This window comes from Curvibacter sp. CHRR-16, from assembly GCF_018474005.1.
Lineage (GTDB): Bacteria > Pseudomonadota > Gammaproteobacteria > Burkholderiales > Burkholderiaceae_C > Allorhodoferax.
Genome location: NZ_JAHCSH010000002.1, coordinates 517072 through 571994 on the forward strand (window position 1 = coordinate 517072; position 54923 = coordinate 571994).

Here is a 54923-nt window from a genome sequence, read left to right on the forward strand (position 1 = left end):
TTGCAACTGAGCCAAGTCCTCCGCCAACCCATCGTCATCTGCTCCACTTGGAGCATTCTCATCTTGCCTGCGCCCCATGGTCGGACGAAGGACGCCTTGCTCTTCATCAAATACGAACATGGTTTTGGCCAAAGCACGCTGATAGCTCAGCATGTCTATCAAAAAGCCCATAGCCCCCAAGCTACTGCCGACCTTCTCAAACTCTTGGCTTTGGTGGGGCTTGGGTTTGCCAGCAGCCAAAATCCAATCCTCAACCGTGGAACGCATGCGCAGCGCTGCCGTGGCTGGCTGATCCATACCCAACACAGAGAAAACCCCACGCATTTGGGCAATCTGGTTGGGGGCTTGGGCCAGTACACTGGTATCTGCAGGATTGCGGAAATACGCATCCAGTGACTTTTCCACCTCGGTCAAGGTGTGACGCAACTCATCGACAACACTGCCCATGGTCTGCCTGTCACTGACACGGCGGTACAAATCCTCCATCCACGCCTCTAAGGGCTGAGGAGCGCCCCCTGCACGAACGTGATCCAAGCGCTGCGCCAGACGTTGACCACGCACGGCCAATTGCTCATCACTTGGATCCATCTCATCGTAGGCGGCTTCCAAATACAGCACCGCCGTAGCCACTTCCATGGCCACGGAAGGCTTGGGAGCTGCGCCTGATTGGACAGTGGCTTGCACCACATCCACCAAGGCCTGGGCCAGAGGCTGGTTTTCCGCATGCAGTTTGGCAATCGACTCTGCAACGCTGGCAAACTGATCTGCAGCCTGCTTCAAGCGCTGGACATCGCCTCCCGCCAAGGCAGACCATGTTTCTGCCGCTGTAGTGATGCGTTTGCGCGCTGTCGCTAAAACGGTGGGGTCAAAGCGTCCAAATTGCTCTTTAGCGTATTCCACTGGACGCGTTGTAGCCAGCCCATAGGCGTCCCTCACTTTTGTCAGAACAGGCGTTGCCCCATCCAAAGAAGGAAGGGCTTGGGAACAAAAAAACAGCAACTCGTGCCCCACTCGCTCGGAGGGTGGAGTGTTTTTTGTCGCCAAACTGACGTATTGCTGCAATACCCGTGATGCGATGCGTTTGACATATACATCAACTGGCAGCAGTTGCTGCGCCAAAGCCTCAAAGAATGCTGCAGCCAAAGCCCAGAAAGCACGCACATCGGTCGATGCCCCTGCTTGTCGCGACAGACCTTGTGCAAGGTCTGACAACTTGTGCGCCGCTTTCAAATCGCTGTATCTGACATAGCGCAGCAGCGCTTGCTCCATGGATTGCCGCGTACTCGGCGCATATTCCGTAGCGGTAACCGAATCATCCAGTCCAACATCACGCCAAGTCCATTGAGACAACCAGAGGTCTGCGGGATGAATACGTTGAGACTCCCCGGCGTATTCGAGCAAAGCCTGCCACTGGGGAAACAAAGCGACGGCCGATGATGTCTTGCCCTTGAGCAAGGTTTCCAAATATTCCACGACCGCAAAACTGGCCCGCTCCATTGCAGAAGCGGCATCATCACTGCACAACTCGGGACGCTGTACATAGCGTTGAACCAAAGATTCCATGGCGCGAACTAGCTTAGCCACCGAGGACTGGCCAACCATCTCCAACGCACCGACCGCTTGGTGCAATTGCTGGCGCGCAATCCGAAGATGGCTGGTATCCAGATCGGTCAGACCTTCGGTGCGGGCAATCTCAGCATCGCGAACAAAACGCCGCAACGCTTTGGACGCGCCATCCAGAGATTTGCGAAGCTCATCGAGCACCCACACCAATGGTCCCAGGTCATCCTGAGAGGCCACTTGTGCGCTGGCAACTGTTTGGGACATCATGCGCTCAGGCTCTCCTGGTTAGCGGCTGTCGAAAATTAAGCAATCTTGAAACGGGCTACCGATTGGCGCAGGTCTTCCGCCATGCGCGAGAGTTCTCGCACTTGGTTGGCAGTCAGCTTGGTACCTTCACCAGTTTGTTCCGTCACGGCAAAAATGTGCTGAATGCTGTTGGCCACGCCGTTGGCCAACTCCGCTTCACGCGAAGCAGAATTCGAAATTTGTTCAATCAACTCAGCAACTTGGCGTGACACCCTGTCAATTTCTGCCAAGGCTGTACCCGCATTGTCAGACAGCTTGGCCCCTTCAACCACCCCCATGGTCGAACGTTCCATAGCGCCAATCGCATCTTGCGTATCGGTTTGAATGGCCTTCACCAGTACAGCAATCTGTTTGGCCGCTTCGGCAGAACGCTCGGCCAAACGCTGCACTTCTTCGGCCACCACCGAGAAGCCACGCCCTGCCTCACCAGCAGAAGCAGCCTGAATGGCAGCATTGAGCGCCAAAACGTTGGTCTGCTCAGTAATGTCAGAAATCAGCTCGGTGATTTCACCAATCTCTTGAGACGACTCACCCAGTCGCTTGATGCGTTTGGCAGTGTCTTGAATTTGATCGCGAATGGTGTTCATACCACCGATCGCGTTTTGCACCGCCTGCAAGCCTGACTCGGCGGCTTGCAAAGAGCGGCGCGCGACTTGCGCAGATTCTTGCGCTTGGCTGGACATATTGTTAATACGGCTGGCCATTTCCACCACCGAGTTGCCCGTGGCGCGGATTTCATGCAACTGTTCATTGGAAGCTGCCAACAGTTCGGTCGACGTGGCATCCACTTCCGATGTTGTCCGGGCCACACGAGAAGCCGTGTTTTGCACGTTAGATACCAACAAGCGCAACTCTTCCACGGTGTAGTTCACCGAATCGGCAATCGCCCCCGTAATGTCTTCCGTCACCGTCGCTTCTTGGGTCAAATCACCCTCAGCCACTGTTTGCAACTCGTTCATCAAGCGCAGAATGGCTGCTTGGTTGGCATCATTGACGCGCTTGGCTTCTTGCTCTTGACTTTCCGCTTCCAAGCGCTGTTGCTCCGCCAAAATTTGGCGGCGACGGCTTTCTTGAATCTGCACATACGACAAGCCACCTGCACAGGTCAACGCAAACAGCGCAACGACAACCATGGCCACTAACGCGCGAGGGTCAATACCGGCGCGATCAGACAACTGGACTTGCAAATCCTCCAAATTGCGGCGCAGTGGCTCACTGTCCGCAATGATGATGGACTCCGCCTCACGTGCAGCAACCAAACCCTGCAAGTTACCCAAAATGGCTCCCGCTTGCACTCGGGTGTCTTCGTAGGTTTTGAGCAAGCTCTGTAGCTGCTCACGCAGTACGGAATCTTTGGGCGCGGCGATTTTCAACTCGGCGCTGCCATTGAGCAAAGCCTCCGCCACTTCTTTGAAAGTATTCAAGTCTTTACCCAACAAAAAGACCGCTTCCGGGCTCACGCCCTCAGCAGTCAAGAACTCGTTGGATGACTTACCGATACGCTGCGTCAGCATGACCAACTGCCCCACGGCTGAAATTTCTGTCGCAGGCGCGTTTTGTTGCAGTTTGAGAGAAGAGACGCCTTCCGCAATTTCCAGCAAATCAGCAGACTGACGGTTAATCAAGCGCAATGCGGAGCCAATTTGGGTCAGCATCTTTTGTTGGCCCAAAATGACCGATGCGTTCTTGGATGCCCGTTGCACCAAAGGATTGATCTTGACCAACTCGGGTTGCATGTCCTCATCCAATGCGTCCAAGGACATGCTCGGATCACCTTTACCCAAACCAGCCACAGACTTGGAAAGGATCTCAACACTTTCAGACACGTCTGGGAAGGCCTGCGCACTCCCCACCACTGCCTGTGTTACCGATTTGGCCAACCGTTGCGACTGCAGCAAGGCCTGACCCAGCGCACCTTGCTGCAAAGCAATTTTGTTGGATTGGCTAAGCACCAGCACAACAAAAGCCGACAACACCAACAAAGACACAGCCAACAAGACCAACAGCACGCGGTTGTGCTGGGCTGCTGTGCGCTTACCCAACAAAGGCACAGACACCACATCAGCCACCAGATCCTCTGCGGGAACATCATCCACAGCCGCACTCAGCGGTACTTGACGTGTTCTCACATCCGATGCTCCAGAAAACCCATCTAGCGAATCAGACGGAACACCCAAACTAACACGCGAGTCGGTATCCAACTCTTCAGGCGCTTTGGCGAAACGGGATTTCAGCTTATCGAGCAATGACATGTGAACCTACCTTTAATACGAAGCGCTGATATTCAAAAACTCTGGGGTTTGGGCCAAGGCGCGCAAATTCACCTCTTGCCATGACACCCCACTTTTATCGACGAAGATTGAACCCATGTACGGCATGTGCTCTTGCTGCGTTGGCGTTGAAGACACAAAATCATCTGCTCCACGCAACCCCTCCAAGCTATCGACACGCAACGCACTGTTCAAATCCAGAGCACCGTTGAGTGTGACCACGCTAGCCTCGGATCCAATCGCCGCTTGGGTAGATGACTCCCCTATAAATGCCGCGAAGTCCACCACCCCATAGAGACGGCCTCGGATATTGGTGACGCCACAAAACCATGCTTGGGCATAAGGCACCCCCTGCGGCTGGGTGTAGGGAACGATCTCCCCCGACTGCGCCAGTGGTAACAGGAAATGTCGATTTGCAGCCTTCACTGCTAGCCACGCAACAGAAACCCCTGTTCGCGCATCTTGCAAACGGGTTGCCAGCCTTGCCTGCAGATCACGAAGTGCTTGCCGATCAGACATTCAACACCCCTGTTAGCCAAGGGCTTGGATTTTGGACAGCAATTCAGCCGGATCCACGGGCTTGGTGATGTAGTCCTTGGCACCTTGGCGCATACCCCAAACGCGGTCTGTCTCCAAATTCTTGCTCGTACAAATGATGATGGGAATGTGGGCGTACTCTGGACTGCGATTGATCGAGCGGGTCAACTGGAATCCATTCTGTCCAGGCATAACCACATCCATCAGGATCAAATCAGGGACCTCTTCTGTCAAACGCTTGAGCGCATCGTCAGCATTTTCTGCCGTACGAACGGTGAATCCGTTCTTTTGCAACGTTTCCGTCAAGAACAACAATTCAGTTTTGGAATCATCCACGACTAATACTTTTTTAATGGCCATTTTTATTCTCCTTGTATTGCTGTACCAAACTGCTGAACAGCTTGCAGCAACTGGTCTTTGGTAAATGGTTTAGTCAAGTAGTCTTGGGCTCCCACCATGCGACCTCGCGCCTTATCAAAGACGCCATCCTTGGATGAGAGCATGACTACTGGAACACCAGAAAACTGGGGGTTGCGGCGGATGATGGCGCAGGTTTGATATCCATCCAAACGGGGCATCAAGATATCGCAAAAGATCAAATTGGGATGGTAATCATTGACCTTGGACAATGCATCAAAACCATCATCGGCCAGCATCACTTCATGGCCACCCTGCTTCAAAAATATCTCCGCACTACGGCGAATGGTGTTGCTGTCATCGATAACCAACACCTTGTATGTACGGGGGGCACCATTCACGTTGATCTACTCCTCGTGGAACCGCAACCAAAATCCAAGCTTAGATTTGCACCATCTCAAAATCTTCCTTGCGCGCAGCGCATTCAGGACACACCCAGTTCATGGGCACATCTTCCCAGCGGGTGCCGGGCGCAATTCCGTGCTCAGGATCGCCTGTGGCTTCGTCATAAATCCACCCGCAAATCAAGCACATCCAAGTTTTGAAATCAGTCACAGCTTATAGGGCCTTCGAATAGAATGCAACGATTGTATAGATGTGACTGTAGCTACTAAACATCTATAAGGCTTGAGAAATTTCGCACATGAACGACTCCCCTGCACCCTCTCCCGACACAGAAGCTGCAGGTCAATCTGCATGCGTTATGTGCTTTAACAGCAACGACCCTGTCGGTGCCACTGGCCTTGCAGCCGATCTACTCACAGTTGCCTCCATGGGTGGACATACCTTGCCTGTATGTGCAGGCACTTACGTGCGCGACACCGCTGAGATCATGGCGCACTACCCTCTGGAAGACGAGGCGATTGGTGAACAAGCTCGCTTAGCACTGGAAGATATTGCAGTGCAGATGTTCAAGGTGGGTTTTGTAGGCAGCATGGACAATATCAGCGCCATTGCAGAGCTGGCTTCGGACTACGCCGACACCCCGCTGTTGCTCTACATGCCCGACTTATCTTGGTGGCAAGATGACCGCATCGACCAGTACCAAGATGCTTGCCAAGAATTGTTGCTGCCCTTGGCTTCTGTGTTGGTTGGAAGCTACAACACCTTGGTACGCTGGCTGCTTCCCGACTGGGATGCAAGCAAACCAGCCTCCCCACGCGACATCGCCCGAGCGGCTGATGCACTGGGTGTGCCCTACACCGTACTGACAGGCTGGAGCAGCGACAACCAACACTTGGACATCTTGCTCTGCACCCCCAATGCCACACTGACTTCGCAATCCGTAGAGCGTTTGGACTCCAGCTTTATTGGTGCTGGCGACACATTCAGCGCCGCCTTGGCTGCGTTACTGGCCACAGGCTCGGAAATCGTCGAAGCCGTCAACGAAGCCAGTGCCTACTTGCAGCAAACCTTGGATGGCGGCTTTCGCCTTGGCATGGGGCATTTGCTACCCGACCACCTGTTTTGGGCCCAGGCTGAAACCGACGAGGAGGATGACGACAACGGCAGCCTTCCCCTCGACATTGATATGCCCCCCAACGCCACCCGACACTAAACCACAGACCCTTTATGAGCGACCGTAACCAAGACTTGTTCGAGCGCGCCAAGCGCGTCATTCCCGGCGGCGTGAACTCCCCCGTGCGTGCCTTCAAAGCCGTTGGCGGCACTCCCCGCTTTGTGCAGCGCGCCCAAGGTGCCTACTTTTGGGATGCCAACGGCAAGCAGTACATCGACTACATCGGCTCGTGGGGGCCGATGATTCTGGGCCACGGCCACCCTGCCGTGCTCGAAGCGGTGCAGACTGCTGCACGCGAAGGCTTCTCGTTTGGCGCACCGACTGAGCGCGAAGTGGAACTGGCTGAAGCCATCCTAGAGCACCTGCCCAGCATGGATATGGTGCGCTTGGTCAGTAGTGGCACCGAGGCCGGCATGAGCGCCATCCGTGTGGCACGAGGTGCCACCGGACGCAACAAAATCGTCAAATTTGAAGGCTGTTACCACGGCCATGCCGATGCCTTGCTGGTAAAAGCTGGCTCTGGTTTGGCCACTTTTGGCACCGCCACCAGCGCTGGGGTGCCGCCCGAAGTGGTGCAGCACACCCTGGTGCTGGAGTACAACAACGTCCAGCAGTTGGAAGAGGCTTTTGCCCTGCATGGCGCGGACATTGCCTGCCTGATCATCGAACCCATTGCGGGCAACATGAACTTTGTGCGCGCCAGCGTGCCCTTTATGCAGCGCTGCCGCGAACTGTGCACCCGCCACGGCAGCGTGCTGGTACTCGACGAAGTGATGACTGGCTTTCGCGTGGCCCTCGGCAGCGCCCAAAGCCTGTACGCCCAAGCCATTCCTGGCTTTGAGCCGGACATGACCGTGCTGGGCAAAGTCATTGGTGGTGGCATGCCCCTCGCAGCCTTTGGCGGCAAACGCGCCTTGATGGAAAACCTCGCCCCCTTGGGTGGCGTCTACCAAGCAGGCACCCTGTCTGGCAACCCGGTGGCCACGGCGTGCGGATTGGCCACGCTGCGTGAAATCAGCCGCCCCGGCTTTTACGAAGAGCTGGGCCGAAAAACAAAAGCCCTCGTCAACGGACTGCAAGCAGCAGCGACGCAAGCCGGCGTTGCTTTTAGCACCGACAGCCAAGGCGGCATGTTTGGCTTCTTCCTGATGCCCGATCTGCCACAAAACTACAGCACCGTGATGCGCACCGATTCGGCCCGTTTCAACACCCTGTTCCACGGCCTGCTCGAGCGTGGTGTGTACATTGCTCCGGCGCTGTATGAAGCAGGCTTTGTCAGCGCAGCCCACACCGATGCCGATATCGCAGCCAGCGTGCAAGCCGCTGCGGAATGCTTTCGATTGCTATCAAATTAATAGCTGCGCCAGCAATACAGACGGGCTCTAGAGCCCGTTTTCATCAATCACCCAACAAATCCACCGAGGGTGCGCTGGGTGCGGTGACGCCCAAGTGGCGGTAGGCGGCCAGCGTCGCCGTGCGACCGCGCGGGGTGCGCTGCAAATAACCTTGCTGAATCAAATACGGCTCGATCACATCCTCGATGGTCTCGCGCTCCTCGCCAATACTGGCAGCGATGTTGTCCAGCCCCACCGGGCCGCCATCAAAGCGGTGGATCACTGCCTCTAGCAGCTTGCGGTCCATCAGGTCAAAGCCTTGTGGATCCACATCGAGCATGGCCAGCGCGTGGTTGGCCATGTCCAGCGTGATGCGCCCAGAACCTTTCACATCGGCGTAATCGCGCACGCGGCGCAGCAAGCGGTTGGCAATGCGCGGCGTGCCACGGGAGCGGCGGGCTATCTCAAAGCTGCCGTCTTCTTCTATCGGTACGCCCAGCAGACCGGCGCTGCGGGTGACGATGCGCTGCAGCTCCTCGGCGGTGTAAAACTCCAGCCGCGAGACGATGCCAAAGCGATCGCGCAGCGGGTTGGTGAGCATGCCCGCGCGCGTGGTGGCACCCACCAAGGTGAAAGGCTGCAAGTCCAGCTTGATGCTGCGCGCCGCAGGCCCCTCCCCGATCATGATGTCGATCTTGTAGTCCTCCAGCGCTGGGTAGAGGATTTCCTCCACCACCGGGCTCAAGCGGTGAATCTCGTCGATGAACAGCACATCGTTGCGCTCCAAATTGGTCAGCAGTGCCGCCAAGTCTTTGGGCTTTTCCAGCACCGGGCCGCTGGTTTGGCGCAGGTTCACGCCCAACTCACTGGCAATGATGTGCGAGAGCGTGGTCTTGCCCAAGCCAGGCGGGCCAAACAGCAGCACGTGGTCGAGCGCCTCACCGCGCTTTTTGGCTGCGCCGATGAATATCTCCAGCTGCTCGCGCACTTTGCTTTGGCCCACGTATTCCTGCAGCCATTTGGGGCGCAAGGCACGCTCTTGCGCCTCCTCGCTGTTGGATACGGGGGCGGCGGACACCATGCGCTGGGGCGGCACGGGGGCAAAATCATCGGTCTGGATACTCACGCTTACAACACCTGTAGTCTGTGGGATGGCACTATATATTGCCCACGCCTAGCTGGCTCAAGCTGGGCGTGAAGTTGCCGATAGCTAAGCTGATTGACGAAAGGCTACGCCCATGCGCACCACCCGCACTTCTTTGTGTATTCCCCTGCTGGCCCGCCACAAACTGCTGCGCACCGCAACCCTGTTGGTGCTGTGTGGCATCGTGGTGTATGCCAGAGCCGCCGAACCCAGCAGCAAAAAAGCCCCGGTAGAAGGCGTGCTGGAAAGCACTTCGGCCAACACCCCGGAAGACGTGGGCAACCAGTTGCGCCAAGCCTTGGGTCTGCCCATCAAAGGCAAAAAAGCCCTCACCATCGAAGTCAACAGCGGTGCAGGCAAAGCCAGCGGCAGTGGAGCCACGGAAAACCTCAAAAGTACCCCCGGCACGGTAAGCAAAGCTGCTGCACGCGCCAAAGCCCTGGCACTGGCCAGCAACGAACAAGAAGTGAGCAGCCACGGGGAAGTGCATTGGAGCTACGAAGGCGACACAGGCCCGGCCAAATGGGCGCAGCTCAAGCCTGAATTCAACCTGTGCGCGATTGGCAAACGCCAGTCGCCCATCAATATCGATGAGGAAGTGACTCTCAAAGGCCCTGCCGAGCCATTGCGTTTTAACTACGTGCCCAGCAGCGCCACCGTGCTCAACAACGGCCACACCATCCAAGTGGATGTGCAGGGGGAAAACTTCATCACGGTGCGCGGCATGCGCTACCGGCTGGTGCAATTTCACTTCCACACCCCATCCGAAGAGCAAATCAATGGCCAGCGCTACGCCATGGTGGCGCACTTGGTGCACAAGAGCGAAGAAGGAGCCTTGGCCGTCGTAGCGGTGCTGCTGCAGCCCGGTGAGCCCAACCCCATGATCGACAAGGTCTGGACTTATATACCGCTGGATGTTGGCGACCAAGTGCGCATGCCACGCGACTTGCTCAACCTCAACGAACTGCTACCAACTGATCAGCGCTATTACCAATTCGTCGGCTCCCTGACCACGCCCCCCTGCACCGAAGGCGTGCTGTGGATGGTGCTCAAGCAGCCAGTGACCATCAGCCGTGCTCAGTACCGTCTGTTCACCCAGCTCTACAGCGGCAACGCGCGCCCCATTCAGCCACTCAATGGCCGTGTGGTGCGCGACGCCCAGTGAGCGCCAGTGGCTTATTTGGCCAAGGACTTGAGCGCCTGCTTGATGCCTTGGCTCACATCCACATCGCTAGGCAAAGCTTTGAGGGCAGCGGCAGCCTCCTTGTCGCTGTAACCCAGTGCTAGCAGGGCTTGCAGGATATCGCTCTGCGCTCCAGCAGGTGCCGCGCTGGCCCCTGCCCCGCCCAAGTCTGGCCCCAACTTGCCCTTGAGCTCCAGCAGCAATCGCTCTGCCGTTTTCTTGCCAATGCCGGGTACTTTGATCAAACGTCCCGCCTCTTGCTGGCTGACTGCCTGCGCCAAATCCCCCACCCCTAGGCCCGACAACACGGACAAGGCTGTACGCGGCCCTATGCCAGAGATTTTGATCAACTCCCGAAAGGCCGCACGCTCGGCATCACTGCCAAAGCCATAGAGCAACTGCGCGTCTTCGCGCACCACCATGTGGGTCAGCAGCGTGACGGTGTGCCCCAACTCAGGCAGGTTGTAAAAAGTGCTCATGGGCACATCCACTTCGTAGCCCACGCCGTGGCAGTCAATCAGCACCTGGGGAGGATTTTTGGCGATCAATGCGCCATGCAAACGTCCAATCATGGGTGCAAGCTTACCTGCATTGCCCCCAGAGCGCTGGAGTATTGCTACTCACTGGCACAGCGCTGTGCCACCGGCTGCGTAGTGTTGCTGCACTTTGGTGTAGAGCAAGCCCCCATCGGTTTCCAGGGTGGTTTGGTGGTCTTCACCCGCACCAAACAGCATGGCGACGATTTTGGCGTCAGCAACATCTCGCAGGTGGCTAAACAGATACTCCACCTTGTTGTCCTTGTAATGCTTGCTGGTGTTGTTCTGGCTGCTATTGCCCAAAGGCAATTGCCACAGCACCGTGGGCTTGTTCAGGCGCGTGGCCAACTCTTTGTTCCACGCCAAGTAAGCCGCCGCCGTGGTGTCGCTCCACCAGTGGCTAGCATCGTTGTACACCACTTCGTAGTAGCCCGCATCGCGATCCGAGGGGTCTGTGGCGATGAAGTCCCCATCGGTAGCCCCCAGTGCAGTCATGAAGGTTGCCAAAGACTGCGCATCCCCACTCACCCCCGATGTCCAAGGCGAGGCATGCAAGCCCACTGTGGCATTGGGGGCGTATTGCCGCACCATATGGATCATGCATTGCGCAAAACCCGTGGCGTTGTTGGCATAGCCCGCGCAGTCGGTGCTATTGCTGTCCGTGACCTTGGCCGGTATAGCGCTGGGGTTGCTGTTTTTGCTGCGCATATACCCCCACAAATCTGGCTCCACATGCAGCATGGCTTGGTTGTTGCCAATCTTTTGCAGCAAAAAGCGCCAGTCGTTGAAATACGCCGTCAGGAAAGTACTGTCATTGATCGCATCCACTTCAGTGAGCCCCTCGGACAACCCCGATCCTTTGAGCAACACGTAGTACGTGAACACGGGGATTTGCGCCCGCGTCACACCATTCCAACTGGCCGTTTGCGAACCACTGATATGGCGCTGGGCATACAAACCACCGGATACATTGTCTTCTTGCCAACTCCCCCACCAACCGTTGCAGCTACTGGCTATGGCATTGGTTTGGCAAGACAGTTGGTCAAAGCCACTGAATGCACCGGTCACCAAATAGCGGTAGCGCATGTCAAAAGGTGCTTTGTTGGCAGGGTTGGTTTGGCTGCTGTCACTGGGATCGTTCTCAGCAAAGCCCACCATGAGTTTGCTATTGCCCATAAAGCTGCAGTCATTGGCGGTCGTTCCAGACGTGCTAGCCACCCCACCTGCACCACCACCTCCAGCACCGTCAGCCCCACCGCAGCCAGCCAAAGCCAGCGCCAAGACACCTGCACTGGCGTACACCCGTTGTTTGCTTGCGAAGAATGCGGCACCCGACGCCATGGCTTTACCTTTTAAGAGGACAATCTGAAAAGACAGATGAATTTGTATTGATACCTAACTTTAGCGATACCCATGCTGCTGCGCTATACCTTTTCCCCACTAAACAACACCCGTCTGTCCCATTTGTGCGGGCCTACCGACAGCCATTTGCGTGCCATCGAAACAGCACTGGATGTACGCATTGCGCACCGGCATGAACAATTCAAGATTGAAGGGGCCAAAGCAGCCGCTCAGCGTGCATTGGAGATGCTGCAAGCGCTGTATGAAATGGCCGCGCACCCCATTGGGGCCGATACCGTGCAGCTCATGCTCAGCGGCGATGGCGCCCCCGACGACAGCGGCCCCACCTTGGCCACCCGCCGTGCCGATCTGAAACCGCGCAGTACCAACCAAGCCCGCTACTTGGACAACATTGCCGACTTTGACGTCACCTTTGGTATTGGACCTGCAGGCACGGGCAAAACCTACCTGGCCGTGGCCGCCGCAGTCGATGCCCTGCAGCGCAGCAGTGTGCAACGCATCATCCTGACGCGCCCAGCCGTGGAGGCTGGTGAGCGGCTGGGATTTTTACCGGGCGATTTAAACCAAAAGGTAGATCCGTACTTACGCCCCCTGTACGACGCGCTCTACGACTTGATGGGCTTTGAAGCCGTGCACAAAGCCTTTGAACGCCATGCGCTAGAGATTGCGCCCTTGGCATTCATGCGCGGGCGTACGCTCAACAATGCGTTTGTGATTTTGGACGAAGCCCAAAACACCACGCCCGAGCAAATGAAGATGTTCCTGACCCGCGTAGGTTTTGGGAGCAAAACTGTGATCACAGGCGACTTGACCCAAATTGACTTGCCCAAGGCGCAACTGAGTGGCTTGGTCGAGGCCGAACGCATCTTACGCCGGGTGCCCGGTGTGGCCTTCACCCACTTGACCAGTGCCGACATCGTGCGCCATCCCTTGGTGGCACGCATCGTGGATGCCTACGAGGCCGATCGACAAGCCAGTGCAGACTCCACAGCCCTGCCCCCCACCGACGCTTCCAGCGAAGACAAAGCCCGCAGTGGCTTGCCCAAAAAGAGAACACCGAGCAAACATCCAGTCCCGATTGGGTAAACAAGAATCCACACTATGTTTTTAAGCACCACAATCCGCGCATATTGCCTGTCATTGGCAGTGTTCCCATCTTTGTTTTTCGCAGGATGTGGAGGCGGCTCCTCTGACGGCTCCTCCAATACAACCAGCACAACTAGCGCGACCACCTCAGTAGAGACTCGTGGAGGTTTTGAATCGGGCACCGTATCGCCATTTAGCGTGTGCACCACGAAATCCCCCAACTCCGTCACCGTGATTTCGCCGTCCAGTGACTCGCTCAACACCAGCAGCAGCGGGGGAAGCAAGGTCGCGAAAGTTCAGTGGTATCAATCAGGGTATGACGGAACACGCATGACCAAAGGTGCCGAGTTGTGCAGCGATGCCGACACTGGGGTTGATACCGCCAAAGAGGCATGGATCGGTTTTATGTTTTATTTGCCATCCAGCTACCCCAGCGACAAAGAAGCAGGCCTCTTTCAATTATTTGAATCTGGCGGTTGCTCCTCGTGGGCCGGCATGTTGATCATCGTGAACGACAGCCTTCGCATTTCCCACAGAGGCAATTGCGCTAGCACGACGCAAACCACCATTGTCACTAGCCTACAGCGAGATGCTTGGATACCCGTTGTCGTTCACATGGTTGCCTCACAAGCATCCGCAGGAACGGTACAGGTATGGGTTGGCGATAGTGCAACGCAGTCTTCCCCGACTTACTCTGCAACGGGGATTAATTTTGGCTTTGGCACGTGGAACACCACCACAGACACTCTGGCGTCGGACAGCCACATTTATTTCAAATTTGGTCAATACAACTACGACACAGCGAACTACACGAGTGGCGAGTCTCGCGTCACGTATTACGACAATATCCACATCATCGCCAGTGAGCGTAGTGATGGATGGACGGCGGTTCATCCCACGCAAAGTGGCGTTACTTTTTAATTGCGATGTATTTGCACGTACCTGCGCAGTGGCAGGTACGTGGGCATGAGCTGTCTCAGTCCAGCTTTTTGTGGTATTCCTTCTTGATAGGATCAGTTTTGGCCAACTCATCTTTGGCACCCGCCAAATTGTTGGCGCTGACTTGGACGGCTACCGCGTCAAGTTGCTTTTGCAGTTTTTGTTGTCCTTCGTTGAACAAGGGTTGGTTTTCTTTCCATTGCATCCCTGCAATACGCTTGGCGCTGTCCTGTACTTTCTTGAAGCTATCCGCAAACTCAGGCATGGTTTGACTAGCCATAGCTGCTTTGTAGGCTCTGGCCATTTCTTTCATACTGTCCTTTACTTCGCTGGCATAAACAGCCGTGCTGGCCGCAGCAGCCAACAGGGCAAATGCTGCATGACGGCGCAAAATGTGAATCGACAAAGGCATAGTGCAATCCTTTCGGTGTTATCGCAGTTGGGGAAAATGCATTCTAGAAATGCTTTATTAAGCCAGCCTTAATGCCTGCGCTGAAAGGCAGACAAAGGTGATACAGAGAAGTACAGTGCGCGCATTCCTCAACGAATGCGTCGATTGTTATGCAACACACCACTTCTACCCCCCGTACCACCTATGACGGACTGAGCCGTTTATTGCACTGGATCACGGCACTGGCCGTTCTCGTGGCCTTCGTTTTGGGGCCAGAGGGATTTGGCCGCCTCGTCTCTGACGGGGAAGACCCCGCACAACACATCGGCATCGTTTTGCACGAAACCTTGGGCATGCTGGTGCTGGCACTTACCGTAGTGCGCTTGCTGTGGGCCACTGTGCGCCCCAGTGCGCCCCATTTGGCACTGGCACCTGCTATGCACTACGGGGCTTTGGTGGTGCGCTTGGCTCTGTGGGTTTTGCTCTTGGCACTGCCTATTACAGCCTTGTTCACCCTGGCAAGCGAAGGCTACCCGCTCACATTGCTGGGTGGGCTGCGTATAGACGAAATGCCATGGCTAGCCCAACTGGGCGTTACCGACATGCTGGACTGGGGCGATGTGCACAGCTTTTTAGGCGACACAATCATGGTTCTGGCTGGCCTGCATGCAGTAGCTGCGATTTTTCACCATGCCGTTCTCAAGGACGGCGTGCTGGTATCGATGCTGCCTTGGCTGGATAAAAAATAACCTCCTTTGCTTCGCACCACACCATGCTGCCCTCGCTGACTTTGTCACTCCAGTTCGCCCGTTTCGATGCTGCCAGCCTACACCGCGCAACCCTGCCTCGCGCCCAAGTAACGCGCTGGATACGGCATGCCCTCGAATGCGACGGTGAAATCACGGTGCGCATCGTGGATGCCGACGAAGGACAATCCCTCAACCGCGAGTACCGCCAAAAAGACTACGCCACCAACGTGCTAACGTTTGACTACGCGCAAGAGCCCATGGTGTGTGCTGACTTGGTTCTGTGCGCACCGGTAGTAGAACGCGAAGCCCGCGAGCAAGACAAAGACTTGCGGGCCCACTATGCCCATCTCATCGTGCACGGCACTTTGCACGCACAAGGCTGGGATCACGAGACCAGTGAAGAAGAAGCCGAGGCCATGGAAGCACAGGAAATTGCCATCCTTGCTGGCTTGGGCTTTGACAACCCCTACCGCTGATTTTTTGCTCGTTACGCCTCACGAAATGCCCACCCCCTGTGGCAGTTGGAGCACCCCGAAGACCCGGGCTTGCGTATGCGGCACTGACGAAATAAAGGGGGAAAACGCCTCTTAAGTCTCGATTGCGATGGTCGATATAGAGGTGAAATAGCAGCTATCCGTATTGAAGGCATCGTTAACCATGGACATCACCAGCAGCACCAGCGCACCGTTGGATCGTAGCTCGTCCATAGCTACCAGCCAACGCAGTATTTCCAGTTCTGCCCCTTCGAATCCCGCTTCTTTCAGCGACTCGGCGCCTATGGCCGATCGCGCATCTATCAGTGATGAAGCCCGCAGCAAATTGGCAGAAGAAGACAACCTTGCCGCAGAAGGGCAAGACCCCAACGCCACACCCGGCGCAAAGCCGTCGGAAACCAAAAAGTTTGTCTACGGAACCTTGGGACTTGATCGCCCCTCCGAAAAAGTTGAAGAAGCCCCCAAAGACGGCTATACATATGGTCGCTTTGCTGCTGCAGGCATCACCTTGGCAGCGCTGATCGCGCTGGTTTAAACCCCAAGCACTTTAAGCGGGAGGCGCTACCCGCATCGGGATGGTGATGGGGCCATCATTGACCAACTCCACCTGCATATCGGCAGCAAACTGCCCACTCGCCACCACGCTGTGGCGGCCAGCGGCTTGCTGCACCACATAGTCATACAAACGCCGCCCCTCATCAGGCGCTGCGGCTTGCCCAAAGCTGGGGCGATTGCCCCCACTGGTGTCGGCCGCCAGGGTGAACTGGCTCACCAGCAGCAAACCGCCGTGCGAGCCCCTGCCATCCACGTCCTGCACGCAACGGTTCATCTTGCCAGCCTCGTCGCTGAAGATGCGCAGCTTGAGCAATTTGTCCAATAGCTTGTCTGCCTGTGCCAATGTGTCGCCACGCTCGGCGCACAGCAGCACCAACAGGCCCTGGCCGATGGCGCCTAGCTCTTGGCCAGCCACGGTCACACGGGCACGCCGAACACGTTGCACCAAAGCCAACACAGTGCGATGCCCTATTTAAGCCAACGTGACGCGGGCAAACTTGCGCTTACCCACTTGCAGCACATAGGTGCCAGCCGCTAGCTTGAGACCTTTGTCACTGACTACAGAGCCATCCACACGCACCCCCCCGCCATCGATGAGGCGGTTGCCCTCGCTGGTCGATGCGGCCAAATTGGCCATCTTGAGCAATACGGCGATGCCTTGCGCTCCCCCCCCCTCGGCCAGTGGCAGATTGACTTCGGCAATCTCATCCGGAATACCGCCCTTGCTGCGATTGATGAAATCCTGCTCCGCCGCATCGGCTGCTGCCGCGTTGTGGAAACGGGTGGTGATCTCCTTGGCCAGCATGACCTTGGCGTCCTTGGGGTTGCGTCCAGCTTGCACCTCGGCCTTGAGTGCAGTAATCGCAGCCTCACTCTGAAAGCTGAGCAAGGTGAACCACTTCCACATCAACTCGTCGGAGATGGAAAGCACCTTGGCGAACATGGTATTGGCATCTTCGCTGATGCCCACGTAGTTGTTCTTGCTCTTGGACATCTTGTCCACGCCGTCCAGTCCTTCAAGCAGCGGCATGGTCAAAATGCATTGGGGTTCTTGACCGTACTCCTGCTGCAAATGGCGCCCCATGAGCAGGTTGAATTTTTGGTCGGTTCCGCCCAACTCCAAGTCCGACTGCAAGGCCACCGAATCGTAGCCCTGCATCAGCGGGTAGAGAAATTCGTGCACGGCAATCGAGGTGCCTGCCGTGAAGCGTTGGTGAAAATCGTTGCGCTCCATCATGCGGGCCACGGTGTACTTGGCCGCAAGTTGGATCATGCCGCGCGCGCCCAGCGGATCGCTCCACTCACTGTTGTAGCGGATTTCAGTCTTGGCCGGGTCGAGCACCAAACTGGCCTGTTTGTAGTAAGTCTCCGCATTCTGTTTGATCTGCTCAGCAGTCAATGGTGGGCGGGTGGTGTTGCGCCCCGAGGGGTCTCCAATCATGCTGGTGAAGTCGCCGATCAGAAAAATGACGGTATGCCCCAAATCCTGCAGCTGGCGCATTTTGTTGAGCACAACGGTATGGCCCAAGTGGATGTCTGGCGCTGTCGGATCCAAGCCCAGCTTGATGCGCAAAGGCTTTCCTGTGGCTTGAGACTTTTGCAGTTTTTTCACCCAATCGTCTTGGGGAATGAGTTCATCGCACCCACGCAGGGTAACGGCCAGTGCTTCGCGCACGCGGTCACTGAGCGGCGCTGCTAAGGATTGCTCGGGAGAGGCTTGCATACGTATTCTTTTCGCAGGGGAAGGCCGTGATTCTATGCGCCACAATCAAGGCCTTCTTGTGCCTCCCAAACGACCCATGCGCTCTCTCTATATTGGCTTGATGACAGGCACCTCGTTAGACGGGGTGGATGCGACCTTGGTTGACTTTTCCACCAGCGAGCCCCATGTGCTGGGTCACATCACCGTGGATTACCCCGCTGATTTGCGCAGCACCTTCACGGAACTCAATAGCCCTGGAAACAACGAATTGCACCGAGCAGCGCTGGCAGGCAATGCACTGGCTCGCCTGTATGCACAAGCCGTACAGCAACTGCTAGACCAATGCGGCTGCACTGCCAGCCAAGTGCAAGCCATAGGCGCGCATGGCCAAACCATACGCCACCAGCCTCATGCATGGGATGGTACGGGTTACACCCTGCAAATCAACCAGCCCGCTTTGCTGGCCGAATTGAGTGGTATCGACGTGGTGGCGGACTTTCGCAGCCGTGACATTGCGGCAGGTGGCCAAGGCGCACCCCTAGTACCGCCGTTTCACGCCAGCGTGTGGGGGCGCATCGATGCCACAGTCGCCGTGCTCAACTGGGGGGGCATTGCCAATGTGTCCTTGCTGCCTCGTCTCGCTGGGGCCCATACACCGCCTGTGCTGGGCTTTGATTGCGGCCCAGCCAACACCCTGCTAGACCAATGGTGCCAACGCCATACAGGGCAGGTTTATGACGCGGGAGGTCACTGGGCTGCATCCGGCCAAGTACACCAAGGCTTGCTAGAGCAGATGCTGCAAGAGCCATTTTTTGCGCGTCCTGCCCCCAAAAGCACCGGGCGCGACTTATTCCACTTGGATTGGCTTGACCAGCACTTGTCCAACTGGCCTGCAATAGCCCCCGCCGATGTGCAAGCCACTTTGGCCGAACTCACCGCCATCAGCAGCGCGCAAGCAATTGCCCACCATGCGATGCAAACGCGGGAAGTGATAGTGTGTGGTGGGGGGGCCTACAACCTGCACCTGCTGGCGCGCTTGCAACAGAATTTGGAACGGTTACTGGGACAGGCATCGGGCAAAGTGCTTGTGATCCCATCCGATGCACGTGGCATCCCTGCGCAGCAAGTGGAAGCGGTTGCGTTTGCATGGCTGGCTTGGCGGCATGTGTTGCGCCAGCCTGCCAGTTGGCCCAGCGTCACCGGCGCACATGGCGCACGGGTACTGGGCGCTCTGTACCCTGCTTGATTAAACCGAGAACGAGGAACCACAACCACAAGTGGTAGTGGCGTTGGGGTTCTTGATGACGAACTGGGCACCTTGCAGATCTTCTTTGTAGTCGATCTCTGCACCCACCAAATACTGGTAGCTCATCGCATCAATCAACAAAGAAACACCGTTCTTGGTCATCGTGGTGTCGTCTTCGTTGGCGATTTCATCAAAAGTGAAACCGTATTGAAAGCCCGAGCAACCACCACCTTGCACAAACACACGCAACTTCAAATCAGGGTTACCCTCTTCAGCAATCAGATCTGCCACTTTGGCAGCAGCACTGTCGGTAAAGACGATGGGAGCGGGCATTTCAGCCACAACAGCTTGCTCTACAGCGCTCATAAAACTCTCCTAAAACGGTCAACTATTGACCGCATTGTCTCACTGATTGTTTGCCGCTAGTTTGAGTGTGGGCTTTTCCTCGATATCAAGCAGTGGACGCAGCTGACCGGAGATCAACGCGCCTTGGTGCATTTCCAAAGCGGTGTACTCCACATCACCTTCAATACGGGCTTTGGACTGCAACTCCAACATCTGGCGCGCATGCACAGGGCCTTTGACCGCGCCATTCAAGATGATGTGATCGGCTACCACCATGCCCGTGATGCGCGCTGTCTCTGAAATCAAGAGCATGCTGGGCACACCATCTTGCGCCTTGACATCGCCATGGATTACACCATCCACACGCATGCCATCGGCGAACTGGATGTTGCCGTTGATCTCAGTCGTTTCAGCGATCAGGCTTCTGATAGCGGGTTGCTTGTTTTTATTGAACATCGTGCAATCCTTACATCAAGATTCACAGTTTCTGGGTCTGCGTGGCGCGTACGCCGCCACCGTCAAGGACACGAACAGTAACACTTTTCAATACCACTTGGGAAGGTATCGTCACCCTTCCTTCGACACGGCCATATTTGTTGATTTTGATTGCCTGCCCCCCATCTGGCAAACCAGCCGTCCATGGTTTAGCGTCTTGCACGCCAGCAAATACCACTTCGAGCTTGCCACTGAATTCCGGGGCTCCACGCACGGGCTGGATGATCATCACCTGCCACTTGTACTGCCCCTCTTCCACCTTATCGACTTGGATGCCACGAATCGACAACGCTGTAGTGTTGCTGGCAGGTATGAGTTTTTCAAAAAAACCCAAGTCATCGCGTAAAGATTGGTTTTGCGCCTCCAACTGCTTGACTTGCTCCTCTAGCTTTGTGCGCGAGGCCTTTTCTGTCGCAACCAAGGTATCGGCCGTATTGGCGATGGACTGGGCCTCATCACGCGCCTGTTTGGTGGTATCCAACTCGGTCTTGATCTCGCTGATTTCCTTCTTCAGACTTTGAATCTCATCTTTGGCATCGCGATCCAATCCTGCAATATCACGTCCCAGCTCGAAAGCCCACAAACCGATAGAGCAGCAAAAACCAAAAACAATCGCAATGATGGCCCAGCGAAAAGGCCACGGTAGTGCACTGCGCACCACCATACGGGGTGCACCTACTGTCAGGCGGCGGCGCCATGAACGCAAACGAATAGGCATGGGTGAGGTCTCCAACAGGACGCGCGATCATAGCCCCATGACACAAGCCCTTTTGGCACCCACTGCATAGAAGCAACAGGCAAAGAAAAAGCCGCTTGGGTGACCCCAAAGCGGCTTTTGTTGCCTGAGCAGGAAAGCGGATTAACGCTTGGAGAACTGCTTGCGGCGACGGGCGCTGTGCAGACCGACCTTTTTACGCTCGACTTCACGAGCGTCACGGGTCACGAAGCCAGCTTGGCTCAAGACAGGCTTGAGGTTGGCATCGTAGTCAATCAGAGCGCGGGTGATACCGTGACGGGCTGCACCGGCTTGACCGGATTCACCACCGCCGTGGACATTCACTTGGATGTCGAATGCTTCGAGCAAGTTGGTCAGAGCCAGGGGCTGCTTGACGATCATGATCGAGGTTTGACGGCCAAAGTATTGGGTCACGTCTTTACCGTTCACAGTGATCTTGCCGGAGCCTTTTTTCAGAAACACGCGGGCGACGCTGGATTTGCGACGGCCTGTGCCATTGTTCCATTCACCAATCATCTAAAGCTCCTTAGATTTCCAACACTTTGGGTTGCTGGGCAGTGTGTGGGTGCTCTGCACCACCGTACACCTTGAGCTTTTTGATCATGGCGTAACCCAGAGGGCCTTTGGGCAGCATGCCCTTGACAGCCTTCTCGAGTGCGCGGCCAGGATGCTTGGCTTGCAAGTCACGGAAGTTGGTAGCAGTGATACCACCGGGGAAACCGGAGTGACGGTAGTAGATCTTGTCCAAGTTCTTGGTGCCAGTGACCTTGAGTTTGGAAGCATTGATCACCACGATGTAGTCACCGGTATCAACGTGAGGTGTGTAAATGGCCTTGTGTTTGCCGCGCAGACGGAGTGCCACTTCGCTGGCGACACGTCCGAGCACCTTATCGGTGGCGTCAATCACAAACCACTCATGCACGACCTCAGCGGGTTTTGCGCTGAATGTAGACATGAAATTTCTCTTTCGAAAATGGTTTGGAGGGCTCTTTTCCACGGTCGGTTTTCCTCTGCTGGGAATCTCTTAGGTGGGTATAAACTCTTTGCCGCGGAGCCACAAAAGCGCTGCAAAAGCCCTCCATTATACAAAGCACCTAGCCAAACAGGCAAGCAACGCCCCGACGCCCTAAGCAGGGCCCGGTGCTTTACCATGCAGGGCTATGTTCAGTTACCGACACGCCTTTCACGCTGGCAACCATGCCGACGTGCTCAAGCACACCGCCTTACTGGCTGTGATGCGCTACCTCACCATCAAAGAGACCGCCCTGCAGATTGTGGACACCCACGCTGGCGCGGGTCTGTACCGCCTTGATGGCGACCACGCCCAAACCAGTGCTGAAGCGCAAGATGGCTTTCTGCGCCTGCTACAAGCTCCAGCAGCCCTGCCAGCTGGCTTGCAAGACTATGTGGACATGGTAGCCAGCTTCAACACGGCAGGCCAATGGAATGTGTACCCCGGATCCCCCTTCATCGTGCAGCGCACTTTGCGCTTGCAAGACCACCTCAAACTGTGTGAACTGCACCCTACCGATGGCAAAGCCTTGTCCACCAACATCGCCCAGTTGGATGCGGGCAAGCAAATCATGGTGCTGCGCGAAGACGGCTTCCCCGCTGTCAAACGCTTCATGCCGCCTCCCTCACGGCGCGGACTCTTGTTGGTAGATCCCAGCTACGAACTCAAACCCGACTACCACCGCGTGCATGAGTTGATCAGCGATTGCATGGTGCGCTTTGCCACCGGCACCTACATGGTGTGGTACCCCATCGTGCCGCGCTCCGAAGCACATGACCTGCCCAAGCGACTGCGCACCTTGGCCACCAAAGCTGGCAAACCGTGGGTACACGCAACGCTAACCGTCAAATCGAACAAACTGGTCGGCAACGACAACATGCCCAGCGGCGGTTTGCCTGCCAGCGGCGTGGTGGTGATCAACCCGCCCCACACGCTCAAAGCCACGCTCAAGGAATGCCTGCCCGTGATGGTCAAACTACTCAAACAAGACAGCAACGCCGCCTATACCCTGGAAGGGACATAGGCGCTTTTTTGCCAGTAAGAGTGTGGTAATAAACACCGTGGCAGCATTGGCCATCGCTTTTGCATACCCAAGGACGCTTTATGCACGCTGCTTTTTCTTACCGCCGCCAATCTACTGGACTAGTCGTTGCCATGCTCTGCGGCCATTTGGCGCTGATCGGCACAGCCCAAGCACAAGACGCTCCCGATATGCAGGAGAACAAGGACTCCTCATCGTGGAGCGTGGGAGTGATGGCGATGAGCAATACCAAGCCCTATAAAAACTTTGACAACAAAAACCAAATTTGGCCCTTGGTGACCTACGAAAACCGCTGGGTGCGTGTCATGGGGCCTGGCTTGGACGTGAAACTAGGACGCACGGGGTCTGTGTCGTATGCCCTTACGCTGTCTTATGCGGGCGATGGCTACCAATCCGGAGACTCTCCGTACTTGGCCGGTATGCACGACCGCAACAGCAGCGTATGGGTAGGCGGCAAAGTGCACTGGCGCAACGACTGGGCCAACATGGGGGCCACATGGCAAGGTGATGCATCCAGCTACAGCCAAGGGCAAAAATTTCAGCTCAGCATCGACAAACGGTTTGCCGCAGGCCCCATTGGCATCAGCCCCAAACTGGCGGTCACTTGGTTAGACAAAAACTACGTGGACTACTACTACGGCGTCACTGCCAGCGAGGTGCGCGCCGACAGGCCCAGCTATACCGGCAGTGCCACTACCAACACCGAATTGAGTATCCGTGTGGACTACCCCATCAGTCGAGCAGACATGGTTTTCCTGGACACGGGCGTCACGCGCTTTGGCAACGCTATACAAGACAGTCCACTGATTGATCGCAGCAGCGTAACGGCGGTGCGCATAGGCTACGTACACCGCTTCTAAGCATGGAGGCATTGGTATGCAACGCGTCTTGCTATTGGAAGACCATCCGCGCTTGTCCGCGCTGATCAAACGCGTATTGGCACAGTCTGGCATTGAGTGTGACTGTGTCGACAGCATAGAGGCCGCTTGGGTCGCCCTCGTAGAGCAAGACTATTCAGCCGCACTCATAGACAGAGGGCTTCCCGATGGCGATGGTGTGGACTTGCTCCGGCGCTTGCGCAGTCGGGGCAATCACCTACCCTGCCTGCTGCTCACGGCTCGTGATGCCTTGCACGACCGCATAGAAGGGCTGGAATCAGGGGCCGACGACTACCTGTGCAAACCCTTCCCCATGGTCGAGCTATTGGCCCGCACCCGGGCACTGCTGCGCAGACCCCCGGCGCAAATCCACATGGCACCGCACTATGGAGACATCCAACTGCACCCGGATCAACTGCAAATGGTTTGCGCAGAAAAAAGCGTCAACCTCCCGCGTGGGGAATTACAAATCATGCTCAGCCTGGTCAAAGCGGGCGGTCAGCCTGTGCGCCGCAGCGCCTTAGAGGCCGCCGCTTGGGGGCAAATGGAAGCCGTCACGCCCAATGCACTGGATGTGGCGCTGCACCGTTTGCGTCGCAAGCTGGAGAGCATTGGCTCTTCGGTAGAAATCGTGAATTTGCGCTCGATTGGCTATGCGCTTCATACCTAAGTCGTGGATCGGCAGCTTGGGCGCGCGCTTGCTCAGCGCGTATGTGCTGGCATGGTTGGCTACCGCCATCGTCTTTGGCGCGGTAGGCATGTGGGCTTTGCAAGGTGGCAACCTGCTCCTCAAGCACGGCATAGACAAAACCTTGGATCAGCTCAGCCAATATCTGGACTACAACGCACAAGGCCAGCCCTACATGAAACCACTGCCCGGCAACATGCAGTGGATCTTCCGTTCCGCCCCATTGGATGCCAGTTACCGCGTTTTCGACGCCCAAGGCAACACTTGGCTGTGGTCGTCCGACACCACGCGCCAACTGTGGGAGGCCAACCACATCAGCACCGATACCAGCAGCACCGCCCACACGGTGGTCATTGACGGCGTGAGCTTGCGCATGGCCTCGACACAGCTACCCGACAATGGACCCCAAACCCTGTGGCTACAAGTGGCCGTGAGCGAACGCCTGGCACGCATGCGACACGACGAGCTCAGCACCGCCTTTGTCAGCAGCATAGGCTTTGCCGTGCTGGTGTCCATCCTGCTGCTGGGTTTGGTACTGGGGTGGGGCGTACGCAAAATCGTGGCACCGATTCACAAAGCCTCTCAAGAAGCGCAAAACATCCAACCCAATGGCCCATGGAAAAGCCTCCATACCGATGGCCTGCCCAACGAAGTACTGCCTCTGGTGCAATCGTTCAACCAAGCCCTCAAACGTTTGGAACATGGCTTTGAGCGCCAACAACGGTTCTTGGCCGACGCCGCACACGAACTGAAAACCCCGCTGGCGCTGCTGCGCGCCAACATCGAGCTGGGCGAGACCGACCCTGCCGTATTGCTGCACGAACTCGACCACCTGACGCGCCAAGTACAGCAACTGCTGCTGTGGGCCGAAGTGAGCGAACTGCGCAGTTACCAGCTCGACGACATCCATGCCGATGTCGTCATCGCCGATGTGCTGCGCTTTCTCACCCCCTTATCCACCAAGCACCACGTGCAGCTTGAACTGGCGTACCACGACCCCAGCACACCACTGCATGCAGACCGCAGCGCCCTGTTTGTGCTGCTCAAAAATCTGGTGGAAAACGCCATCCATGTTGCGCCAACAGGCAGCGTGGTAACGGTAGAGCTAGATGCGCATGCCATACGCGTGCGCGACCAAGGGCCGGGCATTCCAGCGCCTTATTTGGGACGGGTTTTCGAGCGCTTTTGGCGAGTACCAGGTAGCCGTGAAGGTGGAGCAGGTCTTGGCCTGTCTATTTGCCATGAAATCGCCACCGCACACGGCTGGTCATTGAGCGCCCGCAACCTGCAACCGGGCGCTGAATTTGTCCTGCAGTGGAGCGCGCCTACAGCCGTGCCTGTAGACCCGAACCATCACCCCTGAAGCCAGCCCAAATCGCGGCAAATCGCCAGCGTGGGAGCGCTTTGGTTCATGGTGTAAAAGTGGATGGCCGGGGCACCACCAGCCAGTAGCTGCTCGCACAAGCTGGTCACCACCTCGTGGCCAAACGCCTTGATGGACGCCGTGTCATCGCCAAAACTTTGCAGGCGCAGTCGAATCCAGCGCGGGATTTCGGCACCGCACGCATCGGAAAACCGCATCAACTGGCTAGAGCTGGTAATGGGCATGATGCCGGGCACGATAGGCACAGAGGGCACGTCCAAGCCCAGTGCATCCAACTCCTCGACAAAGCGAAAGTAGGCGTCAGCGTTGTAGAAATACTGGGTAATGGCCGAGTTGGCCCCTGCGCGCACCTTGGTGGCAAAAGCCTGCAAATCGCTCGCGGGCGACTTGGCTTGCGGGTGCACCTCTGGGTAGGCTGCCACTTCGATGTGGAAGTGATCGCCGGTTTCGGCGCGGATAAAGGCCACCAAATCGCTGGCGTAGTGGAACGCACCACCGGCACCGTAGCCGCTGGGCAAATCACCACGCAAGGCCACCAAGCGCTTGACGCCCATGGCTTGGAGTTCCGCCAACTGCTCGCGCACACGCTCTTGTGTGGCCCCCACGCAGGAGAAGTGGGAAGCGGCGTCCACTCCTTCTGCCAAGATGGCGCGCACCGTGTTGAATGTGCCCTCTTGCGTAGAGCCCCCTGCGCCATAGGTTACCGAGCAAAACTCCGGCTTCAAGGCATACAGGGCTTGGCGCGCTTGCTGCAATTTGGCCGCGCCTTCGGGGGTTTTGGGTGGAAAAAACTCCAAGCTCAGCGGTGGGCGCTGAGCCACAGCGGCGCTGGTGGAGGGGTTGCTTGTCTGCGTCATACGGCAGTCCTTTATGCGTTGGTTCGTGTCGCCTTTAGGCTGGCACGCTGTCGCCGCGCTGGGCGGCGATGAAAAATTCTCGGTTGCCATCGCCTCCGGCGATGGGCGACTCCAGCCACGCTAGATGGTGCATACCCAGCTCAGCGCAGCAGACCTGCACGCGCTCTTGCACTTGGGTGTACAGCGCCGCATCGCGCACGATGCCACCTTTGCCAATCTGCCCCGGCTGCAACTCAAACTGGGGTTTGACCAAACTGAGCAAGCGCCCGCCAGAGCGCAGCAGCGGCAGCACGGCTGGCAGCACCAAGGTTTGGCTGATGAAAGACACATCCATCACCAGCACATCAAACGGAGGGGCAAAATTTTGCGCCGTGCCAGAGACGCTGTTTTGGATGCCTTTTTGGCCTGCAGAGCTTGCTGCATGCGCTATGAAAGCTATCAAATCTGTAGCAGACAGGTGGCGGGCGTTGGTATTTTCCAGCGCCAACACCCGGGCATCGGCCTGCAGTCGGGGGTGCAATTGGCCGCTGCCCACATCCAGCCCCAACACGCTGTGCGCGCCGTGCTGCAGCAGGCAATCGGTAAAGCCTCCGGTGCTTTGACCCACATCCAAACAGCGCAGCCCCGCGATCGACCAGCCCAAGCGCTGCAATGCCCCTTCGAGCTTGAGCCCGCCACGCGAGACGTAGCGTGCCTCTGCGGCGTCATGCAATTGCAGTTCAGCGGCTTGCGGCACCTCGTCGCCATTTTTGGCCACGCGCTGCCACTCGTCCGAGCCGGGCAAGCGCCACTGCACGCCTGCGGCAATGAGCCGCTGGGCTTGCGAGCGGCTGCTCGCCAGCCCTTGCTGCACCAGAAGTTGGTCGATACGCATCGTCGGTGCTTAGTAGCGGTAGGTTTCCTTCTTGTAAGGGCCTTCCTTCTTCACGCCGATGTAGGCCGCTTGCTCGTCGGTCAGGGTGGACAACATGGCGCCCACTTTCTTCAGGTGCAGGCGGGCTACCTTCTCGTCCAAATGCTTGGGCAGCACGTAGACCTGCCCGGGCTTGTAGGCCTTGGACTTGCTGAACAGTTCGATTTGCGCAATGGTTTGGTTGGCAAAGCTGCTGCTCATCACAAAGCTGGGGTGGCCCGTGCCGCAACCCAGGTTCACCAAACGGCCCTTGGCCAGCAAGATGATGCGCTTCTCAGCCTTCTTGCCCTTCTTGGGGAAGATGACGTGATCGACTTGGGGCTTGATCTCTTCCCACTTGAGTTTTTCGAGCGAAGCGACGTCGATTTCGTTGTCGAAGTGGCCGATGTTGCAGACGATGGCTTGGTCCTTCATCGCATCCATGTGCTCGTAGGTGATGACGTTCTTGTTGCCCGTGCAGGTCACGAAGATGTCGGCCTTGTCAGCCGCATATTCCATGGTCACGACCTTGTAGCCTTCCATGGCAGCTTGCAGGGCATTGATGGGGTCGATCTCGGTCACCCACACTTGCGCCGACAGGGCGCGCAATGCTTGGGCAGAACCCTTGCCCACGTCACCGTAGCCAGCCACCACGGCCACCTTGCCCGCCACCATCACGTCGGTAGCGCGCTTGATCGCATCGACCAGCGATTCGCGGCAGCCGTACAGGTTGTCGAACTTGCTCTTGGTCACGGAATCGTTGACGTTGATAGCGCGCAATTGCAGCGTGCCCTTGGCCGCCATTTCTTCCAAACGCATCACGCCGGTGGTGGTCTCTTCGGTCACGCCGATGATGTTCTTCAAGCGGCGGCTGTACCAAGTGGAGTCTTCCTTCAACTTGGCCTTGATGGAGTTGAACAGGCACACTTCCTCGTGGCTGCCGGGCTTGGCCAGAACCTTGGGGTCCTTCTCGGCCTTGGTGCCCAAGTGCATCAACAAAGTAGCGTCACCACCGTCGTCCAAAATCATGTTGGGGCCTTCGTTTTTGGAACCCTTGGGGCCAAATTCGAAGATGCGGTGGGTGTAATCCCAATAGTCTTCCAGCGTTTCGCCCTTGTAGGCGAACACAGGGGTGCCCTTGGCTACCAGCGCAGCAGCGGCGTGGTCTTGGGTGGAGAAGATGTTGCACGACGCCCAGCGCACTTCCGCGCCCAAGGCTTGCAGGGTTTCAACCAGCACGCCGGTCTGGATAGTCATGTGCAGAGAGCCTGCAATGCGCGCACCCTTGAGTGGCTGGCTCTTGGCGAACTCTTCGCGGATCGCCATGAGGCCAGGCATTTCAGTTTCCGCAATGGTCAGCTCTTTGCGGCCCCAGGGTGCCAAGCTCAGATCGGCGATGCGGTAGTTCTCCACCACGGCTGCTGGCTTAGGAGCGGCCTTAACGGGTTTGGCCGCAGGCTTAGCGGCTTTGTCGGCCTTGGGTTTGGATGCGGGCTTGGAAGCCGATTTGGAAGCGGTACGGGCTGCAGCAGCACTCATGGTGTTCTCCTGGTTTCGGGTCAATCAACACAGGTGCTGCACGACTCACCGCACACAACCTGTGGGTGAGCGCCGTTTGTACAAAGCGGCATGCCATGGGCGGCGCGCCGTGCGCTGCGAGCCTCGTTCACCGGGTGGCGAACTGCAACGCTCCTCGCAACGCTAGGGTCGCAAGTGTAACCGTTGCCGCCTAAGCCGCAACAGGCCCGGTGGTATCCCCCGGCAACAAAACCGGCTGACAGAGCACCTGCGGGTGGGTGTAATGCGGGTCGTTTTTGCCCGCACCGCGCAGCACAGTCCAAACAATGTCGGCCAGCAAGCGACCAATCTCCTCGCCGGGCGGCTGGGCTACCGTGGTCACGGTGCGGCCATCGGAGAGCTGCAACTGCGGCTGTATACCGTGCACCAGCACCGACACATCGCGCCCCACTTGCACGCCAGCAGCCTGCAAGCCCTCAATGACCCCCTGCACGCCCAAGTTGGTATCCACCACCACCGCAGTAGGCAAAGGGGTGAGCTGCAATAGCTGCTGCGCCGCTTGCATGCCGCTTTGCACATCGTTGGCGTAATCAACTTGGTTTTGCGGAGGGCAGTTCAGTCCCGCTGCACGCAACACTTGCAAAAAGCCCTCACGGCGTTGGAAGGCGAAGTTCATGCCCATATCCACGTGCACGTAGGCGAAATGCTTGTGGCCCAGCTTGGCCAAATGCTCGGCGGCCAAACGGCCCGCTTGCACGTTATCCAAGTCCAACCATGCATAGCCATGCGACTCGGTAGTACGGCCATAGGCCACAAACGGATAACCCGAGGCCAGCAGCCAGTCGATGCGCTCGTCATGTTGGCGCGTGTTGGCCACAATGACACCATCGACCCGGCCACCATGGAGCAAGCGTCGGTATACGTTCAGCTCAGTCTCGGTGCGCGCCACGGCCAGCAGAAAGTCTTGCCCATACATCTGCAGGCGCTGGGCAATGCCATCGGCGGTGGCCAAAAACTGCGGGTTACCCATGTAACCCAAGGTAGCGGAATAGACCATGCCCACCGCATCAGCGCGACCGCGCACCAAGCGCTGCGCGCGCGCATCGGGGGCGTACCCCATGGAGTTGGCCATCTCCTGCACCCGCTCGCGCGTTTGCTGGTTCACATCGGGATACCCATTGAGCGCACGGCTCACGGTAGAGATGGACAAACCCAACGATTGGGCTAGCTGTTTGATATTGACGCCTGTGCTTTTTCGGACCATAGGCCCGAAGTGTAGTCAGCCTAGGCGATTGCTGGCACAGAAATGTGTTCCAACATGTCAGCCACCATGGCCGGCAGGTCGTATTGCAAAGCCCAGCCCCAATCGGCTTGGGCCGCACTGTCATCCAAGCGCTGTGGCCAACTGGCAGCAATCGCTTGGCGGTAATCGGGGCGGTAATCGACCGTGAAACCGCTAACGTAGCGGGCAATTTCTGCCGCAATTTGGGCCGGTGTGAAACTGATGCCAGCCAGGTTGTAGCTGCCACGCTGCCCAATGCGGTCGGCATCAGCCTCCATCAACTCAATGGTAGCGCGCAGGGCATCGGGCATGTACATCATGGGCAGTGCTTGGTCTTCCTGCAGGAAGCAGGTGTAACGGCCTTGCTCGCGGGCTGCGTGAAAAATTTCTATCGCGTAGTCAGTCGTGCCACCACCAGGAGGCGTTTTGTAGCTGATGAGACCGGGGTAGCGCAGGCTGCGCACATCCACGCCGTGCTTGTCCCAGTACCACTGGCACCAGCGCTCACCCGCCAGCTTGGAAATGCCGTACACCGTGGTCGGGTCCATCACGGTGGTTTGGGCGGCGGGGTTGCCAGGGGTAGAAGGACCAAAAGCCGCGATAGAGCTGGGCCAGAACACGCGCTGGATGCCGCGCAAGCGCGCTACTTCCAGCACGCTGAGCAAGCCATCCATGTTGAGCTTCCAGGCCCACACAGGCTCCTTCTCGCCACGTGCCGACAGGGCTGCGGCCAAGTGGTAAATCTGGGTAATGCGGTGCTGCACCACCACGCTGTCCAAGCGTTGCGAGTCCAGCACATCCAGCGGCTCATAGACCACCCCCGGGGTGCGGGCGGTGGTACCAATGTCAGCGGCCACCACGGCATCGGCACCGTAGCGTTGCATCAGGGCCTCGGTCAGTTCGCTGCCAATTTGGCCATTGGCGCCAATCACCAGTACGCGGGGTTGACTCAGGGTTTGGATGGTGTGCATGTGTGTCTCCTCGGGCGCTGGGGGCTCGGCTTAGGCGGACAGCAAGCCCAACTCGCGGCCTGCTTGGGTGAATGCAGCCACAGCGCGTTGCAGGTGCGCTGTGTCGTGTGCCGCGGATAGCTGCACGCGGATGCGCGCTTGCCCCTGCGGCACCACGGGATAGAAAAAGCCCACAGCGAACACGCCCAACTCCAACAATCGAGCGCTGAGTTGCTGCGCCTTCACCGCGTCGTACACCATGATGGGCACGATGGGGTGATCCCCCGGTTTGATGGAGAAACCCACCTCTTGGATGGCTTGCCGGAAGTAGCGCGTATTGGCCTCCAGCTTGTCGCGCAGCGCGGTAGAGGCTTCTAGCAAATCGAGCACGGCAATGGAGGCACCGACGATGGATGGTGCCACGGTGTTGGAGAACAAATAGGGACGCGAGCGCTGGCGCAGCAGCTCGATGACCTCGCGCTTGCCCGTGGTGAAGCCACCCGACGCACCGCCCAAGGCTTTGCCTAGCGTGCCAGTGATGATGTCCACTTGCCCCAGCACGCCCCGGTATTCGTGCGTGCCACGGCCTGTCGCGCCCATAAAGCCGTTGGCGTGGCATTCGTCGATGGCCATGAGCGCGCCATAGCGGTCACACAGGGTGCGTATCTTGTCCAACTGCGCAATAGTTCCGTCCATGGAAAACACGCCGTCGGTAAACACCATCTTGAAGCGTGCGCCCTTGGCCTGCGCCTCTTGCAAACAGCGCTCCAAATCGGCCATATCGTTGTGGGCGTAGCGCCAACGCTGGGCCTTGCACAGGCGAATGCCATCGATGATGGAGGCGTGGTTCAACGCATCGGAAATGATGGCATCTTGCTCGCCCAGCAGCGGCTCAAAGAGGCCGCCATTGGCATCAAACGCCGCGGCGTACAGGATGGTGTCTTCGGTGCCCAAAAAGCGGGCAATGCGCTGCTCCAGCGTTTTGTGCAGGTCTTGGGTGCCACAAATAAAACGCACCGAACTCAGGCCATAGCCATGCGTGCGCAACGCCTCGTGGGCGGCCTCCACCACCTTGGGGTGCGAGGACAAGCCCAGGTAATTGTTGGCACACATGTTGATGACTTCGCGCCCATCTTGCAGACGGATGAGTGCCCCCTGGGGCGTGGCGATGATGCGCTCGCCCTTGAAAAGCCCTTGCTCGCGCACGCCATCCAATTCGTGGCGCACGTGGGCATAAAAAGCATCCGTTCCACGGTTGGTGGGCACAAAAACGCTCGCAGTAGTGGTGGTCATAGCAGGCCTTGCAGTACAGTGGTGTTGCACAGTTCAATACACCGCACGTTGTTCGATATATTGAATTTTTGTGCAGCTTATTAACTCACATCCACTGAGTCAAGCCATGGTGACCAAAAAAACTTCGCCCGTAGAGCCGCCCGCCGTGGGCGAGCGCATCAAGGCCCTGCGCCAGCAGCACAGGCTGTCGCTGGATGACCTGTCGCTGCGCGCGGGGGTGTCCAAGTCCATGCTGTCGCAGATTGAGCGCAACCAAGCCAACCCCACGGTGGCCGTGGTGTGGCGCTTGGCCAATGCATTGGAAATCCCCCTGCCCGAGCTGCTGGGCAGCCCGGCGCAGGCCACCCCCAGCATCGTGACCGTGGCCGCCCACGCCACGCCCAGCCTGCGCACGCAAGACGAACGCTGTGAACTGCGCATACTGGGCCCGGTGGAGATGGCCGGGCAGTTTGAGTGGTACGAGCTGATCGTGCAGCCCGGTGGCGTGCTCGACTCACACGCGCACGAGCCCGGCTCACGCGAGCACCTGAGCGTGCTCACCGGTTCGCTGGAAGTGACCGCAGGACCGCAAAGCCAGCGCATCAAAGCCGGGGAAACCGCCCGCTACGCGGTAGACCAAGCCCACGCCATTCGCAACACCGGCAAAGGGGTGGCCACGGGCTTGCTGGTGGTGGTGCATCCCTAGGGATGTTGGCAGCCCTTTAAAATCGCGCCCTTATCTCTTTTCTGCCCCGGCGAATTGCCGCCACTCCCCACCATGTCCTTTACCGCCGAAACGCGGCGTCGCCGCACGTTTGCCATCATTTCCCACCCGGATGCGGGTAAGACCACGCTGACCGAAAAGCTCTTGCTGTTCTCGGGTGCGATCCAGATTGCGGGCTCGGTGAAGGCGCGCAAGGCCTCACGCCATGCCACCTCGGACTGGATGGAGATTGAGAAGCAGCGCGGCATTTCGGTGGCCAGCTCGGTGATGCAGATGGCTTACCGCGAGCACGTCATCAACCTGCTGGACACACCGGGGCACAAGGACTTCTCGGAAGACACCTACCGCGTGCTCACCGCCGTGGACTCGGCGCTGATGGTGATTGACGCGGCCAACGGGGTGGAAAGCCAGACCCGCCGCCTGATCGAGGTGTGCCGCCAGCGCGATACGCCCATCATCACTTTTGTGAACAAGATGGACCGCGAAGTGCGCGAGCCGCTGGACATTCTGGACGAGATCGAGCGCGAGCTGGGCATGCCCTGCGTGCCCATGACCTGGCCTGTGGGCCAAGGCAAGCTGTTTGGCGGCATCATCAACCTGCGCTCGCAGGCCATGACAGTGTTCGAGTCCGGCAGCGAGCGCCGCCCGCAAGACTTTGACACCATCCCCCTGAGCGAAACCGCCACGCTCAAAGAGCGCTTTGGCCACGAGTGGGACACCGCCGTGGAGAGCATGGAGCTGGCCACGGGCGCGTCGCCCGCGTGGGACATCGACGCCTTCTTGGCCGGCAAGCAAACGCCCGTGTTCTTTGGCTCCGGGGTGAACAACTTTGGCGTGATGGAAGTGCTGGACGCGCTGGTGGACTTGGCCCCCAGCCCCAAGAGCCGCACCAGCACCACCGTGGTGAACCGCCAGCCCGTGGTCAAAGAAGTGCAGCCTGACGACGACGCCTTCAGCGGCGTGGTGTTCAAGGTGCAAGCCAATATGGACGCCAACCACCGCGACCGCATCGCCTTTGTGCGCGTGGCCTCGGGCAAGTACACCCCGGGCATGAAGCTCAAGGTGATGCGCACCGCCAAAGAACTGCGCCCCACCAGCGTGGTGACCTTCATGAGCCAGCGCCGCGAGGCGGTGGACGAGGCCTATGCCGGCGACATCATCGGCTTTACCACCCACGGCGGCGTGCAGTTGGGTGACTCCATCACCGACGGCAGCGTGAACCTGCAGTACACCGGCCTGCCCTTCTTCGCGCCCGAAATGTTCATGACCGTGGTACTGAAAAACCCGTTGCGCACCAAGCAGCTACAGCAGGGCCTGGCCCAGCTGGGCGAGGAAGGCGCGATTCAGGTGTTCAAACCCGAATTCGGCGGCAACATGCTGCTGGGCGCGATTGGTCAACTGCAGTTTGAAGTGGTGCAGCACCGCCTCAAGACCGAATACGACGCCGACATCCGCTTGGAAAGCAGCCAGTACACCGGCGCGCGCTGGATCACCGCCGACAACGCGCAAGACCTCAAAGCCTTCTGCGACGCTTACCCGCAGCGCTTGGCCAAAGACGCCGCCGATACGCTGGCCTATATGTGCACCAGTCCCTACGACGTGCGCTTGGCTCAAGAGCGTTTCCCCAAAATCCACTTCCACCCGCTGCGCGAGCATGCGGGCTTGGCGCTGCAAAACGCAGGATAAAAATGGCTTCTACAGCTTGCCAGATAAGCTGTAGCAGCTATGCTTTTTATAGCAATCAGGGTGGACTGAAATGCAACTGCACCATCCAGCTGCTGGGGGTGATGCGCCCTACCGTGGCGGCATCGCCCACTACACCAAAGCTGGTGTAACCCAGCTCACCCTTGGCGCTTACTGACTGCGTACTCAGCGCCAAGGGTGAGCTGGGTTACAGCACCCGACTTGCTCGCACGACCCGGGCTACCGCCCCAGCTTTGGTAGTTGTCTCGCTTGGCGTCGTACAAGAAAGTCCCCACGCCCGCCAATACCGCTATTTGCGGATTCATTTGTGCTTTCACAACCGTGGCTAGGCCCGTGCCCGTTATTTTCAGGTTGGAGTTGGCATTACCGCCGTTGGATGTATAGCCATAGCTGGGAGCGCCGAAATCCCAGTAAGACAACTCTACCGCCGCATAGCGATTGAACTGGTAACCCAGGATCAGGTTGTAGGCATTGGTATTTTTGGTGGATGCATCGGCCGTACTAGAAGGACTGGGACTGGCCGAGGTGTTGAAATCCCCTCCATCCAAAGTCACGCTGTTGCGCCCCAGTCCAATGCTGCTATAGCCTGTATGTGCTTCGGTCGCCAAGGCAGCGATGGAGTCCCCCATTAGAGCAATGGTCAAGGTGGTTTTCTTCATTGAACAAGTCCCTGCTGATTAGTTGCTTGTAATGCGACCGTGCTGCAAGTCTAGGCGGATGCTATAAAACCGCCAAGACTCACAACGAAGGATTGCCATGGCACTGAAAGACTATCTGGGCGAACAAATGCTGGGCGTTCTCGCCTCGTACCAAGGCAGCACCATCGTTCACCACATTGGCGTCGTCTACCCCCGGCGCAACAACCAACTGCAACTGTTCATCCCCAAAGGCCACGCACTGGCCGTGGGCTCCTTGGTCACCCTGCATTTGGACAACCGCACTGGCGTGGATGAATTGGACGGCAACCTGCGCGTGTACCGTACGTCCTACAAAGGACGCATTACCGCTGTCGATGAAAACTGGGCCACGGTGGAAGCGCTGGAATACCAGCTGTTCCACGGCACCCGTGTGGTGGAAGAGTGGGTCAGCCCCGGCTATGCATTCCCGCACGATGCGCGCCCCGCGCAGCAACTGCCAACCTCCCCCCTGCAAACGCTGCCACCCACCGAAGAAAAAGACCACCCCAACAAGGTGGGCGTGCTCACCACGCTGGCACAGAATCAACCGCACACCACCGTGCTGGCTTTCCTCTCTACGGAAGAGGACGATGTGTTCTTCATCACCCTGCCGCACACCTTCAAGTCGCAAGTGCTCAAGCGCGAACCACGCTGCTTCTTCACCATCGACGAGCGCGCCAAGTTCACCTTCGAGCAAACCATCGAGTGGAACTACACCATCCTCGAAGCCCACGCGCATCTGGTGCCCAGCAGCTCACCGGCTTATGAACAAATCCGCAACGCCTTCATCCTGAAAAACCCATGGGAAGCTGGCTTCTTCCTCAGCCCCGACATTGAGATGTTCCACCTGAAGAAAATCAGCCTAGTGTGTGCGGGGGATGCGCGGTAAGGCGCTTACTGCTCTGCTTGGGCCTCTTGCAGTTCCTTCAGCGTGCGGCCCTCTGCAGTCTTCCACTCAATACGCCCGTTGGCTGCGCGGCCTAGCAATACCGACGCAGCCGTGCTGGGAGAACTGAAGGTGTAGTCCTGCGTGAACTGGTACAGGCTCCCCTGCATGGCCAACACACCGTTGCGGATCAACTCTTGGCGTAAGTCATACTGGCCACGCACGTGCTGCTCCATGCTGGGCACTGTGTCGGTTACCGCCTGCGAACCAGCCCGCACCACAAAACCTTGGCTTGCCTCATAACCAGTAGCCTGCACGCCCTTGCCTTTGCAGGTGAGCATTGGGCTTACGTCGGCAGCAATGGCTTGCGGGGCTTGCTCAAATGCATGCACCCCCAGCACGGGCAGCATGCCCAGCATATGCGCTAGAAAGACCTCCAAATCGGCACGGTCTGCTTCGCTCAATGTTGGCTCTGTTGGGCGATTGGCGTTATCCAGCTTTATCCGTTTGGCTGCATGAGCCAATGCGATGAGGCGAGACTCCAAAAACTGAACATGCGCTTTGTTAAGTTGACTATCTTTAGTGGTGGTGAAGCCAATGGCCCGCGTCCAAAAGTCTTTTTTTGCTTGATGCTCATGTAAACGCGGCAGCATCGGATCCCCTTCGCCTACATAGAGCATCTCGCCCTCACCATCCGGGCGCGGCCCCAGCAGCAAATAAACCCCTGTCTGCGCCAATTCAGGTCGCGTCTTGACCTGTGGCAGCAAAGCACGCGGGAAGACCACCGCCTTACCAATCCAGTTGGATCTTTCAACGATGCGCAAGCCGTCGGGGTCGCCATCTGCGACAAAGATGCGGAGGGAGAAGGGGGTCATTTAGAGGGATTAGTAAACAACTGGTTGATCACATCCGTGACTATCTCAAAAGTGCCGAGCACGTTGCTGTGCAACATGTGGCTGCCATGCGCATAGATATTTCGAATAGCGGGAAGCGTTTCTATAAAAGTCGCCAGCACATCATCGCAATAATCCTGCAAGCTACCGTCGCATAGGACCTTGCGTCTGGTGATAACGCGCTGTCGGCACTTCGTAACAGATCTGAGGGGCTGATATTGTCCACACGACACCTTCAAGAGAACTGCTCAACAATCCTATCCCAACTATCAAAGTCACACCTTAACCCTAGACGTAACCCTATCTACCAGCACACCAAAACCCACACCCACCACATAGGCCAACAAATCGCCCCATACGAAGGTGCTGCCCAGCACCAAATGCCCCAGCGTGGTGTGGCGCACAGCGTTGATCCATGGGGCTTGGTAGAGCTGCGAAAACTCCACCGCAAACGATGTGACCAAGGCCAATGCGGCAATGGTCTGGGTTGATGCCTTGGGCTTACAAAATGCCCACCCTACAAAAACCATGAGCGCCCACAGTGCATCACCGGGATACTTGTCTAAAAAGGCGGGGAGCAACGGAAACTTGCGAGAAGCAAGGCCCAGGGCAATGACTAGCGCGAAGTACAGCGCCAGCCAATACCTGCTGCGTGATTGCTGCTGGTCAATGCTCATGCAGGCGACCTTAAAGCTATGGTTCCTTCTTAGGCCGCGTCACCAGCGTGATGCCGCTGCACACCAGCAGCAGGGCGGCGGCGTATTTCCACTCCCACACGCTTTCGCCCAGCAGCAGGGCCGAGAGCAGCACCCCAAAGACGGGAATGAGGAAGTTGAACACGCTGATCATGCCCACGGGGTTGTATTTGAGCAGCAGGCTCCACACCGCAAAGGCCACGGCCGACAGCAGGGCCATGTAGACCAATAGGCCCATGCCCAGCACCGTGATGGAGCCACCCTGCCCCACCAAGTGCCCGCCCAGCGCATAGCCTGCTGCCAGCAGCGCCAGCCCACCTACAGTGAGTTGGTGGGCAGTCATCACCGCAGCGTCCATACCCTGCGAGACGCGCTTGCCAAAGACAACACCCAGCGTGAGCACCAGCGCTGCCACGATGACAAAACCCTCGCCACGCCAGTCGAACTGGAAGTCCAGCAAGTCGGCATGGAAGTTGACCACCAACACGCCGGTAAAGCCCAGCACACAGCCCACAGCTTTGGGCCATGTGAGGCGGTCATTGGCGTACAAAAAGTGGCCTAGGATGACGCCAAAGAACACGCTGGTGGCGTTCATGATGGAGCCCTTGGCCCCCGTGGTGTAGGCCAAGCCTATGTAGAAGAACACGTACTGCAAGCTGGTTTGCAGCAAGCCCAGCGCCGCCACCTTGCGCCACTGCGGCGCAGACAGTTGCCACACCGCACGCCCCGTGGCTTGCGCCCACAGCAGCAGCAAGGCCCCGGCCAGCGCAAAGCGCCAGCCCGCAAACACCAGCTTGCTGGGCACATCGGTGGCTGCCAAGTGGAACTCGGCATACCCCAGCTTGATAGACGGAAACGCACTGCCCCACAGCATGCAGCACAAACAGGCCAGCGCCACCACGCTGGCGTGGCGGGAAAAAACAGGATGTTGGTTCACGCAGTGCTCGCTCAGGCCTTCACGGGCTGCACGCGGCTAGCCGCCAGCTTGGCGCGCTGGCGCGCTTCGTCGGTGCCATCAGCGTTGGCCACGGCCACGCCCATGCGGCGTTTCTTAAAGCTCTCTGGCTTGCCAAACAGGCGCAGGTCAGACTCCGGCACTTGCAGGGCGTGGGCCACGCCGTCAAAGGCAATACCCTTTTCTTCCATGCCGCCATACACCACGGCAGACGCGCCGGGGCGGCGCAGCGCCGTGTCAACCGGCAAGCCCAAAATGGCCTTGGCGTGCAGTTCAAACTCCGACTGGCGCTGAGTGGCCAAAGTCACCAGCCCGGTGTCGTGCGGGCGCGGGCTCACTTCCGAGAACCACACTTGGTCGCCCTTCACAAACAGTTCCACACCAAACAGGCCACGCCCACCCAAATCACCCGTCACTGCCTTGGCAATGTCGCGGCTCTTTTGCAGCGCCACCGGGCTCATGGCCATGGGCTGCCACGACTCCACGTAATCGCCGTCCACCTGCACGTGACCAATGGGGTCGCAGAAGAAGGTTTCCACCTCGCCGCTAGCTCCCACAGCGCGCACGGTGAGCTGGGTGATCTCGTAGTCAAAGTCGATAAAGCCTTCCACGATGATGCGGCCTGCTCCCACTCGGCCACCGGCTTGGGAATAGTCCCAGGCCTTTTGCACGTCAGCCGCGCTGCGCACCAAGGACTGGCCCTTGCCAGAAGAGGACATGACGGGCTTGACCACGCAGGGGTAGCCGATGCCGGAGTCGATGGCCGCTTGCAGCTCGGCCAGCGAGTCGGCAAAACGGTAGGGCGACGTGGGCAGGCCCAGCGTCTCTGCAGCCAAGCGGCGAATGCCTTCGCGGTTCATGGTCAACTGCGCTGCGCGGGCGGTGGGGATGAAGGTGGCCAGCCCCTCGGCCTCCATCTTCACCAGCTCATCGGTGGCAATGGCCTCGATCTCGGGCACCACAAAATGCGGCTTTTCCAGCAACACCAAGCGGCGCAGTTCGGCCGCGTCGGTCATGGCCACCACGTGGCTGCGGTGCGCCACTTGCATAGCCGGTGCGTTGTCGTAGCGATCCACGGCGATCACTTCGCAGCCCAAACGCTGCAAGGCGATAACCACCTCTTTGCCCAGCTCGCCACTGCCCAGCAGCATGACGCGGATTGCAGAAGGGGACAGGGGGGTGCCAAGGCGCATAGCGAGCTCCAAAGTAAACAAAGGGTGAAATTTTAGATTCCCGCACAATGGCTGCTTTACGGCATGTTTGCACCAAGGAGGTTTGCCATGTACCAGCGCGTTGTTGCCACCTTAGGGTTGGCATGGGCCGTTTGCAACACCAGCCATGCAGAGCTGCTGCAGCTGCGGATTTTGGAGACCACCGATCTGCACATGAACCTGCTGAGCTACGACTATTACCAAGACAAACCTACCGACCAATACGGCTTGGCGCGGGCCATCAGCCTTATCAAAGCAGCGCGTGCCGAGACGACCAACAGCCTGCTGTTTGACAACGGCGACCTGCTGCAAGGCAACCCACTGGGTGATGTGGTGGCGCGTGTGTCGCCACTGCAAAAAGGCCAAACCCACCCCGCCTACAAAGTGATGAACCCACTGGGCTACGACGCGGCTAACCTGGGCAACCACGAGTTCAACTACGGGCTGGACTTTCTGCGCCGCTCTATCGCCGGGGCCAGCTTTCCGTATGTGAATGCCAATGTGCTGCTGGCCGACGGCAAACAAGACAGCACCAAGCCCACCCACGCCTTCGTCCCCTATGTGCTGCTGGATCGCACATTCAAGGACGCTAGCGGCAAAGAGCAAAAACTGCGCGTGGGCGTGATCGGCTTTGTGCCGCCGCAAATCATGCAGTGGGACAAGGCCAACCTCGAAGGCCAAGTGGTCACCCGCGACATGGTGGACATGGCCCGCCTGTATGTGCCCGAGATGCGTGCCAAGGGCGCGCAACTGGTGGTGGCCATTCCCCACTCGGGTTTTGAAAAAGGCGAAGTGGGTGCCTTTGCCGAGAATGCGGTCTCGCGCTTGGCCGAAGTGCCGGGCGTGGACGCCATTCTGTTCGGCCACGCACATGCCGAGTTCCCCGGCAAAGCCTTTGCCAGCTACCCCAAGGTGGACATTGAGCGCGGCACCATCAACGGTGTGCCCGCCGTCATGCCCGGCCGCTGGGGCGACCATTTGGGCGTGATCGACCTGACGCTGGACAACAGCAGCGGCCAGTGGAAGGTGGTGAACAGCCAAGCCAGCATTCGCCCCATTTTTGACCGCGCCGCCAAAAAGTCTCTGGCCGCCGAAGATCCCATGGTGATGCAAGCCATCCGCGCCGAGCACGAGCGCACGCTGGAGTACGTGCGCAACAAAGTGGCGGTGAGCGATGCGCCCATTTACAGCTACTTTGCGCAAGTGGCAGACGACCCATCCATCCAGATCGTGTCCAACGCGCAGATCGCTTATGTGAAGCGCGCCATGCAAGGAACGGACTACGAGAAGTACCCCGTGCTCTCCGCCGCAGCCCCCTTCAAAGCCGGTGGCCGTCAGGGCTGGAACTACTACACCGACATTCCTGCCGGGCCACTGGCCATCAAGCACATGGCCGACCTGTACATCTACCCCAACACGCTCAAGGCCGTTCTGCTCACGGGCGCACAAGTGCGCGAGTGGCTGGAGATGTCCGCCGGGCAGTTCTTGCGCATAGACCCGCAAGGCCCGGCGCGCCAGCCACTCATCAACGACGCCTTTCCGTCCTACAACTTTGACGTGATTGACGGTGTGCAGTACGAGGTGGACGTGACCCAGAGCGCCCGCTACGACAGCAAAGGCCAGCTAGCCAACCCGCAAGCGCACCGCATCCGCAACCTGCGCTTTGAGGGCCACCCCATAGACGACAAAGCCCGCTTTGTGGTGGCGACCAACAACTACCGCGCCTTTGGCGGTGGCAACTTCCCCGCGCTTGGTGCCGACAAAGTGGTGCTAGACGCCCCCGACGAAAACCGCCAAGCACTGGTGGAGTACCTGCGCATGAGCGACAAGCTATCGGCCAGCCACAGCGTCAACCCCAGTGCCGATGGCAACTGGCGCATCGCCCCCATCGAGAAAGTACACCCCACCTTTTTGTCGGGCAGCGCAGGTGCCCAGTTCTTGGGCAAACACCCCAGTATCCGGCTGGTGCAGGACAACGGGGATGGCTCTTCGCTGTACGAACTAGTGGACTAAGCGCCCTGCGGCGGCTACCGCCCCCACAGGCCAAGGTGCATCAGCCCTTGGCCTTTTTCTTGGGCGGGGCAGCTTTCTTGCTGGATTTGGCTTTTTTCTTGGCGCTGCTTTTCTTGGCCTTGCCGTGGTGCACTTGGTCGGGCGGCAAGTCGCGCAGGCTGGCCATCAGCGTGTCCAGACTGATGCCGCTTTGCTGGGCGATCTCACTCCACTGCTTGCCTTGGGCGCGCTGGTGCAGCAAACCGTCTTGCTGCACGGCCACGCCATTGACCTGCACCTCGCCGCCGTGCAACACAGCTGCCACATCGGCAGGTGCGGGGTGGCTAATGCCTTGGTGCTGCAGCACGTCTTCAGCCAGCTTCAATGCCATGCGCACATCGCCATAGCCTAGTGCTCCGGTGGCTGGGGCCACGGCAGCGGCGGGGCTGCTGCCTTGGGGTTTGCCGGTGCGCAGGGCCTCCACCAAATCCAGTGCTGCATCGCGGTTACCCGCTAGGGGGGTGAACTCCTCGGACAACCGATCGTTGGCCGATTGGGCTGCGGCGGGTTGGGGACTCTTGCTTTTTTTGCTGCTTTTTTTCGCGGATTCAGCGGGCTTTTTGGCAGCCGTGGTGTGCTTGCTGGCCCATGCGGTGGTGGGCATGACCCCTGGCAGAGTCAGCGCCAAAGCTATGCACATGCTGCGCACGGTGGGAGAAAAAATTCCCATACTGTATTACTCCAAATTCGGTTCAGGCCTTGGCCAAACCGTGCAGCAGGTTGACCGCATTGATCCCCACTTCACGCACGGCGTAGCCGCCTTCAAAAATCACCACCACGGGCAGCGCCAAGCGGGCCAAACGGGCACCGACTTGGAAGTAGTCATCGCTACGCAGCTTAAAGCCCGAGATGGGATCGCCTTCAAACGTGTCCATGCCCAGCGACAACACCAGCGCCTGGACGCCGTAGCGTGTGATGGCATCCAGCGCAGCATCCAAGGCTTGCGCCCAGCGGGCATAGTCGGTGCCGCGTGGCAGCGGGATGTTGAGGTTGGCCCCCACTCCCGCAGCGACGCCGGTTTCGTCTGCGTAACCCAAATAAAACGGGTACTCGGTCACCGGATCGCCATGCACGCTGGCAAAGAACACATCGCTGCGATCATAAAAACAAGCCTGAGTTCCATTGCCATGGTGGTAGTCAATATCCAACACTGCCACTTTTTCTGCGCCACCTTGGCGCAAATGCTCTGCGGCTATGGCAGCGTTATTCAGAAAACAGTAGCCGCCGTAAAAATTGGCCCCCGCGTGGTGGCCGGGCGGGCGGCTCAGGGCAAAGCTCAGTTTCTCTCCATCCAACACCGCTTGGGCAGCGCTCAGCGCACAGTCAGCCCCGGCACGGGCAGCCTGCCACGTACCCGCCGTGAGTGGCGTACCCGCGTCAAAGCAGTACAGGCCCACTTGGGCTGAAAAGTTCTGTGGTTGCACGTCCCGGCGCAACGTGGGGCCTGGCCACACCGAGGGCAGTATGTCCACCTCGGCATTGGCCGAATCCAGCGCCAGCCAGCGGTCCCACGCCGTGCACAAAAAGTCCAAATAGGGCTTCTCATGGATGCGCTCTATGTGGCTGTCCGCCCATTGCGCGGGCTGCTGCACGGCACCCAGTGGACGCACTTGCAACTCCTGCAGCACATAGTCGGCGCGGTTCGGCACCTCGTAGCAGGGCACCAAACGCCCCCGAAACATTTCCATGCGCCCTTGGTGGGCGGCGTGCAGGTGGTTGAAAAACGTGATCATCCGGGGATGATAGCGGGGGGGTTACAAGCACCAATACGGTGAATGCACTGGGCACCGGGAAGCGACCTTGCCCACCAAACGCAACAGATCACACGGTTGCGGCTGGCAGGGTGATTTCAATCTCCAACCCCGGATGGGCATTGCGCACGGCGAAACTACCGCCATGCGCCTGCGCCACGAGGCGGCAAAGGTACAGCCCCAGCCCCACGCCTCCCCCTTCGCGGGTGCGGGCGGCGTCGGGCCGGAAAAAGGGTTGACCCAAGTTGGGGAGTTGGCTCTCCATCACACCGGAGCCGAAGTCGCGCACAGTCACCGACAACTGTCCGTTTGCCCATTGCACGGTGATTTGCGGTGCATGGGATGCGCCCGCACTGTGTCGCAGCGCATTTTCCAACAGGTTACGCACCAACAGACGGATGCGGGTCGGATCCAACTGCAGACGAGGCAAGGTCTGGGGTAACTGCATGTCAATCTCAGGGCCTGCATCGGCATCCACAGTGGCATGGGCGGTTTGCAGTTCACACACCACGTCATCCACCAGCGCACACACATCCACTGCCTCGCGGTGCAGTGCAGCGTGTGGGCTGGCCAAGCGCTCACTCTCCAGCAGATCGGTGACCAGGTCGCGCATGAGGGCCAGATCTCGCAGGAGCGCGTCGCGACTGGGTTGTACATCGGCAGTTTCGGGCAGCAGCTCGGTGTTCAAGCGGGCGCGGGTAAGCGGGCTGCGCAGTTCGTGGCTGATGGCCAGCAGCAAGGTGCGTTTGGCCTCGAGCATCTGGTGAATGTCTGCGCCCATGGTGTTGATGGTGGCGGCCAGCTCGGCTAGTTCGTCCGGGTGGCGGGAGTGGCGCACGGGGATGGCCTGCCCGAAGTCCCCGCCACCAAAGCGCATGGCCCCGGCACGGATGTCATCCAACGGACGCAGCATGCGACGCACCCACATGTAAGCCAGCGTAGTGAGCACCAGCAGACTGAACAGTGTGACCCAGCCGATGAAGCGAGGCCGATCGCGCCAAGCCTGCACACTCAGCCCGAACTGGATACGGTGACCATCGGCGGTTGTGCGCACATAAAAACGAGGACTCTCGGAGTCGGCCGATTTATCCTTCATCCAGTCGTGCTTGTTCTCGGGCTGATCGGGGTTGCTACGCCAGTTGATCTGCGGGCCGCTGATGCGCACGCTTAAGGGCAAGCGCTGGGTGATGGCACGGGCGCGCTCGATGCTGGGCGGGTTCCCAATCTCAGTGGCGAGTTTGTCTATGTAGTCGGCCACCAGCGGCTTGGCCGCATCGCGCCAGCCAATATTGAGTGCTGCCTGCATGCCAAACATGAAGGTGCTTGCCATGGCAAGCGCCAGCAGCACAAACAAGGCAATCAGTCGCACACGCAGGGAATGCACCAAGGCACGCTTTGCTTGGCGCTGAGCCTGAATACAGGTTTTGAATGCCGGCCAGCCTCGGCAGACTCGCCACCACTCAGCCCACATGCTCATGCGGCACTTCCTGTTGGTGGAGCTACAGGAGCCAGTGCCAACGTGTAGCCAGCGTTGCGCAGGGTTTTGATGCAGTCCAAAGGCTCCAGCTTTTTACGCAGGCGGCTGACCACAATGTCCACCGCACGGGTATAGAGCTCGGCATCAACGCCGCGTAGCTGGTTCAGGATGTCATCGCGGCTGAACACCTTGCCCGGCGCACGGGCCAGTAGGAGCAGCAAATCAAATTCAGTGCTGGTGAGCTCCACCATCTCACCGTGGCGCTGCACCGTGCGGGTGGCAACATCGATATGCAAACCCTGAAAACACAGGCGATTGGGGTCGGCTGTAGCGACCTTGGGCGCAGCGGGTGCGCGACGGCGCAGCACGGTTTGGACGCGGGCCACCAACTCGCGCGGCTCAAACGGCTTGGGCACATAGTCGTCAGCCCCCAGTTCCAGACCCACCACGCGATCCATCACTTCGCCGCGTGCGGTGAGCATGACGATGGGGACTTCATTGTCTTTGCGGATGGCGCGACACAGGGCAAAGCCATCCATCTCTGGCAGCATCACATCCAAGATGGCGGCATCGATACCGCCCTGCGCCAACCGCGCCAGCCCGTCGCTGGGGCGCAGGCAATGTTCCAGCACCATATCGAAGCGCGCGAAGTAGGCGGCCAATGGGCCGCCAAGCTGGGTGTCGTCATCTATGAGCAGGATGCGATGCATGGGCATTAGTGGGTTGAAGGAGGATTGTCCCACCCTCCAAGACCAAAGTATGCAGTGCCGCTGGCGCTAGCGCCGCAATAGAGCGGTCAGGCTTGCGGACACCATGGCATTTAGCCCCGGCCAAACCAGTGACCATGACCATCCATGTAGTCACGCACCTTCTGCTGCTGGGCAGGGTTCAGGCTGTTGTAAAAATTGGCAATAGCCGCAATGACTTCAGGGCTCTTGGCCTGGATGGCTGCAGTTTTTTCGTTAATCAGAGTCTGGGCGCGGGTAGCGTCAAACTTGTCGCCTGCCACGAGTGCCTTCATTTCCGCGCGCGGGTCTGCGGTCTTACCGATCAAGGCTGCACGCTGCTCAAACATCTTGTCGCCCACGACTGCCAGCAGTTTTTTCTGCTCGGCGTTCAGGTCGAGCTTGCTACCCAATTTATCGACCATTTTGTCGCGCTGGGCGGTGTACTGCTCTGCAGTCATGTTGGCACCGAAATCATGCTGAGGGCGGCCACAAGCGGTCAGGCCACTGACCAGCACCAGAGCGGTCACGGCACCGATAAGCGTACGTTTGGCATGGCTACGAAGGGAGAAATTGGTCATCGCGGTCTTTCTGAACCCAGTCGGGTAGTTGGAATATGACCGTCATGGTGCCGCCACGGCCCCGACACAAGGTGTCAAGCCCGTATCGCTTTGTTTCGTTTTATGTCGATCCGAGCGCGCAGCTTTTGCCAACCGCACTCAAAGGGCAAGTGTCGTATCAGAAGCCATAAACCACCAAGTCGGAATGCTGGGACTTGGAGTGCACTCTAAGTCAAGCGGAGCTAGGCGATCACTGCACCCCAATGGCAACAATGCCAGCAATGAATACAATGCAATCATTGCTATCAAAGGAGAACACCATGGCGGCATTGACCATTCGCAACGTAGACGACGCACTCAAAACCCAGTTGCGCATTCGCGCAGCACAGCATGGTGTATCCATGGAGGAAGAAGCCCGCCGCATACTGCGGGACGCTTTAGCACGTGCAGGCACTGGCGCACAACCTATGGGCCAGCGCTTACTCAGCCGATTTAACACGGCCGCCAGCACCGACTTCACACCGCCTGAGCGCCACTTGCCACGCACTGCACCCGAGTGGACAGAGGGCAAATCCTGATGCTGCTCGACACCAACGTCCTGTCAGAATTTATGCGCCCGCAGCCTGCACCACAGGTCGTAGCGTGGCTGAATGCCCAAAACCCCGCACAGCTATTCATCAGCGCAATCAGCCGGGCTGAAATTGAGCTGGGGTTGGCACTCATGCCCAGCGGGCAGCGTCAGCAGGCATTGGCTAAAGCCGCGCAAGCCATGTTTGACGAAGACTTTGCAGATCAATGCCTCGTTTTTGATGCCCTTGCCGCAAGCCACTATGCCCAGCTGGTGTCCCGTCGAACCCGCCTAGGCCGCCCCATCAGCGTCGAAGACGCGCAGATTGCCGCCATTGCCCTAGCGAACGCGATGCCACTGGCCACACGCAACACTGCAGACTTTGAGCAGATAGAGGGTTTGCAAGTGGTTAACCCTTGGGATAAGTCTCAGAAAGAGGTTTCATCAGGCAATTAACGCCGATGCATTGGCCATGTTTCTTGCGTTTATCGAGGAATCCGCATCCCCCGCCCTACGGCGCATTCCTCTTTGTGGGCAAAGGTTCGTTCATCGCTTCAGTGATTTCACTTTGCTTAATGTGAACTATTCCCCAATCTAACAATTGTTCAATACGCTCTTTAGTTAGCGCAATTGCGCAATTGAAGTAATAACCACCACGAAGGGTACCTGCGGAAATTGTTTCGTAGTGACCATTGCATTCTGCCTCTCTGAATTGCAGCCACAGATCCTGCGCTTTGATTGCCAAGGCACGGGCATCCATGTGATCCATGGAGTCGCAGCAGTCCGGAGATTCAAGGGCTCTGAGTAATACCTTATATGTGGCTTGTAATTGTTTGTTGAGCTTGTTGAGGTTAAGCGCACCACACTCATCCATTTCTGGTGTCGTACGAGCATAGCCATCACAGTCAATATCAAAGTTTTTCATCCGTTGTGCCAGCTCCCAGCGTCGATCACGGTACACATCATGGAGACATAAAACTTCAGTGCATTTATCCCTGACATGGGCAATCCAGTGGCGCTGTGACCGCTGAATCTCGCCTGCAACAGAGCTTGATGACTCGGAAATCAATGCGCTGTAAATGGCGGACATATTTGCATCGGTATCACTTAACCAGTGATCAGAACAAATTAGCTTTTCGACAGAAGACTTGGCTTTGTCGCATTCAATACCGGCCGCACCAGCTGCAATCGGCGATGCGAAAGTGATCATTACTGCGATTCGGAATAGCCATTGGCGAAATATTGCGTACACGATCATCTCCTGCTCATAGAAAACCACCGAACACAGCACACGAAAGTAGGCGAACAAGAATCTCTCCCACCCACTATACCTACCCGCCCCACTGTGCCTCCAACCGCCACCGCTTGGGCGGTGCGTTCGGGCATTTGCGCACGGCAAAGCCCTGCTCGGCCAAGCCGTCGCGCACCATGCGGCTGACGGTGTAGGTGGCCAGCCGTGCGCCGGGCAAGCACAGCGCGGGCAGCGCGGCGAATGTGGGGGTGGACCACATCTCGGGGTTGAGCTTGGGGCTGAATCCGTCCAAATACACGGCATTGGCGCGCACGCCATGTTGGGCCAGCACGGGCAGCATGGCGTGTACGTGGCCTATGGCCAACGTCAGGTGTACGCGGCCGCCATCCAGCCGCCATGTTTGCAGGCCAGGTTGCAGGCTGGGCCAGTGGGTGGTCAGCTCTGCCATCAGCCCAGCGGTCTGGGTGGCTAGCGGGGTATCCGTCTGCTCATGCGGCACGGCTTGGCGGGCGCTGCGCGCCATGTCGGCTGCGCTGACCGGATAGGCCTCTACGGATACGAAGTGCAGCTGCGCGCTGCACTCTGGGTCTTGCTGCCACGCTTGCCAGGTGGCCAGAAAGTTCAATCCCAGGCCAAAGCCCGTCTCTAGCACCGTAAAGCGGTCGTGGCCACGCCATGCGGCAGGCAGGCCGCAGCCTGCCATGAACACGTCGCACGCTTGGCGCCAGCCACCGCTACGGGTGCGGTACACGTCGGCAAAACGTTCGCTGTAGGGGGTTCCTTCCTCCTGCCACGCCACGGGTTCGTGGCGTACTGTCTGCCCGCTCACTCTTCCAGCAAGGAGCGCAACATCCACGCGGTTTGTTCGTGCAGTGCGATGCGTTGGGTCAGCAAATCAGCGGTGGGCTCGTCGCTGGCTTTATCCACCAGTGGGAACAAGGAACGCGCTTTGGCCGCTACGGACTCGTGGCCTTTGACCAGAATGGCCACCATGTCCAGCGCCTTGGGTGGTTTGCTGGGTGCGTCGGGCAGGGAGCTGAGCTTGCCAAAGTCGGCATACGAGCCGGGTGCGGTGTGGCCCAGTGCGCGAATGCGCTCTGCAATCGGGTCTACTGCGTTCCACAGTTCGGTGTACTGGCCCATGAACATGGTGTGCAGCGTGTTGAACATAGGGCCTGTCACGTTCCAGTGGAAGTTGTGCGTGGTCAGGTACAGGGTGTAGGTATCAGCCAACAAGTGGCTCAGGCCTTTGGCAATGGCTTTGCGGTCTTTTTCAGAGATTCCGATGTTCATGATCTGCTCCTCGTTACAGAGACGCCAACTGTAGCGCCGCCCCGAATAGCTGCAAAAGTAATTTACCCAAACATTGAGATAGGAAAAAACAATCTACATGTTGTTTTAGCTTGCCGTGGTATGGTTGAGTGAAACACCGCCCCACCATGTTCCGCTTTCGCAAACGCCCCACTGCCAATTCTGGATCGGATGAGTTTGGACTCGTTCAGGTCAAGCCGTTGCAGCACCGCCGCTTCATGCGCACGCCCTTCCAAATGCCGGCCCAGCTCAACTTGGCCGGCAAGATTCAGGACGTGCAACTGCTGGACATTTCGCTCAAAGGGGCTTTTGTGGATGTGGGCAAGCGCTTGGTGTGCAACGCAGGCACCCATGGCCGTTTGCGCATTCGTTTGTCCGCCACAAGCCTGATTGCCATGGACGTGGTGGTGGCCCGCACCACTGGCCAGTGCATTGGCTTGGAATGCCGCCACATGGATTTGGACAGCGTGACCAACCTGCGCCAGCTCTTGACCCACAACCTGCAAGACCCGGCGCTGCTGACGCGTGAGTTGTCACTGCTCATGGAGCCACGCTGAGTGCCGCTCTGCGTCACCAGCGGTTAACGCCCAAGCACTTTAAAGGCCACTGGCGACGCCTTGGCCATGACCTCGCCAGTGCTGGTACTGATCAACTCCAGCTTGGCGGTGTAAGCATCGGCAGGCGATGCCAACCACACCTCGGTTTGGCCTGCGGTGAAGTTCAGAACCTCGGCTTTGCGGCCTGCACGCTCCAAGCTCAAGCGGAAATAGCCCGTATCGGGCACCTTGGGCCCAATGTGCGAAATGTTGTAGCCGCTGGCATGGAACTGGATACGAAACGGCACCTGCAGCGCACTGTCCGGCTGAGGCGATAGCAGCTCGATACGAGCTGGGCCAAGCAGGCCTTCGGGCTTGACGTCCTTGTTCTGCTTGACCACTTTGACCGTGAGCGGTTTGCTGTAGACGAAATACGGAATATGCCCTTGGTCTGCCAGCAGCATGCGCAAGGTGTACTGCCCTGGCGGCAAGTCCAGCACGGTTTCCATTTGGCCTTTGCCAAAGTGGATGTACTTTTCCGTAAAGGGCAGTGGCTTGGTGAAATCCAGCGGCAAAGGTTGGTTCACGAGCAAATGGTGGTGGCCCGAGTTACCCGCCGTTTTGCCCGCAGGCACTATGCCGCGCATAGACAAACCAAAGCGCACCACAAAGGGCGACTCGACCTCTTGCTTGTCTTTGAGGTTGCTGATGTAAGAGTCGGGCGTACGTGATGGCGGCGTGGTCACCCAAGGGTGTACCAACACATCCGGCACGCTTGGTGTCGCTGGTGGCGCGGTTTGTGCCAACGCCCCCATGGCCACAGTGGCCGCTACCAAACCTTTTAGCACCAAGCCTTTCAAGGCGATTTTTTGCGGCATTGCCTGCTCCCTATAGACGCGCCTCTCAGGGCTTGACATAGCCCAAGCCGATCTCGACATGGTCTATGAGGGCGTGGATGAACTTGATGTGGATTTCTTGGATGCGGTCGGCGTAGCCAAAGTGCGGCACGATGATCTCCGCATCGGCCATGCCGCGCATCTTGCCACCGTCTTTGCCCGACAGCAGGATGGTCTTCATGCCTGCCGCCTTGGCCGCCTTAAACGCCGCCATGATATTGCCCGAGTTACCGCTGGTGGAGATGCCCAGAAACACGTCACCGGGGCGACCCAGCGCTTCCACCTGGCGCGAGAAGATGAACTCAAAGCCGTAATCGTTGCCCACGCAGGTGATGTGCGAGGGATCGGAGATGGCGATGGCCGCCAGCGCCGGGCGGTTGTCGCGGTAGCGGCCCGATAGCTCTTCGGCAAAGTGCATGGCATCGCAGTGCGACCCACCATTGCCAGCGGAAAGCACCTTGCCCCCCGCCTTCAGGCACTGCACCAGCAGCTCGCCCGCGAGATCGACCTGGGCCAGTAGGGCTTGGTCTTGCAGCACACGCGCCAGCAGCTCGGCGCCCTCGGAAAGATGTTGACTTAAACGCGACATAAAAATGCTTGTCCTTCGATAAATACCAACCCGTTATACAACAGCCATTCGGTGCCCGGCCTTCAAGTCCGCGCCAGCACCGGGGCTATAGCCACCCCGGTGTGCGTGCCCAGCCGCACCAAGTCTTCGGGCGTGCCCGCCGCCACAATCTGCCCACCGCCATCGCCGCCTTCTGGCCCCATGTCGAGCACCCAGTCGGCCTCGGCAATCACGTCCAGATCGTGCTCGATAACGACCACGCTGTGCCCCCCCTGCACCAAGCGGTGCAGTACGTGGATGAGTTTTTCCACATCGGCCATGTGCAGGCCTACCGTCGGCTCGTCCAACACGTAGAGCGTGTGCGGCACTTTCTGGCCGCGCTTGCCCACCTCGTCACGCACCTTGGATAGCTCGGTCACCAGCTTGATACGCTGCGCCTCACCCCCACTGAGCGTGGGCGACGGCTGCCCCAGCGTGAGGTAGCTCAAGCCCACGTCCTTGAGCAACTGCAGCGGGTGCGCAATGCTGGGCATGCTGGCAAAGAACTCCACCGCCTCGTCCACCTCCATCTGCAGCACGTCGCCGATGCTCTTGCCACGCCAGGTGACGGCCAGCGTCTCGGGGTTGAAACGTGCGCCCCGGCAGGTTTCGCACAGCACCTTCACGTCCGGCAAAAAGCTCATGGCAATGGTGCGCATGCCCTGCCCTTCGCAGGTGGGGCAGCGGCCATCACCGGTGTTAAAGCTGAACCGGTTGGCTGCGTAGCCACGCGCCTTGGCTTCCAGTGTTTCGGCAAACAACTTGCGGATAGTGTCCCAAAACCCGATGTAGGTGGCAGGGCAAGAACGCGGGGTTTTGCCTATAGGCGTTTGGTCCACCTCCAGCACCCGATCCACGACCTCAAAGCCTTGCAACCCGGTGCATCCCTGCCAAAAGTTGGCAGCGCCATTGGCGGCGTAGGATGCATCGAACGCCTCACGCCCGGCCTTGGCACTGCGCTGCTCCACCACGCGCTGCACGTTGGCCAGCAGCACGTCACGCGCCAGCGTGGATTTGCCCGAACCGGACACCCCCGTAACCGCCACCAGGCGCTTTAGCGGGATGTGAGCAGTCACGCTTTGCAGGTTGTGCATGCTGGCGTTGTGGACGGTGAGCCAAGACGTTTGCACAGGCGGAACCACACGCCGCGCCACCATCGGATGCCGCATGGCGTGCAACAAATAGCGCCCAGTCTGCGAATCCTCTGCCGCCTGCACATCGGCCAGCGTGCCCTGCGCCACCAACCGCCCACCGCGTTTGCCTGCGCTCGGCCCGATGTCGATGATGTGGTCTGCCCGGCGGATGGTGTCCTCGTCGTGCTCCACCACCACCAGCGTATTGCCCTTGCGGCTGAGCGACTGCATGGCCTGCAGCAAGAACTGGTTGTCCCGCGCATGCAAGCCAATGGTCGGCTCGTCCAGCACATAGCACACGCCCTGCAAATGGCTGCCCAACTGCGCCGCCAAACGGATGCGCTGCGCCTCGCCGCCCGACAGCGTGGGCGCGCCACGATCCAGCGTGAGGTAGCCCAAGCCGACCGACTCCAGAAACTCCAAGCGACTCTGAATCTCGGGCAACAAATCGCGGGCGATATCGGCCTCGCGCTCGGTCAAACCAACGGCCAAGCCCTGCACCCACTGGCGCACCGCCGTCACCGACAGGCGGGCGATGTCGGTAATACCCACGCCCGCAAAGCGCACCGCACGCGCAGTGGCGTTGAGCCGCGTGCCGTGGCAGCTAGGGCAGGCTGCGCCGTGGTCGACGTCCAGCTCCGGCTCGGCAAAGGTTTGCTCACGGCCCGATGCGTCGTCGCGCACCGAATCATCCATCTGTGTGCGCTGCTGCTTGGTCAGCGCCAAGCCCGTGCCTACGCAGTCGGGGCACCAGCCGTGCTTGCTGTTGTACGAGAACAGGCGTGGGTCCAGCTCGGCGTAGGACGTACCGCACTGTGGGCAGGCCCGCTTGGTGGAAAACGACTGCACCACCCCCAGCCCCGCGGTGGGCTGCCCGGCCAACATGGCCCCCTTGATGCCACTCATGTCCGACAGCACATGCACCACGCCATGACCATGCGTGAGCGCCTCGCTCAACGCTTGGCGCAAGGCTTGTTCATGCTCTGGGGCCACATCCACACTGGCTACGGGCAGCTCGATGAAGTGCTCTTTGTAGCGGTCAATGCGGGGGAATTTTTCGGTCGGTAAAAAGTTGCCGTCCACGCGCAAATGCGTATAGCCCTTGCCCAGCGCCCACTGCGCCAGCTCGGTGTACACGCCCTTGCGCCCCTGCACCAGCGGTGCCAACAGGCCGATGTGCTGCCCCCGGTATTGGGTGAGGATTTGCGCCGCGATGCGCTCGGCCGTTTGCGGCTGCACCAGCGCACCGTCGTGGTGGCAGTGCTGCGTGCCCAGCTTCACATACAGCAAGCGCAAGAAGTGCCACACCTCGGTAGTCGTGCCCACGGTGGACTTGGCCCCGCCCCGGCTCAAGCGCTGCTCAATAGCGACGGTGGGTGGTATGCCCAGCACCGCATCCACCTCGGGCCGGCCCGCGGGCTGCACGATGGAGCGGGCATAGGCGTTCAGGCTCTCCAAGTACCGGCGTTGGCCTTCATTGAACAAGATGTCAAACGCCAGGGTGGACTTGCCCGAGCCGGACACGCCGGTGATGACAGAAAACTGCCCGCGTGGAATGTCCACGCTGAGCGAGCGCAGGTTGTGTTCTTTGGCGTTGACGATGCGGATGACTTCTGGCTCGGCTGT

At 58.6% G+C, this 54923-nt stretch carries 60 protein-coding genes and 1 riboswitch (2 of these 61 only partly in view); of the genes, 20 read left to right on the forward strand and 40 right to left on the reverse strand.

The annotated features are described in order from the left end of the window. The 6 genes in view from KIK84_RS05990 to KIK84_RS06015 are tightly spaced (at most 40 nt apart) and all read right to left on the reverse strand, a layout consistent with a single transcriptional unit that may run on beyond the window. A protein-coding gene (locus KIK84_RS05990; RefSeq protein WP_250207774.1) for a hybrid sensor histidine kinase/response regulator crosses the window boundary here: on the reverse strand, window positions 1-1827 show its beginning. 4077 nt of this gene lie to the left of the window's left edge; only the first 1827 of its 5904 coding nucleotides appear in the window; its start codon is at window positions 1825-1827; its stop codon lies off the left edge, out of view. 38 nt (window positions 1828-1865) lie between these two features. Continuing rightward, entirely contained in the window at window positions 1866-4121 is a 2256-nt protein-coding gene (locus tag KIK84_RS05995; protein ID WP_214122122.1) for a methyl-accepting chemotaxis protein, read from the reverse strand. Between the two features lie 12 nt (window positions 4122-4133). Further along, the gene (locus KIK84_RS06000) at window positions 4134-4658 is read right to left on the reverse strand and encodes a chemotaxis protein CheW (protein ID WP_214122123.1); all 525 of its coding nucleotides are present in this window, start codon (window positions 4656-4658) and stop codon (window positions 4134-4136) included. A gap of 12 nt (window positions 4659-4670) precedes the next feature. Further along, the gene (locus tag KIK84_RS06005; protein ID WP_214122124.1) at window positions 4671-5036 is read right to left on the reverse strand and encodes a response regulator; all 366 of its coding nucleotides are present in this window, start codon (window positions 5034-5036) and stop codon (window positions 4671-4673) included. Between the two features lie 2 nt (window positions 5037-5038). Next, window positions 5039-5434, reverse strand: a complete 396-nt coding sequence (locus tag KIK84_RS06010; protein ID WP_502757539.1) for a response regulator — start codon at window positions 5432-5434, stop codon at window positions 5039-5041. Between the two features lie 40 nt (window positions 5435-5474). Continuing rightward, entirely contained in the window at window positions 5475-5627 is a 153-nt protein-coding gene (locus KIK84_RS06015) for a rubredoxin (protein ID WP_250207823.1), read from the reverse strand. Window positions 5628-5736: 109 nt separating this feature from the next. Here KIK84_RS06015 and thiD point away from each other — a divergent pair, with 109 nt between their 5' ends. Together thiD and hemL are read left to right on the forward strand one after the other, a co-directional pair. After that, window positions 5737-6651 carry a bifunctional hydroxymethylpyrimidine kinase/phosphomethylpyrimidine kinase gene (thiD, locus tag KIK84_RS06020; protein ID WP_214122126.1) on the forward strand — a complete coding sequence of 305 codons (915 nt, stop codon included), beginning with the start codon at window positions 5737-5739 and terminating at the stop codon, window positions 6649-6651. A 14-nt stretch (window positions 6652-6665) separates the two neighbouring features. Further along, window positions 6666-7967: a glutamate-1-semialdehyde 2,1-aminomutase gene (gene hemL, locus KIK84_RS06025; RefSeq protein ID WP_214122127.1), complete on the forward strand. Its 1302-nt coding sequence runs from the start codon at window positions 6666-6668 to the stop codon at window positions 7965-7967. A gap of 43 nt (window positions 7968-8010) precedes the next feature. On the opposite strand, the gene ruvB is transcribed toward hemL, so the two are convergent. Further along, the gene (ruvB, locus tag KIK84_RS06030; RefSeq protein ID WP_214122128.1) at window positions 8011-9072 is read right to left on the reverse strand and encodes a Holliday junction branch migration DNA helicase RuvB; all 1062 of its coding nucleotides are present in this window, start codon (window positions 9070-9072) and stop codon (window positions 8011-8013) included. 112 nt (window positions 9073-9184) lie between these two features. Here ruvB and KIK84_RS06035 point away from each other — a divergent pair, with 112 nt between their 5' ends. Then, window positions 9185-10255 carry a carbonic anhydrase gene (locus tag KIK84_RS06035; RefSeq protein ID WP_214122129.1) on the forward strand — a complete coding sequence of 357 codons (1071 nt, stop codon included), beginning with the start codon at window positions 9185-9187 and terminating at the stop codon, window positions 10253-10255. Window positions 10256-10266: 11 nt separating this feature from the next. Here the strand turns inward: KIK84_RS06035 and ruvA are convergent, their stop codons facing one another. Further along, window positions 10267-10845: a Holliday junction branch migration protein RuvA gene (ruvA, locus tag KIK84_RS06040; RefSeq protein ID WP_214122130.1), complete on the reverse strand. Its 579-nt coding sequence runs from the start codon at window positions 10843-10845 to the stop codon at window positions 10267-10269. 48 nt (window positions 10846-10893) lie between these two features. Then, on the reverse strand, window positions 10894-12150 hold the full coding sequence (locus KIK84_RS06045; RefSeq protein ID WP_214122131.1) for a hypothetical protein: 1257 nt from the start codon (window positions 12148-12150) through the stop codon (window positions 10894-10896). Between the two features lie 72 nt (window positions 12151-12222). Here KIK84_RS06045 and KIK84_RS06050 point away from each other — a divergent pair, with 72 nt between their 5' ends. Both KIK84_RS06050 and KIK84_RS06055 read left to right on the forward strand, forming a co-directional pair. Beyond that, window positions 12223-13257 (forward strand): PhoH family protein, encoded by a 1035-nt coding sequence (locus tag KIK84_RS06050; protein WP_214122132.1) that lies wholly within the window; start codon window positions 12223-12225, stop codon window positions 13255-13257. 15 nt (window positions 13258-13272) lie between these two features. Continuing rightward, window positions 13273-14178 carry a heparin lyase I family protein gene (locus KIK84_RS06055; protein ID WP_214122133.1) on the forward strand — a complete coding sequence of 302 codons (906 nt, stop codon included), beginning with the start codon at window positions 13273-13275 and terminating at the stop codon, window positions 14176-14178. Between the two features lie 55 nt (window positions 14179-14233). Here the strand turns inward: KIK84_RS06055 and KIK84_RS06060 are convergent, their stop codons facing one another. Next, window positions 14234-14608: a cytochrome b562 gene (locus tag KIK84_RS06060; protein WP_214122134.1), complete on the reverse strand. Its 375-nt coding sequence runs from the start codon at window positions 14606-14608 to the stop codon at window positions 14234-14236. A gap of 149 nt (window positions 14609-14757) precedes the next feature. Between KIK84_RS06060 and KIK84_RS06065 the strand changes: the two genes are divergently transcribed. The 3 genes from KIK84_RS06065 (at window position 14758) to KIK84_RS06075 (ending at window position 16365) form a co-directional block, all read left to right on the forward strand. Further along, entirely contained in the window at window positions 14758-15336 is a 579-nt protein-coding gene (locus KIK84_RS06065; RefSeq protein WP_214122135.1) for a cytochrome b, read from the forward strand. A 23-nt stretch (window positions 15337-15359) separates the two neighbouring features. After that, window positions 15360-15812 carry an rRNA maturation RNase YbeY gene (ybeY, locus tag KIK84_RS06070; protein WP_214122136.1) on the forward strand — a complete coding sequence of 151 codons (453 nt, stop codon included), beginning with the start codon at window positions 15360-15362 and terminating at the stop codon, window positions 15810-15812. Between the two features lie 181 nt (window positions 15813-15993). Then, window positions 15994-16365, forward strand: coding sequence for a hypothetical protein (locus tag KIK84_RS06075; RefSeq protein ID WP_214122137.1), 372 nt, complete (start codon window positions 15994-15996; stop codon window positions 16363-16365). A gap of 12 nt (window positions 16366-16377) precedes the next feature. Here KIK84_RS06075 and dtd read toward each other — a convergent pair whose 3' ends face one another. Next, the gene (gene dtd / locus KIK84_RS06080) at window positions 16378-16842 is read right to left on the reverse strand and encodes a D-aminoacyl-tRNA deacylase (RefSeq protein ID WP_214122138.1); all 465 of its coding nucleotides are present in this window, start codon (window positions 16840-16842) and stop codon (window positions 16378-16380) included. A gap of 15 nt (window positions 16843-16857) precedes the next feature. Continuing rightward, complete coding sequence (gene tyrS, locus KIK84_RS06085; RefSeq protein WP_214122139.1) at window positions 16858-18108, reverse strand: tyrosine--tRNA ligase; 1251 nt, start codon at window positions 18106-18108, stop codon at window positions 16858-16860. A 76-nt stretch (window positions 18109-18184) separates the two neighbouring features. Here tyrS and KIK84_RS06090 point away from each other — a divergent pair, with 76 nt between their 5' ends. Then, on the forward strand, window positions 18185-19333 hold the full coding sequence (locus tag KIK84_RS06090; protein ID WP_214122140.1) for an anhydro-N-acetylmuramic acid kinase: 1149 nt from the start codon (window positions 18185-18187) through the stop codon (window positions 19331-19333). Here the strand turns inward: KIK84_RS06090 and erpA are convergent, their stop codons facing one another. From erpA to rplM, 5 genes are all read right to left on the reverse strand, one after another. Beyond that, complete coding sequence (gene erpA, locus KIK84_RS06095; RefSeq protein WP_214122141.1) at window positions 19334-19699, reverse strand: iron-sulfur cluster insertion protein ErpA; 366 nt, start codon at window positions 19697-19699, stop codon at window positions 19334-19336. It lies immediately after the preceding gene. A 39-nt stretch (window positions 19700-19738) separates the two neighbouring features. Continuing rightward, window positions 19739-20134, reverse strand: coding sequence for a bactofilin family protein (locus tag KIK84_RS06100; RefSeq protein WP_214122142.1), 396 nt, complete (start codon window positions 20132-20134; stop codon window positions 19739-19741). 22 nt (window positions 20135-20156) lie between these two features. After that, entirely contained in the window at window positions 20157-20891 is a 735-nt protein-coding gene (locus KIK84_RS06105) for a DUF6776 family protein (RefSeq protein ID WP_250207775.1), read from the reverse strand. Between the two features lie 141 nt (window positions 20892-21032). Further along, complete coding sequence (rpsI, locus tag KIK84_RS06110; protein WP_214122143.1) at window positions 21033-21425, reverse strand: 30S ribosomal protein S9; 393 nt, start codon at window positions 21423-21425, stop codon at window positions 21033-21035. Between the two features lie 10 nt (window positions 21426-21435). Beyond that, complete coding sequence (gene rplM / locus KIK84_RS06115; RefSeq protein WP_214122144.1) at window positions 21436-21864, reverse strand: 50S ribosomal protein L13; 429 nt, start codon at window positions 21862-21864, stop codon at window positions 21436-21438. Between the two features lie 205 nt (window positions 21865-22069). Here rplM and KIK84_RS06120 point away from each other — a divergent pair, with 205 nt between their 5' ends. The 4 genes from KIK84_RS06120 (at window position 22070) to KIK84_RS06135 (ending at window position 25892) form a co-directional block, all read left to right on the forward strand. After that, the gene (locus KIK84_RS06120; protein WP_214122145.1) at window positions 22070-22945 is read left to right on the forward strand and encodes a 23S rRNA (adenine(2030)-N(6))-methyltransferase RlmJ; all 876 of its coding nucleotides are present in this window, start codon (window positions 22070-22072) and stop codon (window positions 22943-22945) included. 80 nt (window positions 22946-23025) lie between these two features. Next, complete coding sequence (locus KIK84_RS06125; RefSeq protein ID WP_214122146.1) at window positions 23026-23823, forward strand: MipA/OmpV family protein; 798 nt, start codon at window positions 23026-23028, stop codon at window positions 23821-23823. Window positions 23824-23839: 16 nt separating this feature from the next. Next, window positions 23840-24511, forward strand: coding sequence for a response regulator transcription factor (locus KIK84_RS06130; protein WP_214122147.1), 672 nt, complete (start codon window positions 23840-23842; stop codon window positions 24509-24511). Next, window positions 24495-25892: a sensor histidine kinase gene (locus KIK84_RS06135; protein ID WP_214122148.1), complete on the forward strand. Its 1398-nt coding sequence runs from the start codon at window positions 24495-24497 to the stop codon at window positions 25890-25892. The genes KIK84_RS06130 and KIK84_RS06135 overlap by 17 nt, the downstream gene beginning before the upstream one ends. Here the strand turns inward: KIK84_RS06135 and metF are convergent. From metF to kbl, 6 genes are all read right to left on the reverse strand, one after another. After that, window positions 25883-26770, reverse strand: coding sequence for a methylenetetrahydrofolate reductase [NAD(P)H] (gene metF / locus KIK84_RS06140; RefSeq protein WP_214122149.1), 888 nt, complete (start codon window positions 26768-26770; stop codon window positions 25883-25885). The genes KIK84_RS06135 and metF overlap by 10 nt on opposite strands. 34 nt (window positions 26771-26804) lie before the next feature. Continuing rightward, window positions 26805-27644: a TlyA family RNA methyltransferase gene (locus KIK84_RS06145; protein ID WP_214122150.1), complete on the reverse strand. Its 840-nt coding sequence runs from the start codon at window positions 27642-27644 to the stop codon at window positions 26805-26807. A gap of 9 nt (window positions 27645-27653) precedes the next feature. Continuing rightward, window positions 27654-29201, reverse strand: coding sequence for an adenosylhomocysteinase (ahcY, locus tag KIK84_RS06150; protein ID WP_214122151.1), 1548 nt, complete (start codon window positions 29199-29201; stop codon window positions 27654-27656). Window positions 29202-29261: 60 nt separating this feature from the next. Continuing rightward, a riboswitch (S-adenosyl-L-homocysteine riboswitch) is annotated at window positions 29262-29363 on the reverse strand. A gap of 28 nt (window positions 29364-29391) precedes the next feature. Beyond that, window positions 29392-30444 (reverse strand): LacI family DNA-binding transcriptional regulator, encoded by a 1053-nt coding sequence (locus tag KIK84_RS06155; RefSeq protein ID WP_214122152.1) that lies wholly within the window; start codon window positions 30442-30444, stop codon window positions 29392-29394. A 20-nt stretch (window positions 30445-30464) separates the two neighbouring features. Further along, window positions 30465-31433: an NAD-dependent epimerase/dehydratase family protein gene (locus tag KIK84_RS06160; protein ID WP_214122153.1), complete on the reverse strand. Its 969-nt coding sequence runs from the start codon at window positions 31431-31433 to the stop codon at window positions 30465-30467. A gap of 30 nt (window positions 31434-31463) precedes the next feature. After that, on the reverse strand, window positions 31464-32705 hold the full coding sequence (kbl, locus tag KIK84_RS06165; protein WP_214122154.1) for a glycine C-acetyltransferase: 1242 nt from the start codon (window positions 32703-32705) through the stop codon (window positions 31464-31466). Between the two features lie 106 nt (window positions 32706-32811). On the opposite strand from kbl, the gene KIK84_RS06170 reads away from it, so the two are divergent. After that, window positions 32812-33390, forward strand: coding sequence for a helix-turn-helix domain-containing protein (locus KIK84_RS06170; protein WP_214122155.1), 579 nt, complete (start codon window positions 32812-32814; stop codon window positions 33388-33390). A gap of 72 nt (window positions 33391-33462) precedes the next feature. Then, window positions 33463-35094: a peptide chain release factor 3 gene (locus KIK84_RS06175; RefSeq protein ID WP_214122156.1), complete on the forward strand. Its 1632-nt coding sequence runs from the start codon at window positions 33463-33465 to the stop codon at window positions 35092-35094. Between the two features lie 55 nt (window positions 35095-35149). On the opposite strand, the gene KIK84_RS06180 is transcribed toward KIK84_RS06175, so the two are convergent. Together KIK84_RS06180 and KIK84_RS06185 are read right to left on the reverse strand one after the other, a co-directional pair. Then, on the reverse strand, window positions 35150-35287 hold the full coding sequence (locus KIK84_RS06180; RefSeq protein WP_214122157.1) for a hypothetical protein: 138 nt from the start codon (window positions 35285-35287) through the stop codon (window positions 35150-35152). Further along, window positions 35250-35771 carry an outer membrane beta-barrel protein gene (locus KIK84_RS06185; protein WP_214122158.1) on the reverse strand — a complete coding sequence of 174 codons (522 nt, stop codon included), beginning with the start codon at window positions 35769-35771 and terminating at the stop codon, window positions 35250-35252. The genes KIK84_RS06180 and KIK84_RS06185 overlap by 38 nt, the downstream gene beginning before the upstream one ends. Window positions 35772-35868: 97 nt before the next feature. On the opposite strand from KIK84_RS06185, the gene KIK84_RS06190 reads away from it, so the two are divergent. Then, a complete protein-coding gene (locus KIK84_RS06190; protein WP_214122159.1) occupies window positions 35869-36678 on the forward strand; it encodes a hypothetical protein in 810 nt (269 codons plus the stop codon). Window positions 36679-36683: 5 nt separating this feature from the next. Here the strand turns inward: KIK84_RS06190 and KIK84_RS06195 are convergent, their stop codons facing one another. From KIK84_RS06195 to purT, 4 genes are all read right to left on the reverse strand, one after another. Continuing rightward, complete coding sequence (locus KIK84_RS06195) at window positions 36684-37550, reverse strand: GIY-YIG nuclease family protein (RefSeq protein ID WP_214122160.1); 867 nt, start codon at window positions 37548-37550, stop codon at window positions 36684-36686. A gap of 293 nt (window positions 37551-37843) precedes the next feature. Then, window positions 37844-38245, reverse strand: a complete 402-nt coding sequence (locus KIK84_RS06200) for a ribosomal maturation YjgA family protein (RefSeq protein ID WP_214122161.1) — start codon at window positions 38243-38245, stop codon at window positions 37844-37846. 16 nt (window positions 38246-38261) lie between these two features. Further along, a complete protein-coding gene (locus KIK84_RS06205) occupies window positions 38262-39200 on the reverse strand; it encodes a DMT family transporter (protein WP_214122162.1) in 939 nt (312 codons plus the stop codon). Window positions 39201-39211: 11 nt separating this feature from the next. After that, on the reverse strand, window positions 39212-40411 hold the full coding sequence (gene purT, locus KIK84_RS06210; RefSeq protein WP_502757540.1) for a formate-dependent phosphoribosylglycinamide formyltransferase: 1200 nt from the start codon (window positions 40409-40411) through the stop codon (window positions 39212-39214). Window positions 40412-40498: 87 nt separating this feature from the next. Here purT and KIK84_RS06215 point away from each other — a divergent pair, with 87 nt between their 5' ends. Then, entirely contained in the window at window positions 40499-42442 is a 1944-nt protein-coding gene (locus KIK84_RS06215) for a bifunctional 2',3'-cyclic-nucleotide 2'-phosphodiesterase/3'-nucleotidase (RefSeq protein WP_214122163.1), read from the forward strand. A 40-nt stretch (window positions 42443-42482) separates the two neighbouring features. On the opposite strand, the gene KIK84_RS06220 is transcribed toward KIK84_RS06215, so the two are convergent. The 5 genes from KIK84_RS06220 to KIK84_RS06240 all read right to left on the reverse strand — a co-directional run bounded on the left by KIK84_RS06220 (window position 42483) and on the right by KIK84_RS06240 (window position 47015). Then, window positions 42483-43151 (reverse strand): hypothetical protein, encoded by a 669-nt coding sequence (locus KIK84_RS06220; protein WP_214122164.1) that lies wholly within the window; start codon window positions 43149-43151, stop codon window positions 42483-42485. Window positions 43152-43173: 22 nt separating this feature from the next. Continuing rightward, the gene (locus KIK84_RS06225) at window positions 43174-44214 is read right to left on the reverse strand and encodes a histone deacetylase family protein (protein WP_214122165.1); all 1041 of its coding nucleotides are present in this window, start codon (window positions 44212-44214) and stop codon (window positions 43174-43176) included. 88 nt (window positions 44215-44302) lie between these two features. Further along, window positions 44303-45709, reverse strand: coding sequence for a sensor histidine kinase (locus KIK84_RS06230; RefSeq protein WP_250207776.1), 1407 nt, complete (start codon window positions 45707-45709; stop codon window positions 44303-44305). Continuing rightward, window positions 45706-46419, reverse strand: coding sequence for a response regulator transcription factor (locus KIK84_RS06235; protein ID WP_214122166.1), 714 nt, complete (start codon window positions 46417-46419; stop codon window positions 45706-45708). The genes KIK84_RS06230 and KIK84_RS06235 overlap by 4 nt, the downstream gene beginning before the upstream one ends. A gap of 110 nt (window positions 46420-46529) precedes the next feature. After that, window positions 46530-47015, reverse strand: a complete 486-nt coding sequence (locus KIK84_RS06240) for a Spy/CpxP family protein refolding chaperone (protein WP_214122167.1) — start codon at window positions 47013-47015, stop codon at window positions 46530-46532. 299 nt (window positions 47016-47314) lie between these two features. Here KIK84_RS06240 and KIK84_RS16555 point away from each other — a divergent pair, with 299 nt between their 5' ends. Further along, window positions 47315-47572, forward strand: a complete 258-nt coding sequence (locus KIK84_RS16555; protein WP_250207777.1) for a FitA-like ribbon-helix-helix domain-containing protein — start codon at window positions 47315-47317, stop codon at window positions 47570-47572. Continuing rightward, window positions 47572-48018, forward strand: a complete 447-nt coding sequence (locus KIK84_RS06250; RefSeq protein WP_250207778.1) for a type II toxin-antitoxin system VapC family toxin — start codon at window positions 47572-47574, stop codon at window positions 48016-48018. The genes KIK84_RS16555 and KIK84_RS06250 overlap by 1 nt, the downstream gene beginning before the upstream one ends. 55 nt (window positions 48019-48073) lie before the next feature. Here the strand turns inward: KIK84_RS06250 and KIK84_RS06255 are convergent, their stop codons facing one another. The 3 genes from KIK84_RS06255 to KIK84_RS06265 all read right to left on the reverse strand — a co-directional run bounded on the left by KIK84_RS06255 (window position 48074) and on the right by KIK84_RS06265 (window position 50107). Then, window positions 48074-48772, reverse strand: a complete 699-nt coding sequence (locus tag KIK84_RS06255) for a lysozyme inhibitor LprI family protein (RefSeq protein WP_214122168.1) — start codon at window positions 48770-48772, stop codon at window positions 48074-48076. A 121-nt stretch (window positions 48773-48893) separates the two neighbouring features. After that, window positions 48894-49670, reverse strand: coding sequence for a tRNA (5-methylaminomethyl-2-thiouridine)(34)-methyltransferase MnmC2 (gene mnmC2 / locus KIK84_RS06260; protein ID WP_214122169.1), 777 nt, complete (start codon window positions 49668-49670; stop codon window positions 48894-48896). Further along, window positions 49640-50107 carry a Dps family protein gene (locus tag KIK84_RS06265; RefSeq protein ID WP_214122170.1) on the reverse strand — a complete coding sequence of 156 codons (468 nt, stop codon included), beginning with the start codon at window positions 50105-50107 and terminating at the stop codon, window positions 49640-49642. The genes mnmC2 and KIK84_RS06265 overlap by 31 nt, the downstream gene beginning before the upstream one ends. A 146-nt stretch (window positions 50108-50253) precedes the next feature. Here KIK84_RS06265 and KIK84_RS06270 point away from each other — a divergent pair, with 146 nt between their 5' ends. Beyond that, window positions 50254-50682, forward strand: a complete 429-nt coding sequence (locus KIK84_RS06270; RefSeq protein ID WP_214122171.1) for a PilZ domain-containing protein — start codon at window positions 50254-50256, stop codon at window positions 50680-50682. Window positions 50683-50705: 23 nt separating this feature from the next. Here the strand turns inward: KIK84_RS06270 and KIK84_RS06275 are convergent, their stop codons facing one another. The 3 genes from KIK84_RS06275 to uvrA all read right to left on the reverse strand — a co-directional run. Further along, a complete protein-coding gene (locus tag KIK84_RS06275; RefSeq protein WP_214122172.1) occupies window positions 50706-51539 on the reverse strand; it encodes a DUF4399 domain-containing protein in 834 nt (277 codons plus the stop codon). A 25-nt stretch (window positions 51540-51564) separates the two neighbouring features. Beyond that, entirely contained in the window at window positions 51565-52146 is a 582-nt protein-coding gene (gene lpcA, locus KIK84_RS06280; protein WP_214122173.1) for a D-sedoheptulose 7-phosphate isomerase, read from the reverse strand. A gap of 62 nt (window positions 52147-52208) precedes the next feature. Next, window positions 52209-54923, reverse strand: the end of a protein-coding gene (gene uvrA, locus KIK84_RS06285; RefSeq protein WP_214122174.1) for an excinuclease ABC subunit UvrA. It continues 3096 nt past the right edge of the window; only the last 2715 of its 5811 coding nucleotides appear in the window; its start codon lies off the right edge, out of view — the gene reads right to left on this strand; its stop codon occupies window positions 52209-52211.

Excerpts from the sequence above, each read along its gene's own strand:
- KIK84_RS05995 (WP_214122122.1), bottom strand. The coding sequence starts at position 4,121 with ATGTCATTGCTCGATAAGCTGAAATCCCGTTTCGCCAAAGCGCCTGAA.
- KIK84_RS06000 (WP_214122123.1), bottom strand. The coding sequence starts at position 4,658 with ATGTCTGATCGGCAAGCACTTCGTGATCTGCAGGCAAGGCTGGCAACC.
- KIK84_RS06005 (WP_214122124.1), bottom strand. The coding sequence starts at position 5,036 with ATGGCCATTAAAAAAGTATTAGTCGTGGATGATTCCAAAACTGAATTG.
- KIK84_RS06015 (WP_250207823.1), bottom strand. The coding sequence starts at position 5,627 with ATGTGCTTGATTTGCGGGTGGATTTATGACGAAGCCACAGGCGATCCT.
- thiD (WP_214122126.1), top strand. The coding sequence starts at position 5,737 with ATGAACGACTCCCCTGCACCCTCTCCCGACACAGAAGCTGCAGGTCAA.
- hemL (WP_214122127.1), top strand. The coding sequence starts at position 6,666 with ATGAGCGACCGTAACCAAGACTTGTTCGAGCGCGCCAAGCGCGTCATT.
- KIK84_RS06035 (WP_214122129.1), top strand. The coding sequence starts at position 9,185 with ATGCGCACCACCCGCACTTCTTTGTGTATTCCCCTGCTGGCCCGCCAC.
- ruvA (WP_214122130.1), bottom strand. The coding sequence starts at position 10,845 with ATGATTGGACGTTTGCATGGCGCATTGATCGCCAAAAATCCTCCCCAG.
- KIK84_RS06045 (WP_214122131.1), bottom strand. The coding sequence starts at position 12,150 with ATGGCGTCGGGTGCCGCATTCTTCGCAAGCAAACAACGGGTGTACGCC.
- KIK84_RS06050 (WP_214122132.1), top strand. The coding sequence starts at position 12,223 with ATGCTGCTGCGCTATACCTTTTCCCCACTAAACAACACCCGTCTGTCC.
- KIK84_RS06055 (WP_214122133.1), top strand. The coding sequence starts at position 13,273 with ATGTTTTTAAGCACCACAATCCGCGCATATTGCCTGTCATTGGCAGTG.
- KIK84_RS06060 (WP_214122134.1), bottom strand. The coding sequence starts at position 14,608 with ATGCCTTTGTCGATTCACATTTTGCGCCGTCATGCAGCATTTGCCCTG.
- KIK84_RS06065 (WP_214122135.1), top strand. The coding sequence starts at position 14,758 with ATGCAACACACCACTTCTACCCCCCGTACCACCTATGACGGACTGAGC.
- ybeY (WP_214122136.1), top strand. The coding sequence starts at position 15,360 with ATGCTGCCCTCGCTGACTTTGTCACTCCAGTTCGCCCGTTTCGATGCT.
- KIK84_RS06075 (WP_214122137.1), top strand. The coding sequence starts at position 15,994 with ATGGACATCACCAGCAGCACCAGCGCACCGTTGGATCGTAGCTCGTCC.
- tyrS (WP_214122139.1), bottom strand. The coding sequence starts at position 18,108 with ATGCAAGCCTCTCCCGAGCAATCCTTAGCAGCGCCGCTCAGTGACCGC.
- KIK84_RS06090 (WP_214122140.1), top strand. The coding sequence starts at position 18,185 with ATGCGCTCTCTCTATATTGGCTTGATGACAGGCACCTCGTTAGACGGG.
- erpA (WP_214122141.1), bottom strand. The coding sequence starts at position 19,699 with ATGAGCGCTGTAGAGCAAGCTGTTGTGGCTGAAATGCCCGCTCCCATC.
- KIK84_RS06100 (WP_214122142.1), bottom strand. The coding sequence starts at position 20,134 with ATGTTCAATAAAAACAAGCAACCCGCTATCAGAAGCCTGATCGCTGAA.
- KIK84_RS06105 (WP_250207775.1), bottom strand. The coding sequence starts at position 20,891 with ATGCCTATTCGTTTGCGTTCATGGCGCCGCCGCCTGACAGTAGGTGCA.
- rpsI (WP_214122143.1), bottom strand. The coding sequence starts at position 21,425 with ATGATTGGTGAATGGAACAATGGCACAGGCCGTCGCAAATCCAGCGTC.
- rplM (WP_214122144.1), bottom strand. The coding sequence starts at position 21,864 with ATGTCTACATTCAGCGCAAAACCCGCTGAGGTCGTGCATGAGTGGTTT.
- KIK84_RS06120 (WP_214122145.1), top strand. The coding sequence starts at position 22,070 with ATGTTCAGTTACCGACACGCCTTTCACGCTGGCAACCATGCCGACGTG.
- KIK84_RS06125 (WP_214122146.1), top strand. The coding sequence starts at position 23,026 with ATGCACGCTGCTTTTTCTTACCGCCGCCAATCTACTGGACTAGTCGTT.
- KIK84_RS06130 (WP_214122147.1), top strand. The coding sequence starts at position 23,840 with ATGCAACGCGTCTTGCTATTGGAAGACCATCCGCGCTTGTCCGCGCTG.
- KIK84_RS06135 (WP_214122148.1), top strand. The coding sequence starts at position 24,495 with ATGCGCTTCATACCTAAGTCGTGGATCGGCAGCTTGGGCGCGCGCTTG.
- metF (WP_214122149.1), bottom strand. The coding sequence starts at position 26,770 with ATGACGCAGACAAGCAACCCCTCCACCAGCGCCGCTGTGGCTCAGCGC.
- KIK84_RS06145 (WP_214122150.1), bottom strand. The coding sequence starts at position 27,644 with ATGCGTATCGACCAACTTCTGGTGCAGCAAGGGCTGGCGAGCAGCCGC.
- ahcY (WP_214122151.1), bottom strand. The coding sequence starts at position 29,201 with ATGAGTGCTGCTGCAGCCCGTACCGCTTCCAAATCGGCTTCCAAGCCC.
- KIK84_RS06155 (WP_214122152.1), bottom strand. The coding sequence starts at position 30,444 with ATGGTCCGAAAAAGCACAGGCGTCAATATCAAACAGCTAGCCCAATCG.
- KIK84_RS06160 (WP_214122153.1), bottom strand. The coding sequence starts at position 31,433 with ATGCACACCATCCAAACCCTGAGTCAACCCCGCGTACTGGTGATTGGC.
- kbl (WP_214122154.1), bottom strand. The coding sequence starts at position 32,705 with ATGACCACCACTACTGCGAGCGTTTTTGTGCCCACCAACCGTGGAACG.
- KIK84_RS06170 (WP_214122155.1), top strand. The coding sequence starts at position 32,812 with ATGGTGACCAAAAAAACTTCGCCCGTAGAGCCGCCCGCCGTGGGCGAG.
- KIK84_RS06175 (WP_214122156.1), top strand. The coding sequence starts at position 33,463 with ATGTCCTTTACCGCCGAAACGCGGCGTCGCCGCACGTTTGCCATCATT.
- KIK84_RS06185 (WP_214122158.1), bottom strand. The coding sequence starts at position 35,771 with ATGAAGAAAACCACCTTGACCATTGCTCTAATGGGGGACTCCATCGCT.
- KIK84_RS06190 (WP_214122159.1), top strand. The coding sequence starts at position 35,869 with ATGGCACTGAAAGACTATCTGGGCGAACAAATGCTGGGCGTTCTCGCC.
- KIK84_RS06195 (WP_214122160.1), bottom strand. The coding sequence starts at position 37,550 with ATGACCCCCTTCTCCCTCCGCATCTTTGTCGCAGATGGCGACCCCGAC.
- KIK84_RS06200 (WP_214122161.1), bottom strand. The coding sequence starts at position 38,245 with ATGAGCATTGACCAGCAGCAATCACGCAGCAGGTATTGGCTGGCGCTG.
- purT (WP_502757540.1), bottom strand. The coding sequence starts at position 40,411 with ATGCGCCTTGGCACCCCCCTGTCCCCTTCTGCAATCCGCGTCATGCTG.
- KIK84_RS06215 (WP_214122163.1), top strand. The coding sequence starts at position 40,499 with ATGTACCAGCGCGTTGTTGCCACCTTAGGGTTGGCATGGGCCGTTTGC.
- KIK84_RS06220 (WP_214122164.1), bottom strand. The coding sequence starts at position 43,151 with ATGGGAATTTTTTCTCCCACCGTGCGCAGCATGTGCATAGCTTTGGCG.
- KIK84_RS06225 (WP_214122165.1), bottom strand. The coding sequence starts at position 44,214 with ATGATCACGTTTTTCAACCACCTGCACGCCGCCCACCAAGGGCGCATG.
- KIK84_RS06230 (WP_250207776.1), bottom strand. The coding sequence starts at position 45,709 with ATGAGCATGTGGGCTGAGTGGTGGCGAGTCTGCCGAGGCTGGCCGGCA.
- KIK84_RS06235 (WP_214122166.1), bottom strand. The coding sequence starts at position 46,419 with ATGCATCGCATCCTGCTCATAGATGACGACACCCAGCTTGGCGGCCCA.
- KIK84_RS06240 (WP_214122167.1), bottom strand. The coding sequence starts at position 47,015 with ATGACCAATTTCTCCCTTCGTAGCCATGCCAAACGTACGCTTATCGGT.
- KIK84_RS16555 (WP_250207777.1), top strand. The coding sequence starts at position 47,315 with ATGGCGGCATTGACCATTCGCAACGTAGACGACGCACTCAAAACCCAG.
- KIK84_RS06250 (WP_250207778.1), top strand. The coding sequence starts at position 47,572 with ATGCTGCTCGACACCAACGTCCTGTCAGAATTTATGCGCCCGCAGCCT.
- KIK84_RS06255 (WP_214122168.1), bottom strand. The coding sequence starts at position 48,772 with ATGATCACTTTCGCATCGCCGATTGCAGCTGGTGCGGCCGGTATTGAA.
- KIK84_RS06265 (WP_214122170.1), bottom strand. The coding sequence starts at position 50,107 with ATGAACATCGGAATCTCTGAAAAAGACCGCAAAGCCATTGCCAAAGGC.
- KIK84_RS06270 (WP_214122171.1), top strand. The coding sequence starts at position 50,254 with ATGTTCCGCTTTCGCAAACGCCCCACTGCCAATTCTGGATCGGATGAG.
- KIK84_RS06275 (WP_214122172.1), bottom strand. The coding sequence starts at position 51,539 with ATGCCGCAAAAAATCGCCTTGAAAGGCTTGGTGCTAAAAGGTTTGGTA.
- lpcA (WP_214122173.1), bottom strand. The coding sequence starts at position 52,146 with ATGTCGCGTTTAAGTCAACATCTTTCCGAGGGCGCCGAGCTGCTGGCG.